At 58.8% G+C, this 53,306-nt stretch carries 70 protein-coding genes; 27 read left to right on the plus strand and 43 right to left on the minus strand.

Annotation, left to right across the window (positions count from 1 at the left end; all coding sequences use genetic code 11):
- From WG922_RS07635 to WG922_RS07720, 19 genes are all read right to left on the minus strand, one after another.
- The coding region (locus WG922_RS07635; RefSeq protein WP_340281835.1) for a host specificity protein J at window positions 1–2,964 on the minus strand (2,964 nt) is incomplete at its 3' end.
- A gap of 55 nt (window positions 2,965–3,019) precedes the next feature.
- A complete protein-coding gene (locus tag WG922_RS07640; protein ID WP_340281836.1) occupies window positions 3,020–3,844 on the minus strand; it encodes a hypothetical protein in 825 nt (274 codons plus the stop codon).
- Window positions 3,845–3,927: 83 nt separating this feature from the next.
- Window positions 3,928–4,662 (minus strand): NlpC/P60 family protein, encoded by a 735-nt coding sequence (locus WG922_RS07645; protein WP_340281837.1) that lies wholly within the window; start codon window positions 4,660–4,662, stop codon window positions 3,928–3,930.
- On the minus strand, window positions 4,659–5,192 hold the full coding sequence (locus WG922_RS07650; RefSeq protein WP_340281838.1) for a phage minor tail protein L: 534 nt from the start codon (window positions 5,190–5,192) through the stop codon (window positions 4,659–4,661). The genes WG922_RS07645 and WG922_RS07650 overlap by 4 nt, the downstream gene beginning before the upstream one ends.
- On the minus strand, window positions 5,193–5,552 hold the full coding sequence (locus WG922_RS21970) for a phage tail protein (RefSeq protein ID WP_445322804.1): 360 nt from the start codon (window positions 5,550–5,552) through the stop codon (window positions 5,193–5,195).
- Between the two features lie 21 nt (window positions 5,553–5,573).
- Complete coding sequence (locus WG922_RS07655) at window positions 5,574–7,706, minus strand: phage tail tape measure protein (RefSeq protein ID WP_340281839.1); 2,133 nt, start codon at window positions 7,704–7,706, stop codon at window positions 5,574–5,576.
- A gap of 4 nt (window positions 7,707–7,710) precedes the next feature.
- On the minus strand, window positions 7,711–7,971 hold the full coding sequence (locus tag WG922_RS07660) for a phage tail assembly chaperone (RefSeq protein WP_340281841.1): 261 nt from the start codon (window positions 7,969–7,971) through the stop codon (window positions 7,711–7,713).
- Window positions 7,972–8,068: 97 nt separating this feature from the next.
- On the minus strand, window positions 8,069–8,485 hold the full coding sequence (locus WG922_RS07665; RefSeq protein WP_340281842.1) for a hypothetical protein: 417 nt from the start codon (window positions 8,483–8,485) through the stop codon (window positions 8,069–8,071).
- Window positions 8,485–9,387 (minus strand): phage tail tube protein, encoded by a 903-nt coding sequence (locus WG922_RS07670; RefSeq protein WP_340281843.1) that lies wholly within the window; start codon window positions 9,385–9,387, stop codon window positions 8,485–8,487. The genes WG922_RS07665 and WG922_RS07670 overlap by 1 nt, the downstream gene beginning before the upstream one ends.
- A 47-nt stretch (window positions 9,388–9,434) precedes the next feature.
- Window positions 9,435–9,833 (minus strand): phage tail terminator-like protein, encoded by a 399-nt coding sequence (locus WG922_RS07675; RefSeq protein WP_340281844.1) that lies wholly within the window; start codon window positions 9,831–9,833, stop codon window positions 9,435–9,437.
- Window positions 9,830–10,135, minus strand: a complete 306-nt coding sequence (locus WG922_RS07680; RefSeq protein ID WP_340281846.1) for an HK97-gp10 family putative phage morphogenesis protein — start codon at window positions 10,133–10,135, stop codon at window positions 9,830–9,832. The genes WG922_RS07675 and WG922_RS07680 overlap by 4 nt, the downstream gene beginning before the upstream one ends.
- Entirely contained in the window at window positions 10,135–10,446 is a 312-nt protein-coding gene (locus WG922_RS07685; protein ID WP_340281847.1) for a hypothetical protein, read from the minus strand. Before WG922_RS07685 ends, WG922_RS07680 begins: the two co-directional genes overlap by 1 nt.
- 2 nt (window positions 10,447–10,448) lie before the next feature.
- The gene (locus tag WG922_RS07690) at window positions 10,449–10,967 is read right to left on the minus strand and encodes a DnaT-like ssDNA-binding protein (protein ID WP_340281848.1); all 519 of its coding nucleotides are present in this window, start codon (window positions 10,965–10,967) and stop codon (window positions 10,449–10,451) included.
- A 48-nt stretch (window positions 10,968–11,015) separates the two neighbouring features.
- The gene (locus WG922_RS07695) at window positions 11,016–11,216 is read right to left on the minus strand and encodes an FmdB family zinc ribbon protein (RefSeq protein WP_340281849.1); all 201 of its coding nucleotides are present in this window, start codon (window positions 11,214–11,216) and stop codon (window positions 11,016–11,018) included.
- 82 nt (window positions 11,217–11,298) lie between these two features.
- The gene (locus WG922_RS07700; protein ID WP_340281850.1) at window positions 11,299–12,120 is read right to left on the minus strand and encodes a hypothetical protein; all 822 of its coding nucleotides are present in this window, start codon (window positions 12,118–12,120) and stop codon (window positions 11,299–11,301) included.
- Between the two features lie 21 nt (window positions 12,121–12,141).
- Complete coding sequence (locus tag WG922_RS07705) at window positions 12,142–12,741, minus strand: hypothetical protein (protein WP_340281851.1); 600 nt, start codon at window positions 12,739–12,741, stop codon at window positions 12,142–12,144.
- Between the two features lie 63 nt (window positions 12,742–12,804).
- Complete coding sequence (locus WG922_RS07710) at window positions 12,805–14,283, minus strand: hypothetical protein (RefSeq protein WP_340281852.1); 1,479 nt, start codon at window positions 14,281–14,283, stop codon at window positions 12,805–12,807.
- A gap of 41 nt (window positions 14,284–14,324) precedes the next feature.
- Complete coding sequence (locus tag WG922_RS07715; protein ID WP_340281853.1) at window positions 14,325–15,668, minus strand: terminase large subunit domain-containing protein; 1,344 nt, start codon at window positions 15,666–15,668, stop codon at window positions 14,325–14,327.
- Entirely contained in the window at window positions 15,668–16,084 is a 417-nt protein-coding gene (locus tag WG922_RS07720; RefSeq protein WP_340281855.1) for a hypothetical protein, read from the minus strand. Before WG922_RS07720 ends, WG922_RS07715 begins: the two co-directional genes overlap by 1 nt.
- A gap of 116 nt (window positions 16,085–16,200) precedes the next feature.
- Here WG922_RS07720 and WG922_RS07725 point away from each other — a divergent pair, with 116 nt between their 5' ends.
- Window positions 16,201–16,878 carry a hypothetical protein gene (locus tag WG922_RS07725; protein ID WP_340281857.1) on the plus strand — a complete coding sequence of 226 codons (678 nt, stop codon included), beginning with the start codon at window positions 16,201–16,203 and terminating at the stop codon, window positions 16,876–16,878.
- A gap of 46 nt (window positions 16,879–16,924) precedes the next feature.
- Here WG922_RS07725 and WG922_RS07730 read toward each other — a convergent pair whose 3' ends face one another.
- Entirely contained in the window at window positions 16,925–17,224 is a 300-nt protein-coding gene (locus tag WG922_RS07730) for a hypothetical protein (protein ID WP_340281859.1), read from the minus strand.
- Window positions 17,225–17,256: 32 nt separating this feature from the next.
- Here WG922_RS07730 and WG922_RS07735 point away from each other — a divergent pair, with 32 nt between their 5' ends.
- Window positions 17,257–17,670 carry an H-NS family nucleoid-associated regulatory protein gene (locus WG922_RS07735; protein ID WP_340281860.1) on the plus strand — a complete coding sequence of 138 codons (414 nt, stop codon included), beginning with the start codon at window positions 17,257–17,259 and terminating at the stop codon, window positions 17,668–17,670.
- On the opposite strand, the gene WG922_RS07740 is transcribed toward WG922_RS07735, so the two are convergent.
- Entirely contained in the window at window positions 17,667–17,816 is a 150-nt protein-coding gene (locus WG922_RS07740) for a hypothetical protein (protein WP_340281863.1), read from the minus strand. The two genes, WG922_RS07735 and WG922_RS07740, sit on opposite strands and share 4 nt — an antisense overlap.
- A gap of 246 nt (window positions 17,817–18,062) precedes the next feature.
- On the opposite strand from WG922_RS07740, the gene WG922_RS07745 reads away from it, so the two are divergent.
- Window positions 18,063–18,920 carry a hypothetical protein gene (locus WG922_RS07745; RefSeq protein ID WP_340281866.1) on the plus strand — a complete coding sequence of 286 codons (858 nt, stop codon included), beginning with the start codon at window positions 18,063–18,065 and terminating at the stop codon, window positions 18,918–18,920.
- Window positions 18,921–18,963: 43 nt separating this feature from the next.
- Here WG922_RS07745 and WG922_RS07750 read toward each other — a convergent pair whose 3' ends face one another.
- Window positions 18,964–19,410: a hypothetical protein gene (locus tag WG922_RS07750; RefSeq protein ID WP_340281869.1), complete on the minus strand. Its 447-nt coding sequence runs from the start codon at window positions 19,408–19,410 to the stop codon at window positions 18,964–18,966.
- Between the two features lie 193 nt (window positions 19,411–19,603).
- On the opposite strand from WG922_RS07750, the gene WG922_RS07755 reads away from it, so the two are divergent.
- From WG922_RS07755 to WG922_RS07775, 5 genes are all read left to right on the plus strand, one after another.
- The gene (locus WG922_RS07755; protein ID WP_340281872.1) at window positions 19,604–19,906 is read left to right on the plus strand and encodes a hypothetical protein; all 303 of its coding nucleotides are present in this window, start codon (window positions 19,604–19,606) and stop codon (window positions 19,904–19,906) included.
- Window positions 19,903–20,283 (plus strand): hypothetical protein, encoded by a 381-nt coding sequence (locus WG922_RS07760; protein WP_340281874.1) that lies wholly within the window; start codon window positions 19,903–19,905, stop codon window positions 20,281–20,283. Before WG922_RS07755 ends, WG922_RS07760 begins: the two co-directional genes overlap by 4 nt.
- 318 nt (window positions 20,284–20,601) lie before the next feature.
- Window positions 20,602–20,835 (plus strand): hypothetical protein, encoded by a 234-nt coding sequence (locus WG922_RS07765; protein ID WP_340281877.1) that lies wholly within the window; start codon window positions 20,602–20,604, stop codon window positions 20,833–20,835.
- A gap of 3 nt (window positions 20,836–20,838) precedes the next feature.
- Window positions 20,839–21,096, plus strand: a complete 258-nt coding sequence (locus WG922_RS07770; RefSeq protein ID WP_340281878.1) for a hypothetical protein — start codon at window positions 20,839–20,841, stop codon at window positions 21,094–21,096.
- Window positions 21,097–21,232: 136 nt separating this feature from the next.
- Window positions 21,233–21,832, plus strand: a complete 600-nt coding sequence (locus tag WG922_RS07775) for a hypothetical protein (RefSeq protein WP_340281879.1) — start codon at window positions 21,233–21,235, stop codon at window positions 21,830–21,832.
- A 57-nt stretch (window positions 21,833–21,889) separates the two neighbouring features.
- Here WG922_RS07775 and WG922_RS07780 read toward each other — a convergent pair whose 3' ends face one another.
- Window positions 21,890–22,135, minus strand: coding sequence for a hypothetical protein (locus tag WG922_RS07780; protein WP_340281880.1), 246 nt, complete (start codon window positions 22,133–22,135; stop codon window positions 21,890–21,892).
- Between the two features lie 6 nt (window positions 22,136–22,141).
- Entirely contained in the window at window positions 22,142–23,227 is a 1,086-nt protein-coding gene (locus WG922_RS07785; protein WP_167784760.1) for a helix-turn-helix transcriptional regulator, read from the minus strand.
- A 775-nt stretch (window positions 23,228–24,002) separates the two neighbouring features.
- On the opposite strand from WG922_RS07785, the gene WG922_RS21975 reads away from it, so the two are divergent.
- Complete coding sequence (locus WG922_RS21975; protein WP_445322808.1) at window positions 24,003–24,407, plus strand: response regulator transcription factor; 405 nt, start codon at window positions 24,003–24,005, stop codon at window positions 24,405–24,407.
- A 40-nt stretch (window positions 24,408–24,447) separates the two neighbouring features.
- On the opposite strand, the gene WG922_RS07790 is transcribed toward WG922_RS21975, so the two are convergent.
- Window positions 24,448–25,998, minus strand: a complete 1,551-nt coding sequence (locus WG922_RS07790; RefSeq protein ID WP_340281881.1) for a PKD domain-containing protein — start codon at window positions 25,996–25,998, stop codon at window positions 24,448–24,450.
- A 1,017-nt stretch (window positions 25,999–27,015) separates the two neighbouring features.
- Between WG922_RS07790 and WG922_RS07795 the strand changes: the two genes are divergently transcribed.
- Window positions 27,016–28,119 carry a tyrosine-type recombinase/integrase gene (locus WG922_RS07795; protein ID WP_340281882.1) on the plus strand — a complete coding sequence of 368 codons (1,104 nt, stop codon included), beginning with the start codon at window positions 27,016–27,018 and terminating at the stop codon, window positions 28,117–28,119.
- 220 nt (window positions 28,120–28,339) lie between these two features.
- Window positions 28,340–28,540, plus strand: a complete 201-nt coding sequence (locus WG922_RS07800) for a hypothetical protein (protein ID WP_135285637.1) — start codon at window positions 28,340–28,342, stop codon at window positions 28,538–28,540.
- A gap of 70 nt (window positions 28,541–28,610) precedes the next feature.
- Here WG922_RS07800 and WG922_RS07805 read toward each other — a convergent pair whose 3' ends face one another.
- From WG922_RS07805 to WG922_RS07820, 4 genes are all read right to left on the minus strand, one after another.
- Entirely contained in the window at window positions 28,611–28,862 is a 252-nt protein-coding gene (locus WG922_RS07805) for a hypothetical protein (RefSeq protein ID WP_340281884.1), read from the minus strand.
- Window positions 28,863–30,049: 1,187 nt separating this feature from the next.
- The gene (locus WG922_RS07810) at window positions 30,050–30,475 is read right to left on the minus strand and encodes a hypothetical protein (protein ID WP_135285636.1); all 426 of its coding nucleotides are present in this window, start codon (window positions 30,473–30,475) and stop codon (window positions 30,050–30,052) included.
- A gap of 101 nt (window positions 30,476–30,576) precedes the next feature.
- Window positions 30,577–30,846 (minus strand): hypothetical protein, encoded by a 270-nt coding sequence (locus WG922_RS07815; RefSeq protein WP_135285635.1) that lies wholly within the window; start codon window positions 30,844–30,846, stop codon window positions 30,577–30,579.
- Entirely contained in the window at window positions 30,831–30,995 is a 165-nt protein-coding gene (locus WG922_RS07820) for a hypothetical protein (RefSeq protein ID WP_167784759.1), read from the minus strand. The genes WG922_RS07815 and WG922_RS07820 overlap by 16 nt, the downstream gene beginning before the upstream one ends.
- A gap of 440 nt (window positions 30,996–31,435) precedes the next feature.
- On the opposite strand from WG922_RS07820, the gene WG922_RS07825 reads away from it, so the two are divergent.
- Both WG922_RS07825 and WG922_RS07830 read left to right on the plus strand, forming a co-directional pair.
- A complete protein-coding gene (locus WG922_RS07825; RefSeq protein WP_135285634.1) occupies window positions 31,436–31,978 on the plus strand; it encodes a hypothetical protein in 543 nt (180 codons plus the stop codon).
- Between the two features lie 452 nt (window positions 31,979–32,430).
- Entirely contained in the window at window positions 32,431–32,934 is a 504-nt protein-coding gene (locus WG922_RS07830; RefSeq protein WP_135285633.1) for a hypothetical protein, read from the plus strand.
- Between the two features lie 344 nt (window positions 32,935–33,278).
- Here WG922_RS07830 and WG922_RS07835 read toward each other — a convergent pair whose 3' ends face one another.
- The gene (locus tag WG922_RS07835) at window positions 33,279–33,755 is read right to left on the minus strand and encodes a hypothetical protein (protein WP_340281886.1); all 477 of its coding nucleotides are present in this window, start codon (window positions 33,753–33,755) and stop codon (window positions 33,279–33,281) included.
- 205 nt (window positions 33,756–33,960) lie between these two features.
- On the opposite strand from WG922_RS07835, the gene WG922_RS07840 reads away from it, so the two are divergent.
- Window positions 33,961–34,140 (plus strand): hypothetical protein, encoded by a 180-nt coding sequence (locus tag WG922_RS07840; protein WP_135285631.1) that lies wholly within the window; start codon window positions 33,961–33,963, stop codon window positions 34,138–34,140.
- A complete protein-coding gene (locus WG922_RS07845) occupies window positions 34,140–34,460 on the plus strand; it encodes a hypothetical protein (RefSeq protein ID WP_135285630.1) in 321 nt (106 codons plus the stop codon). Before WG922_RS07840 ends, WG922_RS07845 begins: the two co-directional genes overlap by 1 nt.
- A gap of 980 nt (window positions 34,461–35,440) precedes the next feature.
- Here the strand turns inward: WG922_RS07845 and WG922_RS07850 are convergent.
- Window positions 35,441–35,677 carry a hypothetical protein gene (locus WG922_RS07850; RefSeq protein ID WP_135285629.1) on the minus strand — a complete coding sequence of 79 codons (237 nt, stop codon included), beginning with the start codon at window positions 35,675–35,677 and terminating at the stop codon, window positions 35,441–35,443.
- On the opposite strand from WG922_RS07850, the gene WG922_RS07855 reads away from it, so the two are divergent.
- Window positions 35,676–35,912, plus strand: coding sequence for a PxKF domain-containing protein (locus WG922_RS07855; protein ID WP_135285628.1), 237 nt, complete (start codon window positions 35,676–35,678; stop codon window positions 35,910–35,912). The genes WG922_RS07850 and WG922_RS07855 overlap by 2 nt on opposite strands.
- Before the next feature lie 666 nt (window positions 35,913–36,578).
- Here WG922_RS07855 and WG922_RS07860 read toward each other — a convergent pair.
- The 5 genes from WG922_RS07860 to WG922_RS07880 form a co-directional block, all read right to left on the minus strand.
- Complete coding sequence (locus WG922_RS07860; RefSeq protein ID WP_340281887.1) at window positions 36,579–36,980, minus strand: hypothetical protein; 402 nt, start codon at window positions 36,978–36,980, stop codon at window positions 36,579–36,581.
- A gap of 2 nt (window positions 36,981–36,982) precedes the next feature.
- A complete protein-coding gene (locus tag WG922_RS07865; protein ID WP_135285626.1) occupies window positions 36,983–37,315 on the minus strand; it encodes a hypothetical protein in 333 nt (110 codons plus the stop codon).
- 122 nt (window positions 37,316–37,437) lie between these two features.
- A complete protein-coding gene (locus WG922_RS07870; protein WP_135285625.1) occupies window positions 37,438–37,839 on the minus strand; it encodes a hypothetical protein in 402 nt (133 codons plus the stop codon).
- Window positions 37,840–37,859: 20 nt separating this feature from the next.
- Window positions 37,860–38,039, minus strand: a complete 180-nt coding sequence (locus WG922_RS07875; RefSeq protein WP_135285624.1) for a hypothetical protein — start codon at window positions 38,037–38,039, stop codon at window positions 37,860–37,862.
- A 222-nt stretch (window positions 38,040–38,261) separates the two neighbouring features.
- Window positions 38,262–39,047, minus strand: a complete 786-nt coding sequence (locus WG922_RS07880) for an alpha/beta fold hydrolase (protein WP_340281888.1) — start codon at window positions 39,045–39,047, stop codon at window positions 38,262–38,264.
- A gap of 172 nt (window positions 39,048–39,219) precedes the next feature.
- On the opposite strand from WG922_RS07880, the gene WG922_RS07885 reads away from it, so the two are divergent.
- From WG922_RS07885 to WG922_RS07900, 4 genes are all read left to right on the plus strand, one after another.
- Entirely contained in the window at window positions 39,220–39,540 is a 321-nt protein-coding gene (locus WG922_RS07885) for an EthD family reductase (RefSeq protein WP_340281889.1), read from the plus strand.
- Window positions 39,541–39,751: 211 nt separating this feature from the next.
- Window positions 39,752–40,123: a hypothetical protein gene (locus WG922_RS07890; protein ID WP_135285621.1), complete on the plus strand. Its 372-nt coding sequence runs from the start codon at window positions 39,752–39,754 to the stop codon at window positions 40,121–40,123.
- A gap of 365 nt (window positions 40,124–40,488) precedes the next feature.
- Window positions 40,489–41,013, plus strand: a complete 525-nt coding sequence (locus tag WG922_RS07895; protein ID WP_445322805.1) for a GFA family protein — start codon at window positions 40,489–40,491, stop codon at window positions 41,011–41,013.
- A gap of 335 nt (window positions 41,014–41,348) precedes the next feature.
- Window positions 41,349–41,582, plus strand: a complete 234-nt coding sequence (locus WG922_RS07900) for a hypothetical protein (protein WP_340281890.1) — start codon at window positions 41,349–41,351, stop codon at window positions 41,580–41,582.
- A gap of 95 nt (window positions 41,583–41,677) precedes the next feature.
- On the opposite strand, the gene WG922_RS07905 is transcribed toward WG922_RS07900, so the two are convergent.
- The 3 genes from WG922_RS07905 to WG922_RS07915 all read right to left on the minus strand — a co-directional run bounded on the left by WG922_RS07905 (window position 41,678) and on the right by WG922_RS07915 (window position 44,126).
- Complete coding sequence (locus tag WG922_RS07905) at window positions 41,678–42,121, minus strand: hypothetical protein (RefSeq protein ID WP_340281891.1); 444 nt, start codon at window positions 42,119–42,121, stop codon at window positions 41,678–41,680.
- A complete protein-coding gene (locus tag WG922_RS07910; RefSeq protein ID WP_340281892.1) occupies window positions 42,121–42,756 on the minus strand; it encodes an RICIN domain-containing protein in 636 nt (211 codons plus the stop codon). The genes WG922_RS07905 and WG922_RS07910 overlap by 1 nt, the downstream gene beginning before the upstream one ends.
- Window positions 42,757–43,022: 266 nt before the next feature.
- Window positions 43,023–44,126: a PQQ-dependent sugar dehydrogenase gene (locus WG922_RS07915; RefSeq protein ID WP_340281893.1), complete on the minus strand. Its 1,104-nt coding sequence runs from the start codon at window positions 44,124–44,126 to the stop codon at window positions 43,023–43,025.
- A gap of 137 nt (window positions 44,127–44,263) precedes the next feature.
- Here WG922_RS07915 and WG922_RS07920 point away from each other — a divergent pair, with 137 nt between their 5' ends.
- Together WG922_RS07920 and WG922_RS07925 are read left to right on the plus strand one after the other, a co-directional pair.
- Window positions 44,264–45,568, plus strand: coding sequence for a CheR family methyltransferase (locus WG922_RS07920; RefSeq protein WP_340282257.1), 1,305 nt, complete (start codon window positions 44,264–44,266; stop codon window positions 45,566–45,568).
- A 99-nt stretch (window positions 45,569–45,667) separates the two neighbouring features.
- Window positions 45,668–46,831, plus strand: a complete 1,164-nt coding sequence (locus WG922_RS07925) for a sensor histidine kinase (RefSeq protein WP_340281894.1) — start codon at window positions 45,668–45,670, stop codon at window positions 46,829–46,831.
- 143 nt (window positions 46,832–46,974) lie between these two features.
- On the opposite strand, the gene WG922_RS07930 is transcribed toward WG922_RS07925, so the two are convergent.
- The 3 genes from WG922_RS07930 to WG922_RS07940 form a co-directional block, all read right to left on the minus strand.
- Window positions 46,975–47,301 (minus strand): hypothetical protein, encoded by a 327-nt coding sequence (locus WG922_RS07930; protein ID WP_340281895.1) that lies wholly within the window; start codon window positions 47,299–47,301, stop codon window positions 46,975–46,977.
- A 367-nt stretch (window positions 47,302–47,668) separates the two neighbouring features.
- A complete protein-coding gene (locus tag WG922_RS07935) occupies window positions 47,669–48,022 on the minus strand; it encodes a DUF3147 family protein (protein ID WP_340281896.1) in 354 nt (117 codons plus the stop codon).
- A gap of 20 nt (window positions 48,023–48,042) precedes the next feature.
- Complete coding sequence (locus WG922_RS07940) at window positions 48,043–48,657, minus strand: hypothetical protein (RefSeq protein WP_340281897.1); 615 nt, start codon at window positions 48,655–48,657, stop codon at window positions 48,043–48,045.
- 288 nt (window positions 48,658–48,945) lie between these two features.
- Here WG922_RS07940 and WG922_RS07945 point away from each other — a divergent pair, with 288 nt between their 5' ends.
- Window positions 48,946–49,212, plus strand: a complete 267-nt coding sequence (locus tag WG922_RS07945) for a PepSY domain-containing protein (protein WP_340281898.1) — start codon at window positions 48,946–48,948, stop codon at window positions 49,210–49,212.
- 110 nt (window positions 49,213–49,322) lie between these two features.
- Here the strand turns inward: WG922_RS07945 and WG922_RS07950 are convergent, their stop codons facing one another.
- Entirely contained in the window at window positions 49,323–51,062 is a 1,740-nt protein-coding gene (locus tag WG922_RS07950) for a hypothetical protein (protein ID WP_340281899.1), read from the minus strand.
- Window positions 51,063–51,082: 20 nt separating this feature from the next.
- Here WG922_RS07950 and WG922_RS07955 point away from each other — a divergent pair, with 20 nt between their 5' ends.
- The 4 genes from WG922_RS07955 (at window position 51,083) to WG922_RS07970 (ending at window position 53,067) form a co-directional block, all read left to right on the plus strand.
- Entirely contained in the window at window positions 51,083–51,739 is a 657-nt protein-coding gene (locus tag WG922_RS07955; protein ID WP_340281901.1) for a peroxiredoxin, read from the plus strand.
- Between the two features lie 266 nt (window positions 51,740–52,005).
- Window positions 52,006–52,485: a Na+/H+ antiporter subunit E gene (locus WG922_RS07960; protein WP_340281902.1), complete on the plus strand. Its 480-nt coding sequence runs from the start codon at window positions 52,006–52,008 to the stop codon at window positions 52,483–52,485.
- Entirely contained in the window at window positions 52,478–52,762 is a 285-nt protein-coding gene (locus WG922_RS07965) for a monovalent cation/H+ antiporter complex subunit F (protein WP_340281903.1), read from the plus strand. The genes WG922_RS07960 and WG922_RS07965 overlap by 8 nt, the downstream gene beginning before the upstream one ends.
- Complete coding sequence (locus tag WG922_RS07970) at window positions 52,759–53,067, plus strand: cation:proton antiporter (RefSeq protein WP_340281905.1); 309 nt, start codon at window positions 52,759–52,761, stop codon at window positions 53,065–53,067. Before WG922_RS07965 ends, WG922_RS07970 begins: the two co-directional genes overlap by 4 nt.
- The last annotated feature ends 239 nt before the right edge of the window (window positions 53,068–53,306 follow it).

Raw genomic sequence — 53,306 nt, forward strand, 5'->3', positions numbered from 1 at the left:
GTTGTAGAGGTACAGGCCCTTGTCTGTCGTGTTGTAGAACGTGTCCCCGTCCTTCATGCCGCTTGTAGGCAGGGACGTTCCGCTTGGAGTACCTGGCATCACGGACGGAGTGCCTGATACCGCACCCGACACGTTCAGGCCAGCACCTGTGTAGCTCTTGCCGAATGTGTCGTACGCGGCAATCTTGTAGTAGTAGGTCTGACCGCCTGTCAGTGCGTTGTCGGTAATCAGGGATGAATCACCGTCAAAGATGTGCGAGGCTTGGTTTAGCGTGAAGTTACTTGTAGTGCCACGCCAGATAATCACGCCCGCGTAGTCGCTCGCACTTGGACGTTCGTACTTCAGGTGCATGGCGTTGATAAGGCCAGTAGCAGTGAAGTTGTTGACAATCGCTGGTGCTGGGTTTGTGAACGTCGCTGAGGTGGGCAGACTGCGTTTGTTGTTTGCATCGCGGCAACGAACTTCAATCTTCACGCTGCGCTTAGGTGCGTTGTTCGTGTCTGCGCTGTTCTTGCTGTACGTATAGCTGTACGTCTGAACTTCACCGGGCTGAACTGCTGGAGCATACTCTTCACGCAGCATGACATTTGAAGCTGCGTCGAATACCTTTACCTCAAAGTCCTTGAGGACAACTGGCTTGCCGATGTTTGTGCTTGGGTAAGTCCACTTAACGTTCAAGTCGTTGCCGTTGAACTCAGTTGTGCCAGTGCTGTACTCGCCCAGACCGACAACTTGGTTAAGTGCGCTTCCGTCCGCGTTGTTTGTGTTGATGACGTAGGAGCCCAGAAGCGGGCCAGACAAGATGCCCAAGTGGTTGATCGTGTAAGCACGGCAGTTAAATGTGCCGGGCTCAATGTCACGTACCTCAAGGGCGTTTGTGTCCGTCTGGGTTGGAGTCCAAACGCCGGAGTTCTGGCGGTACTCAACCCGATAGCCAGCAACGATGCCGCTAGGCGCTGTCCATCCAATGTTCAATGCACGGCGCACAACGCCGTCAATGTTTGTCGTGCTTTCAGTGAACGTCATCGCCGTTGGAGCGGCCGGAACGTTTGTCGCTACGTCGCTGAAAACAGGCGAGGGTAGGCTGATGCCTTGCTCAACGCGCGTGTACTTGTTGCCGTCATACAGCAGCGCCTCAACGTCGATGATGTTCTTCTCAGACTGCGTGATCTTGCTGATGCGGAACTGGCGTGGAGACACTGCATTGGTGATGATGAAGTCCGCGCCTTCTGCGGGAACCTCGGGCAATGTCGTAGCTAGTTGGACAGTCGTGTGCGTTCCACCAGACTGGTTGATTGTGCCTTCGATGATGCCGTTGACCGTCTGAATAGAAATGTTGCTTCCGGGCGTGATTTCAACTGCGCGATCAAGGTTTACAATTGACTGTGTGCTGCCCGCATGAATGCGGCCCGCCTGCTGCTTGCCGGCGTAGCTGGGGTCATAGATCGTGACAACATCGCCTACAGTCAGATCGAAGCCGTTCAGGCTCATCTTGAAGCTAGCGAACTCTGTCTGCCTCAGCACTGAGTCCAAGTACCAGCGGCCTTCACGGCGTGCTTGCGCCTCTGACGTTGCGCCGAATGCGGCAATCTCCTTGACGTTGCGACCGTAGCGGCTCTGGAACGTTTGCAGCTCAGATTTCCAGATGCCTGTCTCACTGTCAGCGTCAATAGTGCTGACGCGCTGGAGGTAGCCATCCGCTGGGTCGTTCCAAGTGACGTTGATTGCAGTGATGCGTTCGTAAAGCGGAGAGCCTGAGTAGTTGAACAGGCCGTCAATGACGTTGGCTTGCGTGATCAAACGAACACTTGACGCTGGGCGGTCTTGAAGCAGCGCAATGCGGCCACCCATCCAAACGATCTTCGCGTGCATGACTGACGCGAGGTTCTGTGCAACGCGCAGGGCTTCTTCGCGTGCTTGGATAGGCACGTTGCAGGTAAAGCGTGGTTCGTGCCCGCCCTTGCCGTTTGGAACTAGTGCATCGTTGTAAACGGCTGCACTGTAGAAAGAGTACTTGTCTACGAGGCTGTCGTTGATGCGTGAGCCGAGGCCATAACGTGGGTGAGTGATGATGTCGAACAAATGCCAAGCAGGGTTGTCGGTCCAAGCCATCTTGAACTGACCATCCCAAAAGCCTGCGTACTGGCGCGTGACAGGGTCGTAGTTGGAGGGAACGCGAACAATCAGGCCGACAACATCGAAGCTGACAACCGGAATGTTCTGTCCACCCAAGTCCTTCGCGTTGATTGCGACACCCACGTATGCGGTGTCTTCGTACTCAAGGCGAACGTCTTGAATCTCTGTGTAGTTATTCCAGAACGTGTTGTTGCGCAGAGTGGCCGCTGCATTGTCAGGGGTAACGCGGCGAAGGCGAACGTCCCAAGTGCCCGTTCCGGCAGGGCGCTCAACGCGGTGGCTCTCTGCGTATGGGCTTGTGGTCTTGCCGTCGATCTTTACCGTACGGTCAGTGATCCAGCTGCTTGCGGAAGTCAGCTTTTTGTCGATTGCAAGTTCAACAGCAGCACCAACGAGGGAGTTGTCGTTTGTCTTTTGTTCGTACAGGCCTTGTGGCAGGCCGATAGTGACGCGCATCGCGTCAATGTTTCCCGCTGATGTTGTTCGCGTTTGTGGCGTCGTGGTTGTGACTTCAACGTTAACGGCGAATTCAGCGGAAGCGGACGGAAAGCCCTCCATTGGCTGCTGGCTGGGTAGACCTACGCGCTGATCCCAACCTACCTTTCCGCCGAAGTTGTATGTGCCGTCAGCGTTTTGCAGCGCTACGTTATCGACGTAGATGCTCTTTGCGCCGTGTGCGAGGCCGCCGATTTGTCCCTCGCCTAGTGCAAACAGGGAGCGGACTGTCTGTGACGTCTTCAGCGTGTTTTCGTCTTCACGAAACGTGCTGCCGCGTCCCCCTTTGCCCTTACTGCCTGTGAATGCAGGCTGCTTGTTCTTATCTTTCATTGACACCTCTTGGCATTGCGCCTTTATTTACAGAGGTGTGGAAAACTCTAGTGCGTTATGAGCCGCCGTCGTTCTGCCAGACGTAAACCATGTTCACAGTGACTTTGGTCGTCGTTGTGTGCGTTGTGCCGTCACGGCTATCTGTAGCCGTGTAGCCAAGCGCAATTTCGCCGGATGAATGCTCGTTTGTCGTAACCACGAGGTCTCCGTTTGCTTCCACTCGCACCGTGTACCAAGCGCCTGTGTACGTCTGTCCGACTTGCATCGTTGTCGAAGCAATGCTCCAGCTTGTGACGGTGACGTACTCGCGCAGAATGTCGTTCGATGTGACGTTGAATGTTTTGCTTTCGCCGCCGTAGAGGCTGAAGGCATCTGGCATCAACAGTGCAAGGCGTTCGGTTGTAATCTCGCTGCTGATGATCGTTCCACCAACGCGGTGCCTTCCATAGATCAGAGCAACTGCACCGCCTTGTTCAACTACGTTCTGCGCTCCGTTGTAGAGGGATGAAGCGTGCTTGTTCTTCTCGTTTTTCTCGGACGTATCTGGTTTGTCTGCAAGTGCTTGCATGACCTTGCCAGCAGCGAAAGCTACAGCGGCAGTGACAGCAATGTATGCGACCGCATAAGCGGCATTGGCAGCAATGGCGGAGTAGCCGGCGGCAGTTACTGCTTCAAACACCCAAGCTGCGGCTGCTTCAGCAGAACCTTCAACACCAGCAGCGACAATGATTGCCTCAGCGCTGCCAAAGGTAAGTGCTAGTTCATCTTCCGTGACGCTGCTTACCTTGCCGTCTTTGACCTTGAGAATCGCTACGTTGTTGAACTGCGCAAGCTGCGCGCGAAAGTCTGGAAAGTGGCATTGCAGGCCGCTGAACAACATCCGTACATCGTCGCAATCAAACCGCATAGGTTCAGCACAGAATCGGTCTGCTAGTGGGCCTAGGAATCGAACTTCTCTCAACATCACTTGTCTCCTTCGTATCTGACCCATTTAGTTATTGCTCGTCGCCACTTGCTAAGCCGGTCGTACCCGCTGAGTCGGTGGAACAAGTGATGCAGAATTTCGTCAGGCCCGGTCACAACCGCTGCATGCGATGAAATGCTTCCGTGCAGACGCATCAGCACGCAGTCACCCGGTTGAACCTGTTCGGCAGTGATCTCCACGAAGCCCGCGCCTGCGAATAGCTCGTCGTACATGGACACCCCCTTGTCCCAGTGCCTCCACTCGCGAGCGAAGTTGGGCAGCACCACACCGCGCTGCTGCTTGAACCAGTCCCGTACCAGGCTGTAGCAGTCGTTCACGCCCCACACGAACTCACGACCCACAAGGGGTTCAGGAGCGCTCTCGTCTAGCCACAGTAGGGGTGTGATGCCTTCGCCGTCCGTAGCTGCGATGCCCCATGGCACCGCGCCACGTAGCCAGCACTGCATGTCCATCTGCGAAGGCCACTCCGCGGGATGCTCAGGAGCCTGCTTGGGGTGGTAAGGGTGGCTGTGAAGCACGGCCTTAACTCGACCGTGTTCAAGCTCGATGCGCGCCAGCTCTTCTCCGCTTATCGCGAAGTCCCGGTCGGGGTTCTCGGCGACGTTCAAGCAGGGGACGTAGCCAGCCCCTACAAGCACGCCTGCTGCTTCGCGTGGATAGTCTTGCAGCGCGTGTCGCTTGAACGCGTCTAGGGCTTCTGGTGCAAGGATCAAGCGGTGCCCCGATAGCGTGAGATGCCCGGGAAGCCGCGATCCTTCAGGTACTGCCTTGCGGGCAGCATGGAAGCGAACGCCTCGACAGGGCTGGCAAGCTGCCAGCTAATCACGTGCTTGTTGTGCGCGGTCTTCTGGTAGACGTAGTAAACGTCTACTGGATCGAGGTACGCAGTCGGGTCAGCTTCTGGTTTGCCGTCTAGGAACTTCTCAAACGTGCGCAAGCGCGTGACCTTCGCGTTAACGATGTCGCCCATAGTCACTACAGCGGCAAGCAAGGCGCTGTTTACGTTGCTCAGTGAGAGAGTAGGGCGGGGTTGCTCACCAGTAGCTGTCAGCTCCCAGCCTGATGTTTGAATGGGCAGTGACTGGTATGCGCGACCAGCAAACGAGATAGGTGAACCATCTTCGTTCACGTTCGGCGTGAACCAGTACACGATACCGCCAACAGCGGTGCAGTCGATTGTGTAAAGCTCAATGAATGGACTTGTTTGATTGAGCTTGTAGAGTTCTTGCTTGGGCGTTGTCACTTAGAACACCTGTCGCAGTTGAAAGGACACTGTGTACAGGTCGCCGCTGACAGGAGTCTCACTCACGCTGTCTTTGACAACCTTCCACTTCTTGCTTGTTGCAGAACCCGGAGGCTGCCAAGTCAGGTAGTCGGATGCGCCTACCGCATCCAAAGCAGCCCAAACAGTTGCTCGCTCGCTCGCGTTAAGAGGAACGTATGTGATGTTCCAAACGTCGTAGTTGGGGTTGATTCCGTCCGGTGCCTCTTGGCTGTAGCCGTCGGCGAACTGAGCAGATAGAACACGGTTCACACGCTGACGCGTGGAACCTTGAGAAATGAGGGATGTTTCACCCTCGGAGAATGGTAAAGCTTGTGGCATTCTTGAACCTCTTTCCTGTACTTACCTGTTCAAGATCCCGCCATAGCGGGTCGCATTTACAATCTGCTCGTTTGCAATCGCCTTCATCAGTGCCACTGCTGCTGCGTTGCCGATTGATTCGCCTGTTTGCTGGCTTGTGTTGCCACCTTCAACAGTTACGTGGATGCCACCAACGTTGATGTTTCCGCCAGTGCTGCCACCCATTACTTGCACACCAAGAACACCGTTTGCACCGCGCTTGAGGGGCATGATTGCTTCTGGGCCAGCTTCACCAAGCACACCAACACCGCCGCTGTAGCCGTGCAGAGTAGGGCCGTCGAATACGTTACCCTTTGCTGACTTCAGCAGGCCGGTTGGGCCGAACACGTTGCCATTGGCTGACTTCGTGATCAAAGCGCTTGCAATGGTGCCCCAGAAGCCTCCGCCACCACCCAAACTCTTCATCCAGTCCATCATCGGTTTAATGATCTGGCTCTGGATGTACATGTCCATCAGAGCTTTGATGAATGAACGCGCGAGTGTCTTAAAGCTGAAGTCCGCTCCTGTGACTAGATCAGCAATCGCGGTGCTAACTGTTCGGAACGCAAGCTGACCTACCTCACTAAGCTCCTGTGTGGACTTGTTTTGCTTCTTGTGCGCTTCAATGACCTTCTCGGTATTGGCTTGGACAGCCAGTGCGTATTCATCGTCTGACAAGCGGCCCTTGTCGCGAAGCTGGTTGATCAGATCAAGCTCTTGTTGCAACGCGCGGTAGGGGTCAGCCATCTGCTTGATGCGCTCGGCTTGTTTGTCCAGTTCGTCGTTGTACTTCTTCAGTTCTTCGGCGGCTTTCTTGTCTGCGTCTTGGCGCTCCTTTGCCGCGTCCATAGTCATCTTCAGGTCTTCCGCATAGAGTTGACCCAACTCCTTGTTCCACTGGTCGCGATCTGCCTGCTGCATCTGAGCAATTTGCTCTGGTGTAAGGCGCTTAGGCTTGTCACCGTTCCCTGTTCCACCTGTTGTGCGATTGCCCTCAGCTGGCTTGCCGTTGATGGCAGCGTCTTTTGTGCGCTCATCGGCTCTGCGCGCTTGAATGGCGTCTGATTGCGCAGCACCAAGCTCAGCTTCCAGAGCAGCGATCTCAGCCTCAAGCCGTTCTTTGTTGCCTGGCACACGCGCATAGCCACCCGTAAGTTGCTTGCGCTTGTAATCAATCTGGCCTTGGATGCGGCTAATGTTGTCGTCAGCAAGCTCTGTTGCCGTGCTACCGCCAGCCCAGCGACGCATGATGTCTGCTGCTTTCTCGCTGATGGAGCCAAGCTTCTCGATAACTTTGTTCAGGATTGGAACTGTGATCGAAGCGATACTGTTACCCATTCCCTTGAAGCTCAGGCCCAGCTTGCCGATGTTGTCGTTCAATGCGTCACTGTCCTTGGCAAGCTTAGTTGTGACTACCGCGCCAACGCGCTGCATGTAGTCGTACATTTCGGACTTCTGTTCAGCAGTCTCTTTGATTGCGGTGCGAAGCTTGTAGTAGTCGTTGCCGAGAAGCTGGACTGCTGCACCTTCGGCTTTCGCTTTGTTCGTTGCTGCGTCAACTGCAAGAACAATCTCCTCTTGCAGAGCGATCATCGACTTAGCTTCGCCATTAGCGTCCTTAGTGCTGATACCAAGAGCTTTCAAGGCGGTTACTGCGCGGCCTGTCTCTTCGTCCTGCTTTGCTAGCTTGGAGCCAAGGCGCTCAGACGATGACACTAGTTCCTCAACGCTGGAACCGGCCATCTTCGCCATTGCGTCCATCAGCGACAGACGTTCTGTGCTGATGTTCGATCTGTTGGCCATGTCGTTCAGTTCGTCCGCTGCGTCAGCGACCGCCAGTGAGAGCTTCACAACACCGGCTACAGCAGCAACGGCGGCCACGCCCACTAGGGTCACTGCACCACCAACCCGGCCGAACGTGCCCACGGAAGACTCGGCGCGCTCTTTCAGTTCGGACACGCGGTCAGCGACTTCCCCAATCGGGCCCCCAACGCTTGAGAAACCATCCAGTGCGTCAGTAAGACCCTTTGCCTTCTTCTCGGCGCCTTCAGCGGCTTTGCCCACGTTGTGAAGCTTATTTTCTGCTTGATCTAATTCCTGCGTTTTTACGCGGAAGAGCAGTTCAACAATGTCCATCGCTTTAACCTCGGAGCTTTGCGCTCTCTTCTCGGTAAGCCAGATCCATTTCGTCTATGGTTTCCGCTTCCCATGGTGTTAGTTGCAGTTGATAAAGCCTGCAATGCGCCTCAAGTTCAAGACTGCTGATTGGCTCAGGAATGAGGGCCGCGCCTCCAAGTGATGCCACAACCTGCGTCTTGCGCTTGCTGCTTAGCCTGTCGAACAAGTAAAGGAGGTGGCGCACCTGTGCTGGTACTTCTACTTCCTTCAACTCGCTGGACATACGCTCGATCCATGCTGCGCTAGCGTTAGCCTTCCTTGCTTGCTTGATGGACGTTTCAAGTGCTTGACGCTGTGAAACGCCTTGTGCATTCGGAGTGTTAAGCTTGATCGCCTGACGTACTGCCGACACCAACTGCTTGCGTGCGTGGGCGAAAGAAGTTCGTCCGCTTTGATGCGAACGCCTCCACTCGCTCTCGTACAAACTTCAGTTCTGGCATTGACATAAGCTGAACAGCCTTTTCGTGGGAGTAGGGCAACGGGGCGCCGTTCTCTTCCAAGCCGGTCCAACCAACAATGAAGCTAGCAACTAGATCGGCGTTTTGCTTCTCTAGTTCGTCTATGTTCGTCTTTGCGCCGTCTTCTTTCTCAAGCATGACGTTGGCCCACTTCTTAGCCGTAGCTGTGAACTGGGCGCTGTCATGCCCTACAACTTGGAGAACAATGCCTGACGGCGAACCGTCAGGCATGATCACTTCAAGGGGCTGCGCTTTAGGGAGTAGATTCGCTAGTTCCATTACACGCGCGTAATCATCATTGTTGTGTCGTCAGCAGCGTCGTACTCAGCGCGGAATGTCATCTGCACTGTCACGCCTGCATCGCCGTCTGACTGGATGTCAGCTTGTGTGTACTTGAGCTTGCTGAACTTGAACGTCAGGCTCTCTGCACCGGAAGTAATCGTGAACTCCAGTGAGCTGGATGCGTTGTTCACGAACTTGTTGTAGAAGCTAACGTCTTCAAACAGAGCTGTCACTGTGCCGGTCACAACAGCCTTGCCGGAAGTCATAGCGCGAACGCCGGTTACGCCAAGTGCATTGTTTGCTGTGACGTTGTTTGACAGTTCAAAGCTCAGCGCGGACAAGAAGCCAACAGTGCTGCCGCCTTCTTTGAACACGCCGCCTTCGTGATAGAAAGCTTCCTTAGCTGATGGAGCTGTAGGGGTTCCGCAGATGGATGTTCCAGAGAAGGGCGTTGTTGTCTTGCCCATGAAGCCCAGCGTTGCGTTCACGTAGCCTTCAGTGTTCAGTTCCATGGACAGGGTGTTGAACACGCTGCCTGTGAACACGCGGAACTGGGGCATGTCAGTAAAGCCTTCTTCGATTGAGAAGGAACGCTGTGTTGAACCAACCTTCAGGACGTTAGCCGCCCATGTGCCTTGCAGCGCAGCTTCAAGCAGCTCGTCGGCGTTGTCCGGTGTCAGTTCCAGAGTCAGGTCGCCTGCTGTTGAAGTGTTACCGCGACGTGAGCCTGTTGACTGACGGTTGGGGCGGATTGTCTGTGACTCGACTTCTGGCGCGTTCAGGTCGCCTGTGAAGTTAACGAAGTCCAGCAGTTTTGTTTGTGGTGTAGCTGGCGTCACGCCGTATGTCGTTTCTACGATGTAGGCGAGTTGACGCTTTGAGCCTTGTGCTTGTGGCATAGGAATGTCTCCCTTGTTTTAGTTCTTAGATTTATCCAGCGGCCAGCTCAAATGAGCGCGTGCCAACGAACGACTACTTGAAGTGCATAGAACGGTTCGCGTCGTCCGATGCTTTGTCGCCATGCTCGTTGCAACTGAACGGTCACTTGATCGTCACTAAGACGGCCAAGCGGCGCAGAGTCGAAACGGGCAATCACCGCGTCAGCCATTGCATTTGCAGCGGCAACGCCTGTGTCTTGTGGGTAGTAGAGGTCAACGATGTACAGACCGCTATGGCGCGTCTTCATTGATGACTCTCTAACTGCCTCTGTTGTTTGCAGCGTTGCGCGTGCGAAAGGGGTTCCACTCGTCGCAATGTTGCGTGTGTTCTCTAGTTGAAGCGCAGGCAGGTCTGGTGTTGCTGCCAAGTGCGCGTCTAGCAATGTTTGGATGGACTGGTATTTCACTTCTTGCGCTCCGCACGTTCTTTGGCAACCTGAGCAATCTGCTCGGCTTCCTCTCTTGTTGTTTGCAGCATCGCGCGGGGCTCCATCTTTGATGTGCCGTACTCAACGAAGGACGCGTAAGGCACCTTGTTGCGCACCTCGACTTCTTGCTCCTTCAACTGGTATTCCCAGCCTTGCTGCAAGGTGCCAGTGATAACGGGAGTCTTCTGCTTCACGCGCTCAACAAACTCTTTGCCGAACTCATGGCGGAAGTTGCGCAAGCGAGTCTTAATGCCAAGCACTTTGTCTTTAACGCCGCTCATCAGATCACCTCCAGCTTTACATAGAGGGTGTAAGCAGCAGGGCGGAATGCATCGACTTTAGTGATCGTGAAGGTCTGCTTCTCCATCACAACGGTGTCGCCAACTACAAAAGCCTGCTTTACAGGGAAGACAATCAACGTCTTGCGTGTTTGTGCTGTCTGAGCCAGCAGGCTATTGCTGTCGTCGGTCTGCTCGCTGCTAAGTTCGACGCCTTTAGTCGCGCCTACTTTCACTCCATTGCGGAGGACAGTCATGGTCTTCCCGATGCGCGTAAGCGTTGCGACGATCTTGGCTTGTGCTGCTGCGTCCATGCTTAAGCTCGCAGACGCCAGCCGGATGGCTTCTTGTTCAGGATTGGTGCCAGCAGCAGTTCGACGCGGCGGAAACCTGCGTGCTTTTCCTTCTGGACTGGTACGTGGTACTCAGTGCTTTCGCTGTACTCGCCCACTGTGATGCTTTGGGACTTGATCGCTCCGTCAGCGGCAGTGGGGAACACGTCTTTCTCTTGCAGGAGCATCAGCGCAATTTCGCATTGGGCTTCTTTCCAGCAGGCAGGTATGGTGCCGGTCTGCACAATGCGGCCCAAGTTGTCGGTGAACCACTTGCGGGGGAACAGACGTTCCTGCGCTGCGCTAGATAGCGCGCTCTTGAGGTCAGACCCGTAAAGCTGCTCTAGGGCCCTACAAGCGACGATCAGTGCGTGGGTGAGGTCTGCGTCACTGCCAACCCAGTCTTCGTTGCCAAGGGCCGTGTGGTAGCTAGCGGCAAACACAAGGTCTGCGTAGCTGTTGGCGCCTGTGACACCAGCGCCGGTCTCGATAATCAGTGCCATGCGGGCACCTCCCTCAGTTCTGTGCCTTTACTTATCCGACTGCGAAAGTCACTTCTTGGGGGTGGCAATCCGCCATGTGTGCCCGCCGCTGGTACCTTTTCCGTTCTTGAACGTGAATGCTGGCGTGGCAAATACTTTCTGCATTGCTCCGTGTCCGTGGCTGCAATGTGGTGCAGGCTCGTCGCGGTGCTGCAATAGCTCCAATTCCTCGCCGCAGTGCTCGCATTTGAAGTTCAACAAGATTCGCATTAGTAAGTCTCCTTCGCGAATCTATTTACGGACATGAAAAAGGCTCCCATGTCGGGAGCCTTCATGTCAGATCAAATCCGCTTTAGACGGACAGAACTTCAACAGCGTCGCTGTCAACCAAGCCGTACACGAATACGCCGTACCAGCCGAGGTGCGCGAAGCGACCCAGCTTGTCTCCGCCTGCTGTCAGACGCATACCGGCTTCTTGTGACACAGCCTTGCCCAGAGCGTTGCCGCCGAAGGAGATGGATGTGCCGGCTGTCACGCCCTGGTGACGAACAACGCGGTGGCCTTTGTAAAAGCCAACTTCGTTCTTCAGAACAGCTTGTGCGTTCGCGTACTTGGCAACGTCGGTGAAGCCAGCTTCGTTGCGCAGAACAGCGATTTCGGCTTCGTTAGCGAGTAGTGTGTAAGCGCCGTCGATCATTGGGATTGACTTTGATGCCAGCTTTGTGTACTGACCGTCAACCTGTGCGCCTGTTGTTGCGGAGGCTTCAACGTTTGCTGATGTCAGCAGAGCAGCGATAGCCAGTGCGTCCATGGTTTGACCCATGTTCATGCCGACCAGTGTTGCAGCAGCCAGATCAACCTTGCCACCTGTTTGCAGGGAAGCCAGGTTTGTCTTTGTGACGGCCATACCGTATTCGCGTGGTGTCAGCAGGATTTCGCTGTCTGACAGGGCAACGGATGTCACGTCTTCAGTCTCAGTCAGGGGCGTAACTGCTGGAGCAATACGGCCGAATTTTGTGAAGCTGATTGACTTGGCGCCAATCTCAACCTTTGTTGAGACGAATGGTTCCATGATCTGTGCTTGACCAGCAGCAACGATGATGCCGCGATCGTAGGCGAGCAGAATTGAGCTATCTACCTGGGCTGTGCCAGTAAGGTTAGTTGTGAAAGGCATAGTGTCCTCTTTTTGTTGTTATCAGACGAGTCCATGCCGCTTAAGAACTGCCGTAATGTCGGCTTGCGTCTTTGCGGCGGCGAGTTCCTTTTCAAACCCGCCTGTCACTGCGCCTTCTGCTGCTCTTACTGGAGCAGGAGTCTTCACTTCGACAAACAGGCTTGGGAACTCTTCCCTAGCTTTCAGCACCGCTGTTTCTACGGCTTTGGCATCCACCACACCGTCAACTACTTGAAGTGCTGATCGGTCAACGAGCTTCATCGCTGCTTTCACGTTCTCTGGCTTAGCGGCATTTGCAAGCGCTTCGCTCAGTGCAGTGTCAACAACGCGAGTGTTCTCTCGCTGCACCAATTGCTCGTATTTGCTTTTCCAGTCGCCTTGCGCCTCAAGCTCTGCAAGCTTTTCTTCTAGCTGCTGCTTGGTTTGCTTAGCGTACTTTTCGCCTTTACGAGCTTTTTCAAGAATGTCACGGCTCTTGTTCAGTTCTGCCTCAAGTTCCTTAATGCGTGCTTCCGCTGCATTTACTTCGGAACCGGCTACTGCTGGAGTCGCTTGTTCTTGTTGTGCGTCATCCGACGCTTCGGTGATAACAACATCACCTTGATCTGTGGCATCCGCCATGTATTACTCCCTGCCCATCCGGGCTATTTGTGCGGGAGTATTTATGTCTGTCTCACCTGCGCGTCACTGGCTCAGCGCTTGTGAATTGCTTTGCTGCTCAGTGATGCTATTTGCGTGGTCAATGAGAGGCTCAGGACTGGCAACTGGGGCTGCTGCCTCCTTGAAGGCCTTGATCTCTTCGTACTTTGACAAGGCCTCCTCTTTGCTCATGCCTTCGACTTGCATAAAGTAGTCGATAACAGTTGCCCGCCCTTCGCTGATTTTCTTTGACCAGATTTCCTCTTGCGCAGCTTGATCAACAGGCAAAGCAGGCGAGGCAAACTTAGCGAACATTTCAGCCTGCTCGTCAAGCACGTTGCGCCCGTATGCGACGTTGAGAATGCGGGAGACAACGCGGTAAAAGCGCTTAAAGCTGTTCTCAAACATGCGCTGACGCTGCTTGCGCAGGTCTAAGTTCGACATTTCCTCAACCATTAACTGGAAGCCGCTGTTGGCCGCTGTCTGATTGGTTGTATGCACCTTCACTGACCAGTCTGCGGCGCATGACTGAATCCATGTGTTCACGACGTTGTCGAGTGACAGCAGGTCGATTTGCGGAGCTTCGTACTTGAAGAACGGGCTTTCAACGCCCATGCTGTCCAGCACAACAACTTCACCAGGGCCACCCAGCACGGTGACTGCATCGGTGTCGGCCCCGCTGCCGATGGTCTCGCTTGCTGCTTGCCCACCAGCAGGGCGCATGTTTGTGATCCCTGTTGATAGCTTGCTCCACTTGATGGAGTACTCGCTGTCTGTGATGTGGAGGTTCACCATCTCGTTGAGGTTCACAATGGACTTGTCCTGCTCCACCCAGAACCCGGTACGTGGTGCGTTTGTGTCGTAGAACACAGCTACGGGGACAACGCCGTATGGGTTTGGCTCGCGTTCGGTGACCTGGATAGCTCCGTCACTGGACTGCTTGAGGAAAATGCGCTCTTCCAGCGTCCAGATGGCGTAGTCGCCTTCGTCGCTGTATCGCTGGATTAGGGCGCGTGGCTTGCGGGTAGCGGGGTTGATGACCACCTCGCAGTTGCCGCGATGCAGGATGTCTAGGGTGAGCTGCCTGTCGTCTGCGTCCCACTGCACCAGCACCAGGGCAGTCTTCAGCAGCCGCACAGTCTGGTCGAGGTTGTTAGCGAACTCCGCCCACTCCAGCTTTGCCAGTTCTTCGGCAACGAACTGAGTAGGAGCTTCGTCGGCTGTGACTTCGTTCTGCTTGAACACTTCCAGCACTGGAGCGGCCTCTTTGAACAGGAGGCCGGACTTCTCGACGATCATCTTCGTCAGGTTGCGGAACCGAGGCGTAATGCCTTTGCGCTTCCACTCCGCGCGCCCGCGGTATGGATCGTTTAGCACGTCGATCAGCTCTTTTTCCTGCTGGCCGTCAAAGTAGTTGAGGGCTCGCGCCGCGTCCTTTTGCTTGTCGCCCTTCAGCAGATCAATCCACTCTTTAGCTGTAAAGCCTTCAGCGACGATCTCTTCGTTCTTGTTATTGAAGATCATGGTTCACCCTCGGTGATGTCTCTAGATTTATCCTTTCTCACTTAGCGCAGCACGGACACTGACCCCTTGCCAGGAACAGGGAACTTGAACGCAATCACATAGCCAAATGCGTCTAGTGCGTGATCAAGTCCGCTTGTCTTGTCCGGTTTGCCGTCTGGGCCGAAGCCCTGTTGCTCCAAGCCTTTCACTAGCACAGGGCACTTTGCGATGTTCACAAAGCAGCGCGCGAATGGCACCCATGCGCCATCAGCAGCCTGCTTCTGCGACTTAAACATTGCGTTAACTGCGGGGACCCGCTCCTTCATGATCGAAGGGTTGTTGCCGTTGTATTTGCACTGGAAGCCCGCTTGCTTCAACTTCGCGATGCTGCTCAGTGATGCGTTCGCGCTTGCGTTCTTCCCGCTGCTATCAGGGTAGATGTAGATGCCGTCTGGGTGCTTTGCCCACTGTGCGTAGTCGCGCTTGATGCGTCGGATCATCGCGTCCGTGTCTAGCTCGCCTGTAATCTCTTCCAGCACGTAGCAGAAGTTAGTTTGTTCATCAACGGCACAGACAACCGCTGACATTGCGCCAACGTTGAAGTCCATACCAATGTGCAGGCGGTTGCGTGCGAAGTCGGCAGTTGTTTTGTTCGTCCAGTTGATGTCGCGGTCGAATGCGTGATACACGTTTCCGCTAGCCAAGTTCACGAACTCGCCGTTTAGGTAAGCCTCAGCTTGCTTCGGCGTGTAGTTGACCCGGATTGCTGCTATGTACGCAGAAGGAACGTAGGGGTTGTCGTGCGTCTTTGCGCGATAGAGCTTGCGGTCTGTGCGTGTGTTGCCGTCTTCGTCAATGCCGTTTTCTACAAAGTAGAAGTGGCTAAAGTGAAAGCCCTCTGGCGTGGTAGTGACAAAGCCCTGCACGCAGGGGCCGTTTGTCAGACGCGCAGTGGCTTCCTTGAAAGCAGCAAGGGCAACCTCCTTGCTGGAGCAGCGGTCAATCTCGTCAATGCCAAACCACGCGAGTGTCTTGCCTGCTAGTCGGTCATAATTCTCTGCGCCACAAAGGTAGATGATGCTGTCGCCTTCTGGAAAGTGAATGACGATGCTTTCGGGGTTTGACTTTCGGTATGTGTACTGCTTGCCTTCCTCCCACCCGTAATCACCTTTCAGCACCTTGTCTACGACAGGCATAAGCGTGCCGCGAATCATTGATTGCACGGGTTCCATCAGTGCGCCGTGCAGCCCCTTGTTTAAGAAGGCGAGGCGCAGTGCTTTGTGAACAGCGGCGTAAGTCTTTCCAGCGCGAAAGCCTCCGACCAAACCAACGATGCGGTGTTGAACATCGTTGATGAAGGAGACCTGATGTGGAAGCAGCCGATACTTTTTCTTCTTCGGCTGCATTAGTCGCGGTTCGCCTCACTTTCTGTTCGGGCGCGAATAGCGGCAAGCTCTTCTTCTGTCTGCTCTTCGTACTCTGGTTCAAGCAAGCCACTGTCTGCGCTGACAACTACCTGCAAGGGTCGTGATGCATTGTCGCGGTCAACTAGCTCTTTAATTGCTTCGCGGTTAATCTTGTAAAGCAGTGACGCGTCGTTGTTCTGGCGTGCAAGTGCTTCCGCCTCGATGATCGCGTTTCTCTTTTCTTCTTCGTAGTCCGCGACTGCGTTCTCGTAGGCAAGCTTAAATTCACGGTCTGCTTCCAGCCGTACTTTTAGCTCGTCAACCGTCATGCCTGCGCGAGCTGCAATGGCTTTCAGGCGCATACCCGCGCGTGCAGCACGAACAACGTCCCCGGTCGTCTTGATTTCATTTGTCATGAGAGGGCACCTCTATGTCGTACCTCTGCTGGTACGTTACGTGTGCTCTATTTAAGAGAGCTTCGGAGGTGCCTCATCTGGCAGCTAAGTAATGGACTTAGCATGAGGGTATTCCAGTGGACAAGTACCTTGATCCCATCCTTAAGCTTCTCAAGGTACTCAATACTTGGAAGCGCATCGCGATGTTCGCGGTGATCCTGTTCCTGTCCATTGGTGGTTATGTGGTCTTCGAGAACAGGCAAACCATTTACACTCAGTCCATCGGCAGATTCGACGGAGTTGCGGTAAAGCAGGAAATAACAATCTCCGACGCAAGCAAGCAGGCAATTGACCAGTTCGTTGCTCTGGACAACAATGTTGAAGTCGTCCAGCTTGTAGACGTTGACCTTTACAAGAACGCGCGAAAGGTGGTTTACGAGGCGGTGACCGCTGTACGAAAAGGAGAACTGCTAGACGAGGCCCAACTAACAGGCCAGCAGGTGCCGCTGTTCTCGTCCGAGGTTGTGCAGAACTCCCAGATGATTAGCCTCATCAACGGCGAATTCGGGTGCGGGGCGGTTAAGGACACCGCGTTTGCGCGCAAGCGGCCTAAGTTCGCCTCCACACTGCACACTAGCTGCCGCGTGCCGATCCCACCCCTGTACGGGCGTTTAACGGGGTACCTGATCTTCCATCTGCGCAACGAACCCTCGCAGTACGAGATTGAAGCTCTCAAGCTGCACGCCATTCAGCTTGCTATGAAGATCTACCTCACTGACATCAACAAAGGCCCCACGTCGTACGACCGCACCTGAAGGCAAAAAGCCCGCAGCAGCGGGCTTCGCCTTGAGTGGCCTTAGGTCAGTATTCGGACGAGAAAAGCATTGTTGTGATGCTCCTGTCCCACTCAGTAATCACATACACTGCCTCGCCCGTGGGCAACACATACTTGCTCAGGATGCGTGTTCCATCGACCAGGGCTACATCGTTCGCTAGCTTGTCCTGCTTGCCCAGGTCGCCCCAATCTCCGCTGGCATGTCTGGAAAGGTAGGTCAGTGGATCAATGCCATGCTGCTCCATGTGCCGAAGCAGGTTAGCGGTTGCTGTAAGCCTGCCCAGCGGAAAGCTAATCGGCTTGACAGGTGTGTTTCTATGGTTCAAAGTGCGGTCCTTTCATAACAAAGGTTGGTTGAATGGCAACGAAATCGTGGAAAGATCAGCAGGCGGAACTCGACGCCCAAATTCGGCAACTGCAAGAGCAGCGCAGCAAGGCCCGAGAAACTGCGGTTGCTGAGGCGCAGGAGAAGATCGACGCTGTTCTCACCGAGTACGGTCTGACTAATGACGACATCGCAGGACGCTTTGGAAGTGGCCGTCCGGCTGGGAAAAGTGAAGGCCGCGCGCCGCGCAAGACCTCGCAAAAGACGTCTTCGCTGTCCGATGCCGACCAGAAGGAGCAGCGCGAATTGGCTGCTGTTCAGAAGGGCAAGACGCTGGTGTTGAAGGACAACCCGTCCGTTGTTTGGAAGGGCAAGGGACGCGCACCCATGGCGGGCTGCTTCGCTGACGGCAGCATTGACCGCCGTAAGTGGAACGTTCAGCACTAAGCCAATGCTTCGGTAGCTGCTTCCACCTCGGTTTCGGCTACCTCGTTCGTCAGCGCGATCTGAGCCACTGCTTCGGCATGGGTCGCGCCGACTTCGATCAGGGCCAGGTATTCGGGGACGAAGCGCTCGTTAATTTGGAAGTTCACTTGTAGCACCTGCTGTACGTTTGTGGTGCTACCAATTCTGGTTCTTTTGGCTGTGGCATCAACAAAAGGTTGACGTTTGTGCGATCGCCGCAGCCAAGCACGTTCCGAAGCGGGGCGCCAGCCCGCTGAGCTGCTTCAGTGTGTAACGTGGTATTGACACCACGGATGAGCTGTGAGACATTCACGGCTCTGGTACGCCTCACCGGCCAATGCCAGCAGCCAATAACAACAACAACGAGGGAAACCATGGCTATCACTAGCAGCTACGCTGCGCTCGTTCTATTCACGAACGCCTATGAAGGGCTGGAACATCAGTTCCAAACGCGCCCTACCCATGTGCTACGCAGGGGAGCTGACCTTGCTCTGTACTTCGAGCTGGATCGCTTTCAGCTGTGGCACGACATTCAGTGCGACGACGAGGGCGTTTCATCGTGGGCGCATCTGGATGGCCCGCTCTACGACGAGGTCGAGAGCTTCGCAAAGGTCCTTGACGACCAGATCGACGATGCGGAGTACAGCCTCTGCGATCACGCGCAAAACTGCGCCGTGTTCGTTCTGCAGGACGGCTCGGTAGTCGGTGACGCTGGGAATGCCCAGCTTTCAGAGCGGTTCCAGTGGGCGTCCGAAGCCGTCCAGCAGTACCGAGTGCAAAAGCCGAACGGGCCTAAGGGTACCGACCGCAAAGCTGTACCCAAGGGCGCATCGCATGTCTTTGTCGCCGCCGCAAACATGGGCAGGGATGAGTACGAAGCTTGGGAGCGGGACTTCCCCGTTCACAGCGCTTACTACAGGGACGGCGTGACGCTCCTGCACCTGACTGTCACTGGCAAGGACTGGGAGGTGACGAAGTATTGGGACGATGGCGACCCGCGCGAACACCAGCTTGTGTGGCCCGCCTTCGATGAGCGATACACGGACCTGTGCATCGCAAGCGATGAGCGCTCGGGATACGACAGCGATAACGACCCTGAACCGGCTGACCGACACGTTGCTATGTGCCAGATCAGCGATGACGGCTCTGTTGACGGGGGCAACTTCGGCCACCCGTTCTTCGACCTGTTCCACATGAAGGTGGAGCGCAGGGTCAGGGTGTCGATCCGATAAAAAAGCGGCCTACAGGGCCGCCGTGCTTAGCTGCATGTGATCGTCAGGCAGGCGTCGTTTCCGTCTGCTTGCCTTTGCGCTTGCGCTGAGTGGCCTTGAGCTGGTCGTCCAGCTCACCGGCCGCTGCGGCGACCTTTGCGGCTTCGATCAGCTTGACGGCTGCTGGGGCGTTGTCCACCTGAAAGTGCGTGTTCCCGCCGAGACTCAAGACCTGATTCGCGTTGCGGAACGCGAGCAGGAACTTGCCGTTCGGCAGCTTCCGAAACCAGCTTCCAGAGTCGGCAGCAGACTTGATGGCCTTCACGTTCTCGTCTGCGTTGGTCGCGAACCGAGCGCGCATGACCTGAACGGGATCGGCCTTGACGGTCTCTGCTTTGGTAACGGGCTGAGCGAGTTGGGACAGTTGCGCGAGGAACCCGACCTGCGTTGCAGGAGCGGTCGGCAACAGGTTGCCGTCAGTGGTCGGGAGAGAGTCTTTGAGCTTGCCCATGTGCGGCCTTCGATCTGTGTGGCACGGCAATAGCGCCGTGCGTCAGATGATGGTTAGCGCCAAGGTGGGATCAATACCTGAATGAAAAGAGCTGGGACCGCGATAGGTCTCTACAGCTTTTCTTGACTACCAATTTTGACGCTGGTGAGCCGCGCACCTAAACTGCGGCCATAACCATAAGAAGGAGACCAGTATGAAGCTGGCATACAAATGCACCCGCAAACGGGATCGCTATGAGTTCCACGCAGAGAGTTTTGAGGTAGACGCAAACGACGAGTTCATGGAGTTCTTCGCATGGGTACAGGACAACTGGCTCGGTGAGCTTGGAGAGGACTGGGACTACGACGTTTGCCACGATTCCAGGGTTCACTACCACGTAGAGGACGACGAGCTGGAACCACTGGATGTCCCGCTACCGATCTGGCGGTACACGATCTGGACGTCCAGCAAAGAGAACGCGGCAACTTTCAAGCTCACGTATGGAGTCAAGCCGTGACGTACGTGTGGAAGCACACCGTGCTAGCGACAGAGACCAACTGCAAGTCGCGGCAGGCATACGGCGACCACAAGCGCAGTGCCAAGCGGAAGGGGAACGCCTTCTTGCTCACGCCTGCTGAATGGGAGTGGCTATGGCTGTCTAGTGGGCACTGGCATGAGCGCGGCAAGCGCAGGGGCCAGTACGTGATGTCGAGGCGAGGGGATCAGGGTGCGTACGAAGTGGGCAACGTGTTCTTCCAACCCACGGAGGACAACGCGGCCCAAGGCCAGATCAACCACTGCAAGGAGTACCGTCAGGAGCCGTGCCCGAACTGCGGGCAGAAGGTGGCTGTGAACATCGCTTGGCGGCACCGCCGCAAGTGCGCCCCCAAGTGAACCGCCGCTTGCGCAAAATTTACACAGCGTTCCGCTGATCGTGGCGGAAGCGTCGTCCAGCCTGGGTTTAGTCGGCGGGGTGGTAGTAGCTGATGTACTGCAGGGCGGCCGAGATGGATTCGATCAGGTCGGCTTGCTTGATGGTCGTCGGCATTGTGTTCGGACGGTAGGAGGGGCTTCGGCCGGATTATCCCAGACGCTGTTGAGCGCCTTCCGCCACGCTTCGGCCGCACGTGGAACGCTTGGGGCCACGCTGCTGCAAAGCTGGGCACCTGCACAAAATCAGCACAAAACGGCTGGGCGCGCTCAGCTCTAAAGATGCAGCAGTCCTCGCTTGCTCAGAACGGCCAGTGCGAGCCCCACGACGAAGCCGATTGCAACGTTCCCGATGCAAAGCGCAGCACAGACAAGGCCAACGATCCCGCCCCTGCGACTCGCTGGAAGTGCATCCGTTCGAGCTGCAAGCTGGATGCCAGCAACGAACAGCACAACGCCAAGGACTGCCGTTCTTGCGCCGAAGGCCACGTGGGCAGCCATCCCGCCAGCCCGTGACGCATGGGTATGCCCGGCCATGGCGTGGCCGCGCACAAGCGCCTTGCAAACATCGTCACCCCGCGGCCGTCTTCATATGAAACGCGCTTCATGATCATTGAAATTGTCGGCGCATGGTTACTAGCGGTTGTCGTTGTGGCCTTGTTCATTACGGCCGACAGATGGTCCAACGCTTTATGGGCCAAGCACCGGGAACAAATCCCGCCGGGCGGTCTGCTCGGTCAGCTGTGGCGACAGCTGACCCGCTCGAAGCACAAGTGAGGCAGTTTGGGCGGCCGTTCGATCGGCAGAAGCTGTGCGTGGGACGTCACCCACGTGGACTCAACCGCCACTCCTGCGCGCCGCATCGCCCTATGGTGGCAATCTGAGATGGCTCGACAACAAAACAGGAGATTCAATGGCATGGAACCGCATCCAGGCAGCACGCCTGCTGTCCACCAAGGAGATGGCACTCTTCGAAAGCAGCTTGAGCGATCAGGCGCCGCAGATGGCCGACAAGGAACTGCAGGCCACGATACGGCGGACTCGAAATGAGCGTGACAAGTACCAGGACCTGCTGCGGCGTCAACGCGTATCGACGCGGGAGCGGAGTGGGACGAAATCCGGCCGCAGCGGAGTCGCCAACGCTCGGACCGATCAGAAGGTGCAGGTGTTTTCCGAGGCGCTTGGCCGCTTGGAGAAGCAGCAGGCTCAACGCGAACGACATTCCGAAAAGCCAGCCGCCAGCAAGCCTGGACGTAAGACGACCGTGCGATCCGCCGTTCGCCTCGCAGTGGAGTCGAAGGCAAGGAGTCGCACCAGCGACAAGCCTCAAGCAAACCGCAGCAGCAAGGCGCCAAGCGACGGACCACGAAGCGCCGCTGCCAGCAAGGCCGCGACGCAGAGCCCCGCTACCACGCCGCACGCCAAGCGGGCACAGGCGATGGGACAGCAGCGGCCACTGGCACATGTCTCCTCGCGCGGAAGGCAGCAGCAGGCGAAACGCGATTCGAAATGAGCAGGTATCGCGCTGCGATGAACGCAGCCCCGGCCGACGCTTTCGCCAATCTCAGACCTAGCTGATGTATTGCAGCGCGGCGGCGATCGATTCGATCAGGTCGGCTTGCTTGATGGTGGTCGGCATGGTGTTCCGGCGGTGATGGAGGGGCTCGGCGCCATTATCCCAAAGGCGGTCGGGCTGGCCGTGCCACGCTTCGACGGCACTTGGAACGCTTGGGGGCACGCTGCTGCAACGCTGTGCACCTGTACAAAACCAGCACAAACCGAGTGCGACTGCCGCATGGGTCGCCCAGAGCGCCAAGGTGCGCTATTGAGCTTGTTCCTGATTGGTCGCGCCCATCGAGATCGCGGGTAGCGACAGAAGCATCTGCGTGAGATCAACTTGCCGGCGTACTCCGGCCTTGTGCATGATCTCTCGCAACTGGGCTCGCACTGTCCAGACGCTGACCGCACGTGCGCTCGCGATCTGCTTGACGCTGTGACCATCCATAAGAAGGCACGCTACGTCAGCTTGGGCAGGGGACAAGTTCAACAGCTCCTGCATGAGATCCGGCGAGGGCCGTTGCCCATCGATTCGGCTCAAGTAGAGCAGCGTGACCCCGGAATACATCGTGATAGGAACGGCGCGAAGCCACCACTGAGAACGTCCGGCCTTCACCTTTATAGATGTGCCTGTGCGGGTCGCGGCAGCACTCAAAACCCGCCTCAGAACCAGATCCATTTCGGGGTCACGAGACCGCAAACTCCCAGCGTGCAGTTCGAATGGCGTGCCGAGTTTGAGCTGGGCTTCTCCCTTTTGATTCGCCAGGAGAAGCTTGCCCGTCGAACTGACGGCGAATACGGGCCACTGTAAAGCGTCAAGAGCGGCGATAGAGAGCCCCTTCGCGAGCTCTGCCTGCCGCAAATCCGATGACAACGCAGAGGCGCGGCCGATGTGCGTCGCCAGTCGCCGGAATGTCGATCCGGCGCTGTGATCGAAGCGCCGGTGGTCAGCGGGACGCTGCAGGCTAAGAGCCGTACAGCTCACTTTATCAACGTGCACCTTGCCGCCCGCGACGTATCGAATTCCGTGCCGTACTGCGAAATCCATGTATTCGGGTTCGGGCGTTGTGGCCGGATCCACTACCGACTCGCAGTCGAACCAGGCGCCGGGGTGCGCTGTCCGCGTGACCCGGAGAGTTGGGTCAATTGCCCAGTAATAGTCCCGGTACAGCTTTTGTGCTTCTGGGTCGTGGTTCAGCGCGCGAATCTCGAAAACACCGTCGAGGTTCGCGGTCGTGCGAAGGATTGCAACTCGCGGACTGTCGAAGGCCCTGCTGATCCCAGCTAGTGCCGCGGGCCACTGCTCATCGTGCGATACGGCCTCATATAAAGCAGAGATAGTGGAGTCCATCAACTTCTGATGAGTCGGCATGCTAACTACCCTTTGCGACACGGGGCTGGAACACGTTGAGCATAGCCGTCAATTACAAGAGGGGCAATCCATGCTGCTGGCTTAACAGCCACCGAACTCATCGTCAACTCATGTCGCAGTCCCCCGACCACCGCCAAAAAGGCGTCGAAAGCTCGTCTGATGTGATGCAAACGACAAATCGGCGAGCAAACGGATGCTGGGGCCAGGCTAGAATTAGTTTCGGGCTGCTCGTTCTGCTGCTTGATAAGCACCCTTCTGCGGAGCCACATCATTTCTCCGAGAGGTTCGTGGCTTCTGATCCCTACTACCAAGAATTCCTCATTTTCTATGGCTCCCGCTGGCTGCTTGAGAATGAGTCACGGCGACGATAGAACGTCTATCGTGTTCCGACCATTCAAGCGAAGGACCAGGGCCTGTTTGACGTGTGGACAGTGCATCTACTCAATGCGCTTCTCCCATACCTTCAACGCTCAAGTTCAATAAAGCACCTGCTGGGCTTGCGAGGAGAAGGTCCAGCGCAGTCTACAGACAGGCTTCTGCAATCCGTTCCAAGCCCGTGCATTCTGATCCATGCGAGCGGGAGGGTTCTGCTCTCGGTCAACGGGCGGCCGTCTTCCTTCGAAGCTGCGGGAGTCCGCAAGTTGTGCATGGAAAGCTTCGATTTTTTTGGAGCCGCACAATCAGCACGCATGGATGCACGCGCTGTCCGAGGTGAACGCTACGGCGCTTCCTGCGGAAGTTGATCTTGAAATTCATGGAGCGTTGGAGCGTTGTATCTAGTCGAAGTCACTCCTTGGGAGCTTCAGAGGCGTGCGCGCGATGCGCGGGATCGGCGTCTGTTCCTCGTGACGGTGAAAGGAGGGAGGAGAGCGCATTTGCACGACTTGCGCGGTTCGCCGCTAACCGCTGCTTGACGCCTGCGGAAACCGAAGTGCTCGGCCTACTCGCTGAAGGGATGGTGGTGAAAGCAATTGCTCAGCAACGCTCTTGCTCTCCGTACACCGTTCGGGCGCAGCTGGCATCATTGCTGCAAAAGACTGGCTGCCATTCCCAGCGCGAGGTGTTGACGAAGTTGGGTAAGCACTTAACTAGTTTGATTTCCATGGAACCATCGCGCGAGAGACGAGTCCTGTTTCAATCCGCATCGGCACGAAGGTGAATGACGCCACAGGCGTCATTCACCTTCAGCACGTCGCAACTTACGGTTGCGCCACTGAGTTCACCGTTTGCCCGCTATCGACCGCGTTGCCAGTGCGCGAGTGCGGTACCTGTACCTTGACGGAGCCCGTACAGGCACCTTCCTGGTCCGTAGCGCGGAAGTGGATCGTGTACACGCGACCGTCACCCGTACCCGCGCGTTCAGAACGCAGGTTCACCGTATCAGCTTTCTCACCGACAGTGATAGTTGCATCCGGTGCCGTGTCACCATCACCCGTGCCATTGATCGGCTCGTCTTGCGTCACACCAGTGATGCGGAGCGTGAAGGCCGTTGCATCGGGATCCGTGATGCCTTTGATCGTCACAGGCACCATGCGGTGATCGGGCGGCCACAGCTTCGGAACACTAGGCATCGCGAGCGAGCAGTTGGGCGGATCGTTGGCGTTCAGCACGTTGACCGTTGCATCTGCCGTTGCAGACCTGGGATTCGCAGCGTAGTTGTCCGTTGCTGTCATACGGAACGTCAGCGTTGATCCCCCTGCGCTGACCCATGGAGCAGTAAAGGACGGAGTAGCAGTATTTGCGCCGTTGAGCGTCACCGTCGGCCCAGTAAGCTGCGTCCAGGAGAAGCTAACCTGATCACCATCAGGATCAGTCGTTGCGCCACCGTTCAACGTAGCTGGCGTGCCCTCGTCAGTGGTGACTGGCACGCCTGCATTTGCTACGGGTGGGTTGTTGGCCGTGATCGGGATTGTGATTGTAGGTGACGTGCCGCTCAACTTGCCGTCAGAGACCGTCACCTTGAACGAGACGCTACCACCCCCGACTGGAGCAAGGAAGCTTGGAGACACTACGTTCGCGCCAGGACTCAACGTGACTGTTGGTCCACCAACCTGCTGCCACAAGTATGACGTGATGGCGTCACCGTCAGGGTCGTAGCTTGCGCTCGCATTGAGCGTCTTCGTAGCGCCTTCGCGAACACCAGTTGCGTCACCAGCATCACCAATTGGAGGGTTGTTCTGCTTGACAACTGTCACGTTTACGGTGTCTGGTTGGCTTGTAACTCCGCGTGAGTCCTTAACAATCAACTGGAAGGTCAGCGTTGTATTCGCATTCACGACTGGGGCGATGAATGACGCTGATGCGTTATTAACGTCGACTATCTGTACTTCTGGCCCGGCGGTCTGACTCCACAGGTAGGACAACGATAGATTGCTGGGGCTAGAGCCCCGCCCGCTCAACAGGACTGGTTGTCCTGAATCTACCGTTTGGTCCGAACCAGCATCTGCTATGGGTACTTGAACTTCTCCGGTCTGCGTCATATTTCGGACACCTATATAGCCACCAGAAAACCGAATCGCGGCTATTTGTGCTGTGGAGTATGAGAAGCCGATATAGCTGGGTGCGGGTAAGTAAGTTGCGTTGTTGGGTAGGTTAATCGTCTCGATTACGTTTCCGCTCGCATCTAATGCTTGGATGGATGTTGTGTAGCTGCTGCAGGCACCAACCCAATTGACTTCAGCAAGGAATCCGGAACGTCGTTCTGGAAAACTCAAGGTCATGTAACCAACGCCCGTGTTCAAGCCGAGCATTGGTGTAGTATTCCACTGACCTCGGTCACAAAACCCGTACCCACCAGTCCAACCAAACGCTGAGTTAGAGTGGGTACTAATCCACTTGAAATCAGACGTGACGACTGGTCCGCTCGTAATCTGGTTGTTCGCTGGTATGGGGATCGGGGTCCCACCAGGGAGAGTATTCACGACGGCCGCATTAGCCTGCCATGGGATGACACAGGCAAGCATGAGCCCAGCTAAGTGTTTGAGCATCTCTATTTCCCTAGTTTGAGGACAACATTTTCTCGGCGAGTGTGAGTGCGCTCACAGCTTGTGTGTTCTCGCCCAGCTTGCAGTGATTTGCGCCAGCGTCTCTTAAGGCCTTGGCTTGCATTGCAGTTCCCATGTAGTGCGGCGCGTGAATTGCCAGCAGGCTATCTACTCGAGTTAGTACCGCATTGCAGTCTTCAGTCTGTGCAAATGTTGAATTCCCTGACCAAGCGATTACGCTCCCGAGAACCACCCCGATGAGAGATTTAACTTTCAAAGTGAACTCCATGATTGGTTAAGAGATGCGTTGGGCCTGTTCGGCCTGGCCACGCTTCTGAGCTGGGATTTCCTCCCCACCTCCCCCACACGCAGCTAGGAGCGCTGCGGCAAAGACACTCAGCAATAGCTTCATTGAAAACTCCTTCACCTAACTCTGTCGGGCCAGAAAGTAGATGAGCCTCTAAAAGGTTGAGGCTCGCTTTGCTCATCAGCAGCGTAGTACGCGCGGTGCGCGTCTGCACTTACACGGACTATCGCTTGAAGCTTACGCATTTGATGAGCTCCCGCGAAGCAGGAGAGGTGATCGTCAGACAGTCGCGGAGCAGCCGTCCATAGTTAAAGCGAGGGATGGACCGAGCACCGAGCGAATCCATGAGCTTCCAATTCCTTGATGCTGTGGATGAACTGGACTGCATGCTGCTCAACTAGCAGCTGCCGTTCCGTTGTGATGAAAACTTCTGCCGACCAGGTTGATGCCATGGCCGCCTGAACGCATCCTCCGTCGTGTTAAACGACATCGAGGATGCAATGGCTCTCACAGAACGCAACGGAATCTGGCACTGGCGCAAAGTCGTCCAGGGCCACACGTTCGCGCGCAGCACCAAGACTGGCGACAAGAAGCTCGCCGAACAGATCGCAGCCCTTTGGGAAGCGGAAGCGATCAAAGATGTCATTCTCAAGGGCACCAAGCCCGTCCTGCTGCACTCGGTCATCAAGGCCTTTCTTGACGCAAGGAAGGGGACGGCAGGGCACGCCAATGCGCAAGTCCACCTAAGGCACTTCCTTGCGTTGCCCAACATACGCATGGGCGACTTGACCCTTGCGCAGCTGCAAGGGGTCATCGAGAAGCGACGCGATGCTGGCGTGTCCCGCAACACGCTAGTCGTGTCCGTCAGCTACTGGAACGCGGTCGTGAAGTTCGCGGAGGAACGGAAGTGGGCGACCGCAGTGAAGCTCCCGCGCATGTACCCGGAGAAGACTCGGCTACGGTACCTGACTGCGAAAGAAGAGGCGGCCTTGTTCGCCGCGATTGATCCGAAGGCCAAGTACCCCGGCAAGTGCACCAGGACGGACAAAGCGCGGCAAGACAACACGGATCTCCTCCTGGCCCTGATCCATACGGGTTGTCGGTATCGTGAGATCGCCCGGATGACGTGGGCCCAAGTAGACCTGGAAAGACGCAAGCTCCGAATCCACCGGCAGAAGGGCGGTGTGGACAATACGCTCGTGATGAGCGATCAGCTCGAAGCGATGCTTTCGCGTCGAAAGGCCGAAGCAGCTGACGAGTGGGTGTTCCCTAGCAAGCGCCGCCATAATAATAATTATTCTTGGCTGCGAAATGCACTTGAGCGAGCCGGCATTTCCGGTGATGCGGGCAAGATTACTTTGCACACGGCGCGCCACACGTTCGCGTCGCGCATGCTACAGAACGGCATGTCTTTGGTCGAAGTGCAAGGGCTGCTCGGGCACAAGAATATTCAGTCCACGATGGTCTACAGCCACGTAGAGACCGGCGCAGTCGCGGAGAAGGCCGCCCGCGTCCTTGACGGCATGCAGCAGGCGCACGGGAAGGGCAGTTCCGCTCCGAAGCTATCCGTCGTGAGGTAACCCGACATGCAGCGCCTCCTATTCTAAGTCGCAGTGATCGTGTTGCTGCCGCACCTGCTGCGCTTTATGCAATGGCTGTTGACCGCCGCCTTCAAGCTGTTCCTGTGCTTGTTTGCGCTGGGTTTGCTGATCAAGCTGTTCGAGTAGCTGCTAAACGAAGACAGCGGGTGAACGTTTCGCATGTGCTCGCCGGGTAAATACTGGTGGAGGTATTTACCCGATGCGATACTACGAATTTGCAACGTTCTCCGAAGCAGTCGATTCGGAAAAGCAGGCCATTAAGGCGCAAAAGCAACGCGCGCAAGTGCAGCTGAAGAATGCCAGGCGGCAAAAGGAGCTTGCCAAGCAAGCCGACCTTCGACTGAAGCAGAAGCGTAGCCAAGAGACGCTCTCTAAGATCAACCGCACGCCAGTTTCGTAGCGCGGTTCAGCTCAAGCGGAGTCAAGCAGTCTGAACGCCCTGCAATTAAGTGGCCGTGGAACGTTACTAACTACTCTTTGTACATTTCCATGTTGAGCCTAGTGCCCCACGTCAGATAGGCTTGGGTGGCTTCGCTGTCATGCTCGAATAACAGCTCGTGGACTTCATAGTGAAGGCTCGTGTCGCTAGTCTCTGAGTAGACGTACAGGAACCCCATTGAGCCCAGCCAGTCTATAAACTCGTCGTAAACTGGATCATTCGAAATAAGCTCTGAATTTCCGTTGATGAGGCGCTGCTCTTCAACGCTTATTACAACCGCCATAATCGATTCTCGCATAGGAGCCTGGATCTTTATTGTACGATTAATCCGGCAAATCTGCTCGTAATCTAAGCGAAAGCCAACACTGCCGCTGTCAGCCAGGCATCATGTGAGCAACGCCAGCTTGGGCGGTCACTCCGGCGTTGGCTCCGATTGGCGCTGCGCTTACCCCATGTGGGTCGCGACTCACGAAAATAGAAAGCGGTGCCATGGAATATAAGCTGTATTAAATGGGTGCGGCCAAGCCAGAAGGCATGCGGTCTCCGTGAATGAATTGTATTTGCGCAGAATTCGTGCAGAGTTGAGCGGATTTCCGTAGGAAATGCGTACTTTAAGCAGACGCCGGGATGGCTCGTGTGCAGGTTGACTCGGCAAGCGTCGTTGGTAGCCGTTTGCTAAATAGATTGCAAGCAGCGATCATGGTTGCGTGAGTTTTCAGCGGTGAGCACATGCAGTGCGCTCATAGATGTGAAGCCCCGTGATGCATGATCCGTCACGGGGCTTCTTCCTTTTCGACCTGATCGCTGCTGCCGGTAGTTGCACTTCCGAACGCAGTCCATCCTGACTGCTGTGCAGGCAATAGGGGTCAGTTTCCACGCAAGGTGGTTCTGTGCAAAACGGTCTGGAATGACCCGTAAAGCGACCTTGCAACCAGCCTGGAAAATAACAAAGCCGCAGGTGATCGCGTTCTCCCGATGCGATCAGTAAACGACCTCCTGAAAAGGGTGAAGACAACCGGAGTTGCTGCACTGCCCATGCAGCTTGGAGTCTCCGTAGCGCCAGCTAGATGAAAACTCGGTCGATAAGTTGGTTAGGGATGCGAAGGTAGTACGGATGGCGCAAAGCGCTGGAACAAGCAGTCTGCATTTTCTGCTCGTTTCGTCTGGTCGTAGCTTCACGTGTTTACGTGTCATGTCTCCCAGATCATCACGGAGTCCTTCAAGAGCTTCATGAACTCTGTTCATGATCGCCGTAGTGTGTCAGGTGGTCGTCGTACTTACCAATGGTATTCGTCAGGTCTTTCCAGGCGCTTGCCAAGTTCGTCCGTTCCGTCCTCTTCACCCTACGGCTTTGTCTATGGATGGCAGACGGACGGATGATGCTCACGAGGAACGACACAACGACAGCACCGCGCGAGAGATCGTCCGATAGGGATGGCAAGCCAGGAACGGTTACGCCGGCTTTTCGGGTTACACGGACTGCGGCTCTTTCTTCATTCGGTCGGGGGGCTTGCGTTGGGTAGCCTTGAGCGCGTCGTCAAGTTCGCCGGCATCAACTGCAGTCTTGGCTGCTTCGAGCAGCTTGATGGCGGCTTCGGCATCGGGGACTTGGAACTGCTTGGCGCCGTTCAACGTTAGGGCGCTGTTGGCGTTGCGGAAGGACAAGACGAACGTCCCGTCAGATTGCTTGCGGAACCACTTGCCCTTGTCGGCCCCATCGGCGATCGCCTTGACCGTGGCGTCCACGTGGGCTGCGAACTTGGCACGCATGCGCTCGACCGGATCGGCCGGGGTTTCCGGCTTAGTAAACGGCTGCGCCAGCTTGCCGAGTTCGGCCATGAATCCCTGGGAGTCGGCTTGCGCAGCTGGGTTGATCAGGTTCTTGACCTTGGACATGTTCGATTCACCTGTGGAACGCGGCGCAATCGCCGTATAGCCAATGATTGGTTCACCTGCATGATGAATCAACAAAAGAATGACGCTGCGTTGCAGAGTGGCTAGTAGTCGCCGACCAGCATCACCGTCGTGTAGCTTCGGTCTGCTTCTGTAATCACATAAATCGGCGTCCCGTCTTTCAACAGATACTTGGAAAGAATTCTTCCGCCGTGCAGCAGCGCTTGCTCATTGTCTTGCTTGTCGGAGCTTCCCAGGTTGCCCCAGTCGCCTCGCTGGTGCCGCTTTAGGTACGGCACGGCGCTTGCGCCAATTGAGACGAGATGATCGAGGCAGTTGCGCGTGGCGACTACGCGGCCTAGTTGGACGCGCATTCGGCCTCCACTTGAACGGGGTCGATTTCATTCGACTGCGCGATCTGTGCGACTGCTTCTTGATGCGTTGCCCCGACCGCAATCAATGCCAGGTACTCGGCGGCAAATGGTGCTTTGATTTGCGGGAGATACATCGGATCCTCTTGCATGCGTGCGATGCAGACGGAGGATGCGTTCTGGTCTCACGTGGATCAACTTAAGTTCTCGAACTTTGGGGTGGAGGCATGTCGCGGCCGTTCAGCTACTGAAAAAATGCTTGGCTGTTGCGTATCGGCAACACAAGGCGATTGCTTTGCTCGCCGGAAACTGGCATGCGCCAAATCAATTTGGCAAGTGCCTCCCGAGTGAAAACCTCCAAACTTTCGAGGATCGGCGCGGAAACTCCTGCCAGAAGCGCGACGTGGCGTCAACGGATTCCGCTTGCCTTTTAAATGGGCGTTCCGTAATCTGTGTCCATCCCAGCGACGCGAATCGATCGCTCGAGTGCGGAAGCATCCGAGTCGAGCGCTAGCTTTGCCCATTGCAATCTCAGGTCTGTGTGCCGTCGAGAGGGGATGACTTTGTTTTAATTTTCTGAAAGGAACCAACCATGAGCACGGCAACTGCAATCGCTTCCAACGGTACGCAATCGGACGGGCAAGTAATCGACATCAACCAACTGATCGCGGAACGGCAGCAGCTGATCAGCCAGCAAAAGGCCATCGAAGATCAGCTCGCAAAGCAGGCGGACCAGAAGGGCAAGATCATCGCTGCGCTGCGGCAGCAGGACCGAGACAAGTACGCAGCGCTGGGCCTGAAGCCGCAAGACGTGTGGCACGACCTCACCAAGCCCGCCGGTGAGAACACGACCGAGTCTGCGCCTAAGCAGCAGCCGCAGGATGCCAACGGCAAGGTGCCGCGTAAGAAGCCCGGTGAGATGCAGCCGACGCATAAGTGGACCAGCCCGGAAAGCGGCGTGACCTACTACTGCAATGCTCAGAGCCGGGGTAAGCGGCCTGACTGGATGAAAGTCAATGCGAAGTATGTTCTAGACGCCGACAACAAGGTCCGCTACGACGTGATGGATCCTTTCACCGAGGCAGACGTATGGCACTGGCGCGAATCGCTGAAAAAAAAAGCTCGTCGTACGTAAGGAAGTCGGATCGGCCCTTGTGGACGGGCGAGGACCCCAGCGAGTGGAATCCCGCTGAGCGCTATCGCTTCGATGAAGGCTATACGTTCAGCGGGTACGAATGGTACGTCAATAACCGAAACGGGCGATCCTACATTCCGCCAGAGCTGCGCGATGAATTCGAGCAGGTGCAGCAAGCGAACGCCGGAAGGCGCTACTAACAACTACGGAATGACGGGGCGATTCGAATGAAATCAATGTGTGACTTGCTGTTGTGTGAGCGCGACGATAACGTTTGAGGCGACGACCGCACCGATCGTCAAGCCATGGGGCTGCCAGACGTGCCTATGGGGCTGTAGGCCGCATGGGCGCGCAGTGCAGGCCGGGCGACCCAAGTAAATATTGCGAGAAAGCAGCTGCGAACGCAGACTGGAGTTCGGTCCAGCGTAGGCCGACATTAAGAGGAGATCAGCATGAAGCTGGCAGACCAAGAGTTGCGCAAGGTGCGCGACGCGTACAACGTACAGAAGAAAACCCAGGCCCGCCGCAAACCGGATCGCAACGGCCACCGCATCCAGGTCACGATGACCTTTGAGGAATGGCTGCAGGTCTGGATAGAAAGCGGCAAGCTGCACTTGCGAGGGAATGGGCGCGGCAAGTTCTGCATGGCGCGGAAGGACGATCTTGGCGACTACGCAGTCGGCAACGTGGTAATCAAGGCCTGCGAGGAGAACAGCCGGGAAGCAAAACTAGGGAGGTCCCACTCCGCTTGCACGCGCGACAAGATGAGCGCGAGTAGGGAAGGCGTCGCAAAGTCGCAGGACCACAAGGACAGCATCGCCGATGCACACTCGGCATTGCCCGTCGTCCGCTGCCCTCACTGCTCCAAGTCGGGCAGACAGGGCGGGGCAATGCGTCGTCATCACTTTAACCGGTGCAAGTCTGGTTGGCATGGGTTGGACATGCCCCAGCGGTAGACTACGAGAATGAAAGACGCGGACGAAGGGGATTCCCACGAGAAGATGCGCGCCAAATGGGCAGCAGAAGTGGGCAGGTTTGTTATGGCGTTTGGCTCTATTGAGGGCAGCACTTACGCTGCGGCACTGTCCCCGCGACCCAATCGCGCAGCCGCTGATCGAAGCGAATCTAGCCCTTCCACCGCGCATTGATCTGCTGACAGGAATTGTGGGGGCACGGAGCGGGTCGCACTGGGCAGCATTCCAAGCGGTGCAAAAAGAATTAAAGCGTTGGCAAAGAAGCGGAACCTAATCGCCCACAATGGGGTTGGACTTGCTGACGGGAAGCTTTGGAAGGCCACCACCTAAATGTCGCCCCGCTTGGCCTTCTGCTTTTCTTTCAACTCGTCGATGAGTCGGCGAGACATCATGCTCAAGCTGCTGGTCGAGATGTCAGATACGAACCGAGAAAGAGTGACCGAGCCTGCCGGCGAATCCGACCTGCATCGCTCTTGTTTGAAAGAGGCGCCAGCGCGAGTACTGACGATCTCTTCTTCGCATTGGAACTGGCTCGAATACTTTGTCAACAGCGCTGCTCTTACGTCGTCGTACCCGTTCGCGGTGAAGTAGAATGAAAATGAGTCCAGCACCCCATCTTTGAAATACACGTAGGGCGTGCTGTACTTGGATTGAATGCCGGCAACTGTGAACCCGTTCAGGTTCGGATGAAGCTGCTTGAAATCGGCTTCTGGCATTCCAAGATAGATGCCTTTAATTTCGATGGTTTGCGCAGAGGCGGCGAAGGAGCAGGCAAAGAGGCCGCACGCAAATACGTGCTTCAAGAATGGCGAATTCATCGAGCAGGTCATAGAGCAATGTTTTGCCAGTGGACGCAACATACTAGAAGCTAGAGCACTACAGCGATAGCTGGTTTGCCCCGCAGACTTTCAACTGCACAAGTAGCGACTTGGTGCTCTGCTAGTAGCTCATCATTGACGGGATGCCCTGCTGCTGGCATGATCGGCGCTCTGCTATTGAAGCTAGAACATGGACAAGGTAAAGCGCTTCTTCGAGTTCCTCTTCAGTAAAGATTCCCTGCTACGACTGCTGATCATCGCTGGCATCTTTGCGCTGCTTAGTGTGTCGGACGGCAGATTCAACATCCGTATCGACCATTACCACAACTTAACATATGGTGGCTTCGACGTCAACGTAAAAGAAAAGTGATGAAAGCAGCGGCGCTCATTCTAGGTCTCGCACTTTCAAGCGTGGGCAGTGCCCAAGCTGCGCTGGCTTATGAGGTTCCTGACTGCGGCACGTGGGTCCGGCAGGACGTTACGGGGCACCGCTGGTGGTTGCTAGGGTTTATCAGCGGCCTCAACTCGGCGCTTCGGCACGAAGTCAAAGAAGACCCTCTGCGCGGAGTTAAAGGGGATCAAGTTCTTCTCTGGATGGACAACTACTGCAAAGCCAATCCGCTGAAGAACATTCACGACGGTACGTACAAGCTTTACGAAGAGCTGCGTCAACGCGCCGGGATTAAGTGAACATGAGTAGAGGTTGGTTCAGACTTGGAGTGTTTGCCACGACGCTTTGGCTGCTAGCGGTGGTAGGCCTCTTTGCTTGGGAGCGGGTACACCTCTTGGGTTGTGGCCTCGGGCCATGGGTTGAATACGGCGGTAGAGACTATTGTGGCTATGTGTTCTGGTATTGGGTGAGTGATCCCCTTGCTCTGTTTGACACAAACTGGCTGACTAAGCATGGAAGCAGCCCCCAGTACCCATACACAGCACTTCCAGACTGGGTGCGGTTCGGAATGTTGCTGGTGCTGCCGCCTGCGTTCTTGTGGGGAGTAGCAGCAGGGCTGGCGTGGGTCAGGAGCGGTTTTGCGCAAGCAACGTAGGCGGCAACCTTCGGAACCAAGGTGGCGACAAGGTACGGGGCTTCTTAGGGCAACTACTAACTGTTCAGGCTACGCTTTTTACACGTGGTGTCTTACGATGGCCCCTTGGCCTTCTTCCTATACATCATCGGAGCGGTAGCCTTTATCGCTGGTCTGAGCGTGTTTGGCGCTTCCAAAAGCGCTATTCACGAGATCGAGGCACTCATGTTCATGGTACTAGGCGCCATTTGCATTTCGGGCGGGGGCATCATTGACGCGGTGAACCGGCTTGGAAAAAGGTCCGCTGTTGAGCCTCAAGCAGCGGGGCCGAGCGCAAGGCACGAGCCAACATGAATTGAAAGTTCGCCATGAGGATGGCGACTATTCGCGGATACTGAAGTGAAAGTCTTTCCGCCAGAGCTGGTGAATCACCATTGTCTACAGCTTGAAGTAGAAGTTCGCAACCAAAGGGTGTGAATGACCAGTGCCTTCTATGTTTCCCGAATTCTTGGCAAGAGGTCAAGCAATGCCGTTCAAAAAGAATGTCTCTTGACTTGGCAGCCACCTGAGTGTGGGCATCAGCGAGCACCGTAACAATAGAACAGCTATGGCTATGTGGCAAGAAAGACCAGATGCCACAAGAGCTTAGGTGATGTTCTTCACACTGGTACGAATGGTGCGTAAGTCATTGCCAAGGTACACAGGTGACCTTTTATTTGAACTCAAGAGAAAATGGACATTCGCCTGGCCGTGCAGGTCGTAGCGCGTGTTGTCCTTGCTGTAGATGGGCAGCGGGTCGTCGTGCTTGATGCTGAACAGGGGCTGGACGCTCACGGCCATCTTCCTGTGCGGCTGTGTGGCCGTGATGCGCAGGATGTTCATGGACATCCTTGATGGTGTTCCGCAGGCAGTCACAACGAATTGTACCGGTGGGGAAGTAGATCCCGTTGAAGAAACGGTCAACACTGCTGGTAGTTCGGGACTTCAGTACGATCCGCTCACCATGCAATACACGTATGTTTGGAAGACGGACAAGAAGTGGACTGGATGCCGGCAGTTAGCGATGAAGTTCAAAGATGGATCGACCTACCGCGCCAATTTCCAGTTCACCAAGTAGGTCCATCGGTGTGCCACGTATGACGACTCATCTCTGCACCGGCAGACAGGCGTCGTCGTGGTCCATTGAAGAGCACCGGACCGCTACCCGCGAGCAGATCACTCACTTGAGGGCTTTAAGGAGCGCTGCCGCCGCGAGCAGGATGGTGGGCGTCAACAGCAGCGCCCATGCGGCCAGCTTCCAGCCGGGGTGCTCCTTGTGCCAGTCGAATTTGGGCATGGGGTTCCTCCAACGCATGCACAGCATTGTCCCTGGCAGGCGTCGTCCACCCCGCTGCTCATCTGTCAGTCGGCCCCTGTCATCAATGTAGGTGAACAGCAGACATGGGCACATCAGTGGTCAGGTTTGTAGCCCATACGTATTCCTTTTAGGTGTTCTCGCCACACCCATGGGGTGCATCTGCAGGTCGTAGCGCGTGTCGTCGCCGTAGAACATGACGCGGTGCCAGTCACGGTGGTCTTCCACTCCTGCTTGTTGATGGTGACGCCGCCTGTACGTTGATGTGCAGCTAGCCGTCGCCCCACGTGTTCGGAAGCTCATGAGCGACTGCAGCGTGTGGTAGACGCCCAGCCCGTCCTTCTTGAGGTATTTGCCTCCCCTCCTGGGCGGTGTAGCCCCCATTCTCTGGATCTTTCGAGCTACAGTGCCGCACGCCATTCGGGCCCGCTACAGACGCTGGAACCGAATGACGTAGCGATCGCCGGTGAGTTCGTGGACTGAGCCTACGAGGTCATCGCGCAGGATGAACTCCTTGCGGATCTTGCTCGCGACCTCTCCGGCCTGCACTCGTCCAATCTGGTCTGTCTTGACGATGACCATTCTCACGCGACTTCCAGCGGCCAAAGCGCGGGCGACGTTCTCACGAAACTCTCTGTTCCCGTGCCCAGCCCAACGTTCGAACGAGTCAGCAAAGTCCATCATGCCGGGCGGGGCGTCGGGCAGGAAATGGTGATCCCAAAGGCTAACAACCAGATCGCCCGAAGGTGTCCACGCTGAAACTGACCATTGGGGGTTGTTTAGCGTTGCGCCGTAGGCTGCGAATGCGGCGTTGATCGCGAGCTTTGCCACGGCTACCTGCGCCGTTTGTTCAACGCGGTCCGCCGTGCCTGCAGCAGCTGCTTGGCTGGCTGGCCAACATAAATGCCACCGATGGCGAGCAACCCGGGGAGCGCGTAGCCAAGCAGGCTTTCCGGTACCCACCACAAGGCGTATGTCGGGAAAGCCTCTCTCAAGCCAGTCAGGGCCGGAAGCTTACTGAGGCTACGACTTGAGTTGATTGCGGTGGTGGTGACCCGACCGATTAAGCCGCTGACGATCAGAAAGCCGCCAAGCGCGAACAAGGACTGTCCAGCAAGAAGAGCAAGCTTGGGTGCCGCAGCAATCTGAATCTTGAGCCAGCTCATAGCTCTACTGTATACGAAGCAGAGATGTGCAGGACTGTGCCTTGTTGCACGGATTCAGCAGACGATGCACGCTCCGGTCACGATGTGAATGGAGTGGCCATGCACAGTCGTGGGCGAGAACACTACTGGCGCTTGAACCGAATGACGTAGCGATCGGCAGTAAGTTCGTGGACCAAGCCGACCAGATCATCGCGCAGGAAGAACTCCTTGCCAATCTTGCTCGCATCTTCCCCCGCTTCAACATGCGCAATCTGATCCGTCTTAGCAACTACTAAGCGAATGCGACTTTCCGCAGCATACGCCTTGCTCAAGTTCTCCCGGAACTCCTTGTTCCCATGCCCCGACCACCGAGCAAAGGAATCAGCAAAGTCCATCATTCCGGGTGGCGCTCCCTTACGGAAGTGGTGGTCCCAAAGACTTACGACCAGTTCGCCTGAGGGCGTCCAAGCGGATACGGACCATTGCGGATTTTTGAGTACGGCGCCGTACGCTGCGAAAGCTGCATTGATCCCGAGCTTCGCCATGTCTGCTCCAGCGCCTTTTTTCACATTACTGAAATATCACCGGCCGCAATCTTTCGGTCGAACTCATTCGAGTCGTATTCCAGTTGATCGGGCGGGCTGTTGTCGTGCGGATCATCCACCAACGTCAAAACGACAAGATGGGCATCCCTACTCGCTATCTGATAGATGACGCCGTTGATGAGGTAAATGGTGTCAGACATAAGCAGCTTTCATGACGCATCCGTCACACCAGCCTGTGTCGTTAACGCCGGCTTCGCGCGATGCGCTCGGGTCGTATAGCCAGCTTACTGCGTACGCGCGGCCTCCGCACAACATCAGCACGCTGCGCTGCACGCTGGCCGAAGCCGCTTGGGCTGACGCTTCCGCTGACTTCTGACTTAGCTGATGTACTGAGTGGTTCCAAGCCCGTTTCGGGAGTCGATTTAGGTCCGTTCGAAGAACGTTTTGATCTCATGGGCAACGTCTTTGGGTCGCACCATGGCCGGTAGATGTCCGCTTCCCTCCAACTCTACGAATTTGGAGTTCGGCAGTAGCGAGTCTAAGTAGTGGAAGTTACGCACATCGAACAGGGCATCTTTTTGCCCGTGTATCAGCAGCGTCGGCAGGGAAAAGGTAGCCAGTCGGGTTGGCCAGTCGATCTTGTCCTGAAATTCCACCATGAACAATCGATCGGCAATATCGGGTGGGGAGCGGAACAGGATGTGCATGCCCCAACGCCGGATGTGATCCACGTCCTCTTCCGGCGTGCAACGCTCGATAAACCAGCGCAAGTGTTCTTCGTGTGTCTCGCCTGGCCACTTGGACGGAGCGATGCGAGTCGCAACGGGCAAGCTTGGCTCGCGGACCTCCCCATGCCCGTTCAAGAGCACCAAGCCGTCGAACCGCTGCGGTTGCTGGACGGCGGCGCGCAGGACAGTAGCCGTCCCGCGCGAAAAGCCGCCCAAGATGCAGCGGTCGATCTGCATCGCGTCCATCACGCGGAAAACATCGTCAACGAGACTTTCGGACGTGATCGCTTCAACTGGAACGGGCGATTCACCGGAACCACGGTGGTCGTACACCACGACGCGCCAAGAGCTACTTAGCAGGGCAACGACGTCAATCCAGTCTTCGAAGTTGCTGATCCAGCCGCCATGCGCCAAAAGCGTCCTCTCCCCGCTTCCGAAGCTAAGGGCGAAAATCTTGTGTCCGTCGATCTGCAGAAACATGAGCGAACCTCGTTCCTGTGCTGGTGCTGGGCGCTAGCCGGCGACCCGCGCTTTTTCAAGGGAGGGTAGCCCGGAGTATTTGCAATGTGCAGGCGACGCCGACCCCAGGTAAACCCGATACTGCGGCGCTTGCTGGCTGCCTATCCTGGCTCCTTTCCAAGGAGAACATGCCATGATCAAGGTGAGCGTCATGTACCCTCATTCGAAGGGGGCCCGGTTCGACCATGCGTATTACCGGGACAAGCACATGCCGCTGGTCAAGCGTCGAATGGGTGATGCATGCCTTTACTACACAGTTGACAAGGGAATCGCCGGGGGAGCCCCTGGTTCCGAGCCTGTGTACGTCGGCAGATGCGACATCTTTTGCGAGTCGGTCGACAGCTTTCAAACGGCCTTCGGTCCGCACGCGAAAGAAATTATGGCGGACATTCCCAACTACACGGACATCCAGCCGCTCATGCAGGTCAGCGAGGTGGTTGTCGAGCGATCTTAGGCGGTCGGACTGCCCAGGAAAATGCTCGCCGGCCGTGCGCGGCGCAACTTGCCCAAACAGTGCACGCGCCCGGCTGTGCGGCCCAGGCATCAGCAATGCCCAAGCAGCGGCTTCCGCAGCGTCCCCACGCTCCCGTCAAACCCGTCCGCACCACTTGCAAACTGGTCCGAGCAGCCCACAATGCTGGTGAACTGCAGCCGGATCGTCACTCATGTCCTTTTCCACCATTGCTGTCGTCACCGCAGTAGCGGCAATTCTCCTGGGCTTGGCTTGGCTGTTCGCTGGGGGCCTTCTGTTGCGTCGCTGGGGAATTGAACCTAGCCCAACCGGGTTGCTGATTGGAAGGCGAATCGGCTGCATCTATCTTGGCCTCGCGGCGTTGCTGCTCATGGTGCGAGCGACGTCAGCACCCGAAGCGCGGTGGGGCATCGCTGCAGGATTTGCTGTTGCGCTGAGCTTGCTAGCCCTCATTGGCATTTTCGAGCTGATCGCGAAGCGAGCGAAGCCCGGCATTCTCTCCAGCGTGGCGCTGGAAGCGCTGCTTGCTGCCGGTTTCATCAGCAGCATGGCGGTGACAAGCTAGTTCTCGCCGGCGCCCGTCAAAACCGGCACTGTTGCACACTATCTGCACGCTGCCCTACACGCTGGCCCATACCGCTTGGGCCGACGCTCTCGCCAGTCTCAGGCTTAGCTGATGTACTGAATGGGTCCAAGACCCGTCTTGTATGCCTCTTGAAGATTGAGTTCAACGCGTCGATGCTTGTGCGCCGTTCGGCGGAATGCCTTGGCGGGCAACCTAGAACATGTCACCTCGAAGCGTCCGCGAGGCTGGAAGCCTATGCTCGCCTCGCGCCCGCCGGCATACTTCAGGTTCTCACGCGGCGCGAATGACGCGCGCAGCTGGGCGTTCACCGTTAGTTCAAACGTCGGTTTCAGGAGGTGAGGCCAATGTCTGACGAAGTTAATCAGGGAGGCTGCTTGTGCGGCGCGGTGCGCTACAGGGCACATGGAGAGCCGATGCGAACACTGATTTGCCATTGCACTGCTTGTCAGAAGATGACGGGCTCCTCCTTCTTCGCGGAATCCATGTTTTCGCTTGGAGCTGTCGAGTTCACGGGCGCGCAGATGAATTGTTACGCTCACGTTTCGGACACTAGTGGCAGGCGTGTCTTCCTGCATTTCTGCCCGACATGTGCAACTACGGTCACCCTTACCTTCGAGCGATGGCCAGAGTACCGGGCGATTGCAAGAGGAACGTTCGACCAGCCCAACCGAATGGATGTGACTGCCCATATCTGGCTAAAGTCGGCACAGAGCGGCATTGCATTGCCGTCAAACATTGACTGCTACGCGAGAGCGCGAATTTCTCTCGACGGGGAGCCAGAACTGCCACAAAGGTTCGACGCTCCCCAATCGACGGAAGCCGTGTGCAGCGTTCAAGGGGGCACGGCAGCGCACAGTAGCCCGTCCTAGCCCCATTCGACCTACGCGTGCTGCACGCTCTTAGCACAGCGGGCTACATGCTAGCCCACTCCGCTTGGGCCAACGCTCCCACCACGCTCAGACTTAGCTGATGTACTGCAGGGCGGCCGAGATGGATTCGATGAGGTCGGTGGCCTTGACCGTGGTGGGCATGCGGGTTCCGGCGTGTGGTCAGGGGCAGCGCGGGATTATCCCCAAACGCCGCCGGGCTGCCGTCCGCCCCGCCCGCGCGCCGCGCAATCGGACGCAATCGGGTATTCGCCGCCGAATCGTGCGACGCACAATCCACGGCCCGAAAACTCTCGGGCGCTGCCAAGACCTCGTTCATGAAGAAGTGCGAAGCAGACGTGCAGCAGGCGGCCGCCTTCACCTGCGAAACGCAGGCCGCGTCCCGCAAGCTCGCCGGCGCCGCGAAGACGAGCTTTCTGAAGAAGTGCGAGGCCGACGCGACGGCTGCGAGTGGTGCGACAGCCTGCGAAGCACAGGCCAACACCAGGAAGCTCGCCGGGGCGGCGAAGACCAGCTTCGTCAAGAAGTGCGTTGCGGACGCCAAGGGCTGACAAGTTGAGCCGGCCCAAGCGCTGCGCGGGCCGTGCGCGACACAACACCAGACCTCACCGCCCGCAGCTGCACGCTTTCAGCCCTCGGGGTCCGCTCAGGACTTCTTGCGCGTGCAGTAGTCGTAGGCGTCGGGTTTGGGAGCCAGGTCCGTATCGACAAGGATGATGACCGAGGCGCCGTCCGCACGCCTGCCCGCATGGGCCTCGAAGCCTTTGCCCAGCGGACCGCCGGTGAAAGTGACCTTTCCGCTGGCCGGCTCGTATTTCATGCTGCCCTGCTTCTTGCCGCCCGAAATCCAGGCGTACTGCGTCGGGCTGCTGAACTCGACCAGCTTGTAGGTGTAGCCGGCCTGGTTGTACTGCTGCTTGCAGCTGTAAGTTCCCACCTCCAGCTCGCCCCCCCGAGTGGTGAGCACGCTGAGCGGCTGGATCTGCGCTGCGACAGCCAGGGGCACCGTCACGCCGGCGCACGCCGCCATAAGGAGGACCGCGCCGCGGCTCATGAGGTTCCCGATGTGGGCATCCTGCTGCCGATGCATCAGTTCATGCCTCCAGCCGACACGACGTTACCGCCACCGGCAGAGACGACGTTGGCGCCCCCGGCCGACACCGCATTGGCCCCACCTGCAGAGACGACCTGGCCAGTGGCGGTGCTGATCACCACGCCGGGCCGGGCGGACCGCGCCGCCTGGATGAAGGCATTGCGCACGCCCGGGTCACGGATCTGCCGCCCGGCGAACGACTGCGCCGACTCCCTGGCGAGTGCCTTCCACTGCTGGTTGGTGGCGCCGCTGCAGTTCCAGGCGAGCACCGGTACGCCGGCACCGCCGCGGTTGCCCTGCACGTCAGCGCACCAGCCCAGCTCGTTGTTCAGCTTCCGGCCTGACAGCTTCCAGATCTGCGCCTTGTCGCCATTGCGGCATGACTCCCAGCGCAGGGGCTGGCTTCCGGATTGGCCGGTCAGGCACTGGCCGTCCACACGAATCGCGCCGTAGCCGGTGAAGCCCTGGATCGCGCCGGCGCCGTCCCAATCGCGCGTCACCGCTGCACCACCCTGGTTGTGGAGCATGTAGCCGCCGGACGAGGCGATGTACGCCACTTCGGAGGCCTGAGCGCTCAAGCCTGCAAACGCCAGAGCGGCGACGGCGACATGGCGGACGATCGGATGGGACATGGGATGGGTTCCTTCTCGAGGTGAATCGATGCGGCTGCTCAGCCGTCCGACCGAGTGTAGGTGGCTTCCTCGGCAGCAGCGCGCATCCGGCGCCCGCACGCGGCGTCCACGTCGGCGCAACGCTACATTCATGAGAACGATAGCCGGACGCAGCGTGTCATGGCGCCGTGACGACACGCCGGGACTGGTGCTGGCTGCGTCGATGCACGGTCACCTGCGCGCACGCCGCGGCGTGCGCGTGACACCTGCCCGCTGCGACGGCCCGCCTACCGGGCCTGCGCCGGCACCACCCGCCACACCGTGTTCGACAGGTCGTCCGCCACAATGAGCGCGCCCTTGGGGTCCACCGTCACGCCCACGGGCCGGCCGCGGGTCTTGCCCGCCGGGTCGCGGAAGCCGGTGACGAAGTCCACCGGCGGGCCGGCGGGGCGGCCGTCGCGGAAGGGCACGAAGACCACCTTGTAGCCCACCGGCTCGGAGCGGTTCCAGCTGCCGTGCTCGCCGACGAAGACGCCGTCGGCGAAGGCCTGGCCCATCGATGCGTTGTAGAAGGCCACGCCCAGGGCCGCCACGTGGGCGCCGAGGCTGTAGTCGGGCGTGATGGCCGAGGCGACCTTCTGCGGGTCCTGCGGCCGCACGCGGGTGTCCACGTGCTGGCCCCAGTAGCTGTAGGGCCAGCCGTAGAAGCCACCTTCGCGGATGGACGTGAGGTAGTCGGGCACCAGGTTGGGCCCAAGCTCGTCGCGCTCGTTCACCACCGTCCACAGCTGGCCGCTGCCGGGCTGGATGGCGAAGGCCGTGGGGTTGCGAACGCCCGTGGCATAGGGTTTGTGCAGGCCGGTGCGGGCGTCCACCTGCCAGATCACTGCGCGCTCGACTTCCGCGATCAACCCGCGCTCGGCGATGTTGCTGTTGGAGCCGATGCCCACATAGAGGAAGCGGCCGTCCGCGCTGGCTGTGAGGGCCTTGGTCCAGTGGTGGTTGATCTTCGACGGCAGGTCCGTGAGCTTCACGGGCGGCCCGCTGGCCTGGGTCTGGCCGGGTTCGTAATCGAAGCGCACCAGCGCGTCCGGGTTGGCGACGAAGAGGCTGCGCTCCACGAGGGCCAGTCCGTAGGGCGCGTTGAGGCCGCTGGCAAAGACGGTGCGCATCTCGTAGGTGCCGTCGCCGTCGGCATCGCGCAGCAGGGTCAGGCGATCGCCCCCCTTGACCGAGGACGTTCCTCGGGCCTTGATGAAGCCGGCGATCACGTCCTTGGGCGTGACGCTGGGCGCATTGCCGCCCTTGCCCTCGGCGACGAGGATGTCGCCGTTGGGAGCAGTGTCTGGCGCGGGAAGCCCATGTACAAGAACCGCGCGGGCTGGGCTCACGACCGGCTGAAACGTGCCGGCGAATGAGATTCCGGCCGCGATTCGGTCGTACCTCGATCACGCGGTGGAGCCACTTGCTACGGTTGAATCGCCGCGTAGCAGCGTGATGGACGACCAGGGCGGTGACGCTCACAGTGATGGCCTGTCCGACGTGCTGTCCATCGTGCTTGCCCGAACGGGGCAATGACTTCCGCTGGTATCGCCCGGCCATGCTGCGGCGCAGACTTGGTCGGCGCATGGCCCTGCGCCAGATGGACCAGATCGCCGACTATGTCGCACTGATCCAGACATCCGCTGAAGAAGTCGACGCACTCAAAGGAGAGTTCCTGATCGGGGTGACCGATTTCTTCAGGGATCCGGAAGCTTGGGAGACTCTGGCCGATGAAGTCCTCCCGGTGCTGGTGGCCAACCGCCAACCCGGGGATCCGCCGGTGCGCGTCTGGACGCCGGGCTGCGCTACCGGTCAGGAGAGCTACTCGATTGCCATGTTGTTGGTCGAGAACTGCGAGGCGCTGGGCACGACGCCCCATGTTCAGATATTCGGCACGGATATCGACACTGATGCGCTGGCGGTCGCACGGGCGGGCTCTTATCCCGAGAGCATTGCATCGACCATATCGGCGCAGCGTCTCGGCCGCTTTTTCGACAGGCGCGGGAGTCGCTACGTCGTGCGCAAGCAGCTGCGCGACTGCGTCATGTTTGCCCCGCAGAATCTGCTGCGCTATATCCCTTACTCGCGGCTCGATCTGGTCCTCTGCAGGAACCTCCTGATCTACCTCGAGCCCGCGCTGCAGGAGCGCGTGTTGGACCTGCTTCACTTCGCGATCAGGCCGGGTGGCTATCTTTTGTTGGGCAAGGCCGAGTCGGCAGGTCCCTCGAAGGATCACTTCGAGCCCGCCTCCAAAGCAGTACGCCTGTTTCGCCGCGTCGGGGCTCGTTCCCACCTCCCCGGTGGGCTCCCATCAGGAAATACGCTGTTCGGCGCCAAGGGGATACGCTGGGCAGCAGGCGAGTCCGACCGGGCCCGCCCCACGCATTCGGAGATCCTTCGGCTCCATCTCGGCCAGCGCAGCGTCATCGCCGCCATCCTGTTGGATCGCGAGGGCCGCCCGCTGCCACGCTTCGGCCGCACTTGCAAGAAGTGGCCGCGACAGCTCAGTTCTACAGATGGAGCAGCCCACGCCTGCTCAGAAGGGCCAGCGCAAGTCCCACAACAAAGCCGACTGCAACGGTCCAGATGCAAAGCGCAGAACAGACTAGGACCACGATCCGGTCGCTGCGAGTTGCGGGAAGTGCACCTGTTCCCGCCGCGAGCTGGATGCCGGCACCGAACAGCACATAGCGCACTTGTTTTCGGTGATCGTCCTGTCGGGGCCGGGTCGCTGAAGTCATGGCCTTGGTCCGCGATGAGCTCTGAGATCACCCGGCGCAACCATCGGTGAGAGGCGCATACTGGGGTGCCGATCGGATGCAGATCCATTGCCGCCGTACTTTTCCGTTCAGTTCGGCGTACTGGCGGACGTCGAGCAGGAGAAAGATTCATGCACCAGTTCCTCGTGAACAACCGGGAGGAGCTCATTGCACGTTGCAAGGAGAAGGTTGCGCAGCGTCCACGCCGAGCTGCGACCGACCAGCAGCTAGTGCACGGAGTTCCCATCTTCCTCGAACAACTGACCCGCACGCTGGCGGCCGAGGAAATGGGCAAATCCGCCGAAGGCAAGCGGATCTCCGGAGCGTCGGGTGGCGACGGCGGTCTTGCCTTGTCCGAAATCGGGATCAGCGCAGCCGCGCATGGGCGCGAGCTGCTCGAAATGGGCTTCACGGTCGATCAGGTTGTCCATGACTACGGCGACCTTTGCCAAGCCATCACCGATCTGGCCGTAGAGCGGGACGCTCCGTTCAGCGTGGACGAGTTCCGCACCTTGAATCGTTGCCTCGACAATGCCATAGCCGATGCGGTCACGGAGTTCAGCTATCAGAGGGATCTCTCCCGGAGCGAGGAACAAGCGGCCGAGGTCAATCAGCGGATCGGATTCCTGGTCCATGAGCTGCGCAACGCGCTCGGGACGGCGAAGTTGTCGTTGAACGCGCTGGAGTTGACCAACATGCCGATCAGCGGGGCCACCGGTGCTGTCCTGAAACGCAGCCTGGGTGCGTTGCAGAAGCTGATCGACAAGACGATCGATGAGGTTCGCGCAGCGCCACAACCCGCGGTCGTTCGCGAGCATTTTCTGATAGCGGACTTCCTGGCCGATGCAGCCGCAACGGCCAGGCTGGATCCGAAGGCCCAGTTGTGCAGGTTCGAGGTCGCTCCTGCCGAACCCGCGCTCAGCGTGGAGGCCAACCGGAGCATGCTTTCGGCCGCGCTCGGCAACCTTCTGCAGAACGCGTTCAAGTTCAGCCGACCCAACGGGATAGTGGAACTGCGCGCGGTTCGGGACGGCAACCGGGTCTTGATCCAGGTTCGAGACAGCTGCGGCGGACTCCCGGCCGGAAGTGCCAGCCGGATGTTCGCCCCGTTCTCGCAACGCGGTGACGACAGGACTGGACTCGGACTCGGGTTGTCCATAGCACGCAAGAGCGTGGAGGCAGATGGGGGCACTCTGGGTGTCCAGGATCTGCCTGGCCTCGGATGCGTGTTCACGATCAGTGTGGAGCTTGCACCTTCCGGTCCTGTGCCTCTCACCGCCGACACCAACACATGAAGTCGAGGTGCGCTGCGCGGCACGCGGCTCGCGCCGTTCAAGCGCACGCTTTGCTGGAATAAGGGCAGCTGGCGGATGGTCGTCCGCACGCGGTGCGGCAGGGCCGCACGTCAGACCCTGCCTCAGCGCCCGGGCGCTACCTGCTACTTTCCAGGCGCCCTGTACTTCGCGGACACCGCCCCCGCGGCCTTCATCGCTTCGAGTTGCTGGGCGGGCGTGAGCAACTCCTCCAGCGTCGCGCCACACAGCGCCCCGCTCGCCGTGACCACCATGGCCACGGTGGCGCTGTTGACGGCCTCGCCCTCGGCGATGCAGATGATCTCTCCCTTGGCCGAGTACCACATATGCTGCAGCTTCATGCCTGCAGCCTCGAACAGTTCCCGGCCTGGGCCTTCGCGGTCACCTGGTCGGGCAAGCATCCCTCGGAAAGCGTCGGGGGTGTATTGCGCACGCAGCAGATAGAGGCTCATGGTTCGACTCCTTGGCAGTAGGGAGAACCGGACCCGGTGCGCGGGGACCAGCTGGGGCGATCGTTGACGGGCGCACCACCGTCCTGCTGTGTCGGGGGATGTACCCCGTGCGTGATGCAGGCGCATGCAGTATGGGAGTCGGGCAGCGGTATGCAAGGGCTCTGGTGCAACTTCTGTGTTGCTGCTGCTGCAGAACGCTCCATCAGTGAGCTGCAGCGTCCGGACACTGCTGTGCCATCATGGCAGGCCAGGCGCTGGAACCGTATGGTCGAGCGCCGTCCCTCGAAGGCCGGGCCAGCGTGCGCACTCCGCTGCACGCGTCGCGCGATCATCGACTACGCGGGGGCGCAGGATCCACGCAGCCCTTTCACGGCCACAGTTCCACCCCATGCCGGCGCAGGATCGCAGCCGCGCCGGCAAAGCATAGGAGCGTGATCGCGGCCGAGCCTGCGAGCGCGAACCAGAACCCGACGCGTCCGAGCAGGGTGGGGAACGCCAGAAACATCGGCAGCGTGGGCAGCACATACCAGAACGTGTACCAGGCATGGTTTCCCACGCGTTGCTGCGGCTGACCTTCGATGTGCAGCCACACGAGGGTCAGCACCGTCACGAGCGGAAGCGCGGCAATCAGGGCGCCCAGCCGATCGCTGCGGCGCGCAACCTCCGAGACAAGGACCACGATGGCGGCCGTGATCAGGTACTTCGTGATGAGCCAGCCCACGTTTGCTCCCCGCCTGCAGCTCAGGCCTTGCGTTCAGGGGCATTCACGGGCAAGTCGTTCCGTCCCCGCGTGGCCCCCGCCCTCTCCATGCGCTGCGCGGGCTGCACGATACGCAATGCGTGCCACGCGAAGAGGCCGCCGAGCGCCGCGCCGATCGTGTCCATCACGAGGTCGGAGACGGTGTCCATGAAACCGAGTTCGCCCATCATGCCCTCCACCATTTCCCAGCCGATCCCGAGCGCCAGGCCCATGCCGGTACACCACCAGACCAGGTGCGCGCGGGTGCGCCGGACGTCGCGCGCATACAGGAGGCCGATGGCGGAGAGGCCGGCAAAGCCGGAATACGCATGGACGAACTCGTCGAACCAGGCGTAGTCCTCGAACCACCCGAACGTGCCGCCGGCGCCGTTCAGGAGCGCCGAGAGGACCAGCAGGAACCGGAACAGGCTCGGCACCTTGAGCAGCAGAATCGCGGTGCCGGCCACGAGGAAGATTCCAAGGGCCCAGGTCATGGTCGTTTGCTGTGCCTGCCACACCATCGAGAGGAGGGCGGCGATCAGCAGCACCCCGAGGAAGGCGAGCAGGTTCCAGGCGCCTGCGTCGAGCGGAGAGCGTGGGGTATGGCGAGGGCTCATCGGCACACCTTACGCACCTGGCTGCACTCAGGCACGGCGGTTCGTCCGATTCCGGTGTCATACGCGTTCCCATACCGCAGGGGGCAAACACGATGCCGCAGCCCGACGCTTCGGCCGGTGGTCAAGCCCAAGCTCGAACGCCGAACGAGCGCCCGGCTGTGCCTGTTTGAAAAAGCGAGACGTACTGCGACATACGCAGGGAAGGCGGCGCCATGGCGCGTTTGCCTACGACTTCGGCAGGGCGGGGGGCCTACTCTTGCGCCGATTCAACCTTCGTGGAGACGCCACATGATTCACACCAAGCTTCTCGCGGGCTGCGTGATGGCCGCAGCCATGGCCGCGGCACCCGCTCTTGCCGACGACCGCTCACTCCCGCCGGCCCAGGTGATCGACGCGATCAACGTGGCTGTCGCTGCCTATCCCGGACGCGTCAAGGAGGTCGAGGTCACGCAGGAAAACGGCAGGCTGCTGGTCGAGGTAGAGATCGTGGCGGAGGGCGGTCGCGAGCGCGAGTTGACGGTGGATCCGGCAACCCGCGAAGTGGTCTCGCGCTGAGCTGTCGATGGATCGGCTTGCCCGAGAACGCGGAGCACAAGAACGACGGGAGCCATCGGCTCCCGTCGTTGTCGAGGCTGCGAGCCTCTGGGCAGGTGGGTACGGGCGCCCTAGGGCGTCGTGTTGCTGAAAGTGCGCGTGCAGGGCGTCGGCTGCACGAAATTGCTGCGGTTGTTGCCCAGGTCGAGGGCGTTCTTCACCAGCTCCATGTCCTGCCGAATCGCCGGCGCGGCCTTCGTGGCGTCGCCGGTCTGCAGCAAGTCGACGGCATGGTCGATCACCTCCTGCACCGAGGCGAAACCGCTCACATAGGTGTTCGAGGTCACGCTCGGCGCAAAGATGGCATCGCCTGGCATCACCTTCTCGGTAACGACGTTCAGCTGCATGGCCGCAAGCTGCGCCGAGAGCATGTAGGCCATGTTCTTGGCGCGGGCGCCTTGCAGCCACGTCTTCAGTGCGTCCGCACTCAGGGTCTCGCCTGCTGCGTACAGCAAGGCGCCGCTGTCGGTACGCAGGTTCAGTGCACGCAGCGCATCCTGGTTCGCATGTGTCGTCGCCAGGCCCTTGTTCATCCAGTAGCCGATGGTGCGGGCTTGCGAGTTGCCCGCACCGGTGCAGACGTTTGCAAAATCGACGGTGGTGCCGCTCGCCGCAGGCGTCGCGCCGATCGCGTTCATGATGCGCGTGCCCGAGGCGGCAGCCACGACCGGCTGGGCGCCGGAGACGCCGTTCACGAAGACGTTGGTCGCATACCAGTTCGTTTCGTCCGGCGCGAGCTCCCACACCGAAAGCTCCTGAAGCGGCAGTCCGGTGAAGGTGGTCGTGGTCCGTGCGGTCTCGTAGCTGGTGCCGACCGTTCGGCCGACCAGCCATCCGTTTGCGCCGTCGAGATACTCCTCGCCCGCGTCCTTCAGGCCGTTCACGTTGACGTCGTAGAACTTGCGCACCGTGATCGATCCGGTAATCGGCGCCGGCGGCAGCGCCGCATCGCGCTCGGCCACCTTGAACGAGTCGGTCTTGGTGAACTTCTGGGTGAAGTCGGCGTTCAGGCTGACCCACACCTTGTACTCGTCGCCGTTGTTCGTGGTGTCGTCGTACCCCTTGGTGCCCTTGGCGGAGGTGCGCCAGACGATGTCCGTGAGCACCGGGCAGCCCATGATCTCGCCGGCGGCATTCGTCTCGATCGGGGTCTTGGCGGTGCCATTGCCATAGAGGCTGCTACCGAGCACCTTGGTGCCGGCCGGGTTGGTCACCTGCACGTAGTACTTGGACTCGGGAATCAGTCCCGCTGCGGAGCCGCCGGCGGGCCCGCCCCAGACAGTCACGTCGGATTTCAAGGCATACAAGTTCTTGTTGACCGCGCGGCAGTCGTCCTTGGTGGACGTGAAAATCGAACCCTGCAGGCCGCTCTCCTTGGTGGCCGTGGCCCACCAGCCCGACGCTTCGGCTGCGAGCGAGCCGGCGTCGGCTACCGATTCGGAGCCGCCGCTGCCGGCACCTGCATTGCTGCCGGTCGCGCTATCGCTACCGCCTCCGCCACAGCCGATCAGGGTTGCCGCCGCCAGCCCCAGGGCGGCGGCGAGAGAAGTGGAGCGCAGCACAGCGTAGAGGTGGTTATTTGCTTGCATTTGATACGTCTCGTAACAGAGAGCGCGAATGTAGGCGCGTGAAGCACTGCACGCAAGAAGCGCCAAAGTATTAGTTCGATGATCGGCCCCGAGCCGCCGCCGGCGCGTGGGGACGTGACCGCGAGACCGCTGGCGCGCCGTCGTCAGCGCAGCCGCATGCCGGCGGCAAACCGCCTCGGTTGACACCCCCAGAACGGGCGCCGCATCATCTTTGGCCCGCACACCCCCAGGGAGAACTACGCATGCTGCGCATCAACGACCAGGCACCGAACTTCAACGCCGAGACCACGCACGGGAAGATCGATTTCCACCAGTGGATCGGCAACGACTGGGCCATCCTGTTTTCGCATCCCAAGGACTTCACGCCGGTCTGCACGACCGAGCTGGGCACCATGGCGCGCATCGAGCCCGAGTTCACCCGCCGCGGCGCCAAGCTGATCGGCCTGAGCGTCGATCCGGTGGACAGCCACCAGAAGTGGCTCGGCGACATCGAGGAGACGCAGGGCGCGAAGGTGAACTACCCCATCATCGCGGACAGCGACCTCGCGGTCTCCAAGCTCTACAACATGCTGCCCGCCGACGAGCCGGGCAGCTCCGACGGGCGCACCGCGGCGACCAACCAGGCGGTGCGCTCGGTGTTCGTGATCGGCCCCGACAAGCGCATCAAGATGATGCTGGTCTACCCCATGACCACGGGCCGCAACTTCGACGAGATCCTGCGCGCGCTCGACTCCATCCAGATGACGGCCAAGTACAAGGTCGCCACGCCCGCCAACTGGAAGCAGGGCGACGACGTGATCATCGCGGGCTCGGTGACGGACGAAGAAGCCAAGACGCTGTTCCCCGACGGCTGGAAGGCGGTCAAGCCGTACCTGCGCGTCGTCAAGCAGCCGGGCTGACCGGCACCCGGTGCCGCGCGCGCGTGCGCCGCGCTGCGCCGCCGCCCGCCGGTGTGCCCGAGCCGGGCCATGCCGCGCGATGCCGGATCTGCAGGCAGGGCGCCCGCGTCCGCTTCACCGCCGGCACGCACCGGAAGGCAGCGAGTGCCTTGCCGCGCCGGGTCTCGGGGCCTCGTCCGGCACACGGGCTGCGCAACCTCTGCTAGGGTCGATTCCGCTCGGGTGCCGCGTGCTGTCGGCATGCACCTGCGGCGCTCCACACCGGCATGGTCCTTCTCAAGCGCTTCCTGCAAATGGCCTTCTTCTGGCTGGTGCTCACGGCCGGCGACCCCCACGCGTGGGCGGTCGGTGCCCTGGCCTGCGCAGCCGCCGCGCTGGTGAGCCTGCGCCTGCTGCCGCCGGTCTCCCAGACCGTGCGGCTGCGCGTGCTGCTGCGGGTGTTCGCGCGCTTCGTGCACGGCTCCCTGAGCGGTGGTGTCGACGTCGCCCGCCGTGCCCTTCACCCGGCGTTGCCGATTCGGCCCGGCTGGCTGCGCCACCCGTGGGTGCTTCCGCCCGGCCCCTCGCGCAAGCTGCTGGGGGACCTGCTCAGCCTGATGCCGGGAACGCTTCCGGCCGGCGACGACGGCCACACCCTGTTGATCCACTGCCTCGACCGGCACCAGCCCGTGCTGCGCGACGCGGCTGCGCTGGAGCGCGAGCTGTGCGAGCTGCTGGGGCGGCAGCGCGGGCATCGCCATGGATGAATTCCTCTATGCCTGCGCCGCGCTGCTGCTGCTGACGGTGGCGGGCAGCCTGCTGCGCATCCTGCTCGGCCCGAGCCGCGCCGACCGCATGATGGGCGCGCAGCTCGCCAGCACCGGCGGGGTGGCGATCCTGCTGCTGCTGGCCGAGGCCTCCGACGTTCCGGCGGTGCTGGACGTGGCGCTGGTGCTCGCATTGCTCGCCGCGGTGGCGGCCGTGGCTTTCGTCAAGGCCGTCAGCCCCGATGGCGCCGGCGACCCCGAGGAGGAGCGGCCGTGAATGCGCTGCTCGCCGGCGCCAGCGTCGTCCTGTGCATCCTGGGATTGGTGTTCTTCGTGGCCGGTACGGTGGGCCTGCTGCGCTTTCCCGACGTCCACACGCGCCTGCACGCCCTGACCAAGGCCGACAACCTGGGGCTCGGCTTCATCGCCCTGGCAATGGCGCTGCAGGCACCGAGCGTCTGGCACGCCCTCAAGCTGCTCCTGGTGTGGGGGCTGGCGATGCTGGCGGCGGCCACTGCGGCGCAGTTGGTGGCACGCGCCGCGCTCGTGAACCTGCCGGCGCGCGAGGACACCGGCCCATGAGCCGCCGGGCCGTTGTCGCGCAGGACGCCGCGGTACGCCGCCGCCCGCCACTGCGAAGCCACTGCCTTCGGGCGCTGCGTGTGCTGCCGGTAGCTCGCCGGCAGGGCTTGCCGGCGCGGCAGGGAATTTGCCGGCGGGCGCTGCGCGTACATCGCCGGGCGACGCGCACCCCCACCCGTGGCACACCCGTGCCCGGCACGCAGGCGCTGCGGGTGCGCCGCCAGGCTGCGTCGTCGGCA

It is taken from the genome of Ramlibacter sp. AN1015 (assembly GCF_037726105.1).
Classification (GTDB): domain Bacteria; phylum Pseudomonadota; class Gammaproteobacteria; order Burkholderiales; family Burkholderiaceae_C; genus Ramlibacter.

Coding starts and splice junctions, on each gene's coding strand:
- WG922_RS07875 (WP_135285624.1), bottom strand. CDS start 38,039: ATGTCTGACACCATTTACCTCATCAACGGCGTCATCTATCAGATAGCG.
- WG922_RS07960 (WP_340281902.1), top strand. CDS start 52,006: ATGGTCCTTCTCAAGCGCTTCCTGCAAATGGCCTTCTTCTGGCTGGTG.
- WG922_RS07940 (WP_340281897.1), bottom strand. CDS start 48,657: ATGAGCCCTCGCCATACCCCACGCTCTCCGCTCGACGCAGGCGCCTGG.
- WG922_RS07690 (WP_340281848.1), bottom strand. CDS start 10,967: ATGGCACTGATTATCGAGACCGGCGCTGGTGTCACAGGCGCCAACAGC.
- WG922_RS07910 (WP_340281892.1), bottom strand. CDS start 42,756: ATGTCCCATCCGATCGTCCGCCATGTCGCCGTCGCCGCTCTGGCGTTT.
- WG922_RS07765 (WP_340281877.1), top strand. CDS start 20,602: ATGCAGCAGTCCTCGCTTGCTCAGAACGGCCAGTGCGAGCCCCACGAC.
- WG922_RS07895 (WP_445322805.1), top strand. CDS start 40,489: ATGTCTGACGAAGTTAATCAGGGAGGCTGCTTGTGCGGCGCGGTGCGC.
- WG922_RS21970 (WP_445322804.1), bottom strand. CDS start 5,552: ATGCCACAAGCTTTACCATTCTCCGAGGGTGAAACATCCCTCATTTCT.
- WG922_RS07680 (WP_340281846.1), bottom strand. CDS start 10,135: ATGAGCGGCGTTAAAGACAAAGTGCTTGGCATTAAGACTCGCTTGCGC.
- WG922_RS07790 (WP_340281881.1), bottom strand. CDS start 25,998: ATGCTCGGCTTGAACACGGGCGTTGGTTACATGACCTTGAGTTTTCCA.
- WG922_RS07810 (WP_135285636.1), bottom strand. CDS start 30,475: ATGTCCAAGGTCAAGAACCTGATCAACCCAGCTGCGCAAGCCGACTCC.
- WG922_RS21975 (WP_445322808.1), top strand. CDS start 24,003: ATGGAGCGTTGGAGCGTTGTATCTAGTCGAAGTCACTCCTTGGGAGCT.
- WG922_RS07870 (WP_135285625.1), bottom strand. CDS start 37,839: ATGGCGAAGCTCGGGATCAATGCAGCTTTCGCAGCGTACGGCGCCGTA.
- WG922_RS07920 (WP_340282257.1), top strand. CDS start 44,264: ATGGCCTGTCCGACGTGCTGTCCATCGTGCTTGCCCGAACGGGGCAAT.
- WG922_RS07955 (WP_340281901.1), top strand. CDS start 51,083: ATGCTGCGCATCAACGACCAGGCACCGAACTTCAACGCCGAGACCACG.
- WG922_RS07770 (WP_340281878.1), top strand. CDS start 20,839: ATGGGTATGCCCGGCCATGGCGTGGCCGCGCACAAGCGCCTTGCAAAC.
- WG922_RS07830 (WP_135285633.1), top strand. CDS start 32,431: ATGAAGCTGGCAGACCAAGAGTTGCGCAAGGTGCGCGACGCGTACAAC.
- WG922_RS07745 (WP_340281866.1), top strand. CDS start 18,063: ATGGCTATCACTAGCAGCTACGCTGCGCTCGTTCTATTCACGAACGCC.
- WG922_RS07855 (WP_135285628.1), top strand. CDS start 35,676: ATGGACATCCTTGATGGTGTTCCGCAGGCAGTCACAACGAATTGTACC.
- WG922_RS07775 (WP_340281879.1), top strand. CDS start 21,233: ATGGCATGGAACCGCATCCAGGCAGCACGCCTGCTGTCCACCAAGGAG.
- WG922_RS07945 (WP_340281898.1), top strand. CDS start 48,946: ATGATTCACACCAAGCTTCTCGCGGGCTGCGTGATGGCCGCAGCCATG.
- WG922_RS07845 (WP_135285630.1), top strand. CDS start 34,140: ATGAAAGCAGCGGCGCTCATTCTAGGTCTCGCACTTTCAAGCGTGGGC.
- WG922_RS07640 (WP_340281836.1), bottom strand. CDS start 3,844: ATGTTGTTCAGCGGCCTGCAATGCCACTTTCCAGACTTTCGCGCGCAG.
- WG922_RS07865 (WP_135285626.1), bottom strand. CDS start 37,315: ATGAGCTGGCTCAAGATTCAGATTGCTGCGGCACCCAAGCTTGCTCTT.
- WG922_RS07805 (WP_340281884.1), bottom strand. CDS start 28,862: ATGGCGGTTGTAATAAGCGTTGAAGAGCAGCGCCTCATCAACGGAAAT.
- WG922_RS07705 (WP_340281851.1), bottom strand. CDS start 12,741: ATGGCGGATGCCACAGATCAAGGTGATGTTGTTATCACCGAAGCGTCG.
- WG922_RS07850 (WP_135285629.1), bottom strand. CDS start 35,677: ATGAACATCCTGCGCATCACGGCCACACAGCCGCACAGGAAGATGGCC.
- WG922_RS07930 (WP_340281895.1), bottom strand. CDS start 47,301: ATGAGCCTCTATCTGCTGCGTGCGCAATACACCCCCGACGCTTTCCGA.
- WG922_RS07905 (WP_340281891.1), bottom strand. CDS start 42,121: ATGCATCGGCAGCAGGATGCCCACATCGGGAACCTCATGAGCCGCGGC.
- WG922_RS07655 (WP_340281839.1), bottom strand. CDS start 7,706: ATGGACATTGTTGAACTGCTCTTCCGCGTAAAAACGCAGGAATTAGAT.
- WG922_RS07685 (WP_340281847.1), bottom strand. CDS start 10,446: ATGGACGCAGCAGCACAAGCCAAGATCGTCGCAACGCTTACGCGCATC.
- WG922_RS07900 (WP_340281890.1), top strand. CDS start 41,349: ATGAAGAAGTGCGAAGCAGACGTGCAGCAGGCGGCCGCCTTCACCTGC.
- WG922_RS07820 (WP_167784759.1), bottom strand. CDS start 30,995: ATGCAAGAGGATCCGATGTATCTCCCGCAAATCAAAGCACCATTTGCC.
- WG922_RS07665 (WP_340281842.1), bottom strand. CDS start 8,485: ATGGAACTAGCGAATCTACTCCCTAAAGCGCAGCCCCTTGAAGTGATC.
- WG922_RS07965 (WP_340281903.1), top strand. CDS start 52,478: ATGGATGAATTCCTCTATGCCTGCGCCGCGCTGCTGCTGCTGACGGTG.
- WG922_RS07885 (WP_340281889.1), top strand. CDS start 39,220: ATGATCAAGGTGAGCGTCATGTACCCTCATTCGAAGGGGGCCCGGTTC.
- WG922_RS07710 (WP_340281852.1), bottom strand. CDS start 14,283: ATGATCTTCAATAACAAGAACGAAGAGATCGTCGCTGAAGGCTTTACA.
- WG922_RS07700 (WP_340281850.1), bottom strand. CDS start 12,120: ATGCCTTTCACAACTAACCTTACTGGCACAGCCCAGGTAGATAGCTCA.
- WG922_RS07800 (WP_135285637.1), top strand. CDS start 28,340: ATGCGATACTACGAATTTGCAACGTTCTCCGAAGCAGTCGATTCGGAA.
- WG922_RS07670 (WP_340281843.1), bottom strand. CDS start 9,387: ATGCCACAAGCACAAGGCTCAAAGCGTCAACTCGCCTACATCGTAGAA.
- WG922_RS07825 (WP_135285634.1), top strand. CDS start 31,436: ATGAGCACGGCAACTGCAATCGCTTCCAACGGTACGCAATCGGACGGG.
- WG922_RS07715 (WP_340281853.1), bottom strand. CDS start 15,668: ATGCAGCCGAAGAAGAAAAAGTATCGGCTGCTTCCACATCAGGTCTCC.
- WG922_RS07750 (WP_340281869.1), bottom strand. CDS start 19,410: ATGGGCAAGCTCAAAGACTCTCTCCCGACCACTGACGGCAACCTGTTG.
- WG922_RS07890 (WP_135285621.1), top strand. CDS start 39,752: ATGTCCTTTTCCACCATTGCTGTCGTCACCGCAGTAGCGGCAATTCTC.
- WG922_RS07735 (WP_340281860.1), top strand. CDS start 17,257: ATGGCAACGAAATCGTGGAAAGATCAGCAGGCGGAACTCGACGCCCAA.
- WG922_RS07925 (WP_340281894.1), top strand. CDS start 45,668: ATGCACCAGTTCCTCGTGAACAACCGGGAGGAGCTCATTGCACGTTGC.
- WG922_RS07815 (WP_135285635.1), bottom strand. CDS start 30,846: ATGCGCGTCCAACTAGGCCGCGTAGTCGCCACGCGCAACTGCCTCGAT.
- WG922_RS07660 (WP_340281841.1), bottom strand. CDS start 7,971: ATGTCCAGCGAGTTGAAGGAAGTAGAAGTACCAGCACAGGTGCGCCAC.
- WG922_RS07755 (WP_340281872.1), top strand. CDS start 19,604: ATGAAGCTGGCATACAAATGCACCCGCAAACGGGATCGCTATGAGTTC.
- WG922_RS07695 (WP_340281849.1), bottom strand. CDS start 11,216: ATGCGAATCTTGTTGAACTTCAAATGCGAGCACTGCGGCGAGGAATTG.
- WG922_RS07720 (WP_340281855.1), bottom strand. CDS start 16,084: ATGACAAATGAAATCAAGACGACCGGGGACGTTGTTCGTGCTGCACGC.
- WG922_RS07880 (WP_340281888.1), bottom strand. CDS start 39,047: ATGTTTCTGCAGATCGACGGACACAAGATTTTCGCCCTTAGCTTCGGA.
- WG922_RS07785 (WP_167784760.1), bottom strand. CDS start 23,227: ATGGACTCCACTATCTCTGCTTTATATGAGGCCGTATCGCACGATGAG.
- WG922_RS07840 (WP_135285631.1), top strand. CDS start 33,961: ATGGACAAGGTAAAGCGCTTCTTCGAGTTCCTCTTCAGTAAAGATTCC.